General features: G+C 72.5%; 53 protein-coding genes, 1 tRNA gene and 1 riboswitch (1 of these 55 only partly in view). Of the genes, 20 read left to right on the top strand and 34 right to left on the bottom strand.

Annotation, left to right across the window (positions count from 1 at the left end; translation table 11 throughout):
- The 5 genes from ACFWDO_RS06585 to ACFWDO_RS06565 all read left to right on the top strand — a co-directional run.
- A protein-coding gene (locus ACFWDO_RS06585; RefSeq protein WP_380315196.1) for a conjugal transfer protein TrbL crosses the window boundary here: on the top strand, nt 1-1,172 show its 3' portion. Its footprint begins 136 nt before the window's first position; the window shows 1,172 of its 1,308 coding nt (coding positions 137-1,308); its start codon lies off the left edge, out of view; it ends in the stop codon at nt 1,170-1,172.
- On the top strand, nt 1,169-2,623 hold the full coding sequence (locus ACFWDO_RS06580; RefSeq protein ID WP_380315199.1) for an SCO6880 family protein: 1,455 nt from the start codon (nt 1,169-1,171) through the stop codon (nt 2,621-2,623). Before ACFWDO_RS06585 ends, ACFWDO_RS06580 begins: the two co-directional genes overlap by 4 nt.
- Before the next feature lie 246 nt (nt 2,624-2,869).
- Nucleotides 2,870-3,412 (top strand): prepilin peptidase, encoded by a 543-nt coding sequence (locus ACFWDO_RS06575; protein ID WP_380315202.1) that lies wholly within the window; start codon nt 2,870-2,872, stop codon nt 3,410-3,412.
- A 43-nt stretch (nt 3,413-3,455) separates the two neighbouring features.
- The gene (locus ACFWDO_RS06570; RefSeq protein WP_380315204.1) at nt 3,456-3,914 is read left to right on the top strand and encodes a hypothetical protein; all 459 of its coding nucleotides are present in this window, start codon (nt 3,456-3,458) and stop codon (nt 3,912-3,914) included.
- Nucleotides 3,915-4,155: 241 nt separating this feature from the next.
- Nucleotides 4,156-5,658 (top strand): ATP-binding protein, encoded by a 1,503-nt coding sequence (locus tag ACFWDO_RS06565; RefSeq protein ID WP_380315207.1) that lies wholly within the window; start codon nt 4,156-4,158, stop codon nt 5,656-5,658.
- On the opposite strand, the gene ACFWDO_RS06560 is transcribed toward ACFWDO_RS06565, so the two are convergent.
- Entirely contained in the window at nt 5,633-6,349 is a 717-nt protein-coding gene (locus ACFWDO_RS06560) for a hypothetical protein (RefSeq protein WP_380315210.1), read from the bottom strand. The genes ACFWDO_RS06565 and ACFWDO_RS06560 overlap by 26 nt on opposite strands.
- A gap of 789 nt (nt 6,350-7,138) precedes the next feature.
- Nucleotides 7,139-7,387 (bottom strand): hypothetical protein, encoded by a 249-nt coding sequence (locus ACFWDO_RS06555; RefSeq protein ID WP_380346853.1) that lies wholly within the window; start codon nt 7,385-7,387, stop codon nt 7,139-7,141.
- 479 nt (nt 7,388-7,866) lie between these two features.
- On the opposite strand from ACFWDO_RS06555, the gene ACFWDO_RS06550 reads away from it, so the two are divergent.
- The 6 genes from ACFWDO_RS06550 to ACFWDO_RS06525 all read left to right on the top strand — a co-directional run bounded on the left by ACFWDO_RS06550 (nt 7,867) and on the right by ACFWDO_RS06525 (nt 13,419).
- Nucleotides 7,867-8,844 (top strand): ImmA/IrrE family metallo-endopeptidase, encoded by a 978-nt coding sequence (locus tag ACFWDO_RS06550; RefSeq protein ID WP_380315216.1) that lies wholly within the window; start codon nt 7,867-7,869, stop codon nt 8,842-8,844.
- The gene (locus ACFWDO_RS06545) at nt 8,841-9,377 is read left to right on the top strand and encodes a hypothetical protein (RefSeq protein ID WP_380315219.1); all 537 of its coding nucleotides are present in this window, start codon (nt 8,841-8,843) and stop codon (nt 9,375-9,377) included. Before ACFWDO_RS06550 ends, ACFWDO_RS06545 begins: the two co-directional genes overlap by 4 nt.
- Nucleotides 9,374-11,140, top strand: a complete 1,767-nt coding sequence (locus ACFWDO_RS06540) for a type IV secretory system conjugative DNA transfer family protein (RefSeq protein WP_380315222.1) — start codon at nt 9,374-9,376, stop codon at nt 11,138-11,140. Before ACFWDO_RS06545 ends, ACFWDO_RS06540 begins: the two co-directional genes overlap by 4 nt.
- Before the next feature lie 94 nt (nt 11,141-11,234).
- Nucleotides 11,235-11,771 (top strand): single-stranded DNA-binding protein, encoded by a 537-nt coding sequence (locus ACFWDO_RS06535; protein WP_380315225.1) that lies wholly within the window; start codon nt 11,235-11,237, stop codon nt 11,769-11,771.
- 2 nt (nt 11,772-11,773) lie between these two features.
- Nucleotides 11,774-12,406 carry a hypothetical protein gene (locus ACFWDO_RS06530; protein WP_380315228.1) on the top strand — a complete coding sequence of 211 codons (633 nt, stop codon included), beginning with the start codon at nt 11,774-11,776 and terminating at the stop codon, nt 12,404-12,406.
- The gene (locus ACFWDO_RS06525; protein ID WP_380315231.1) at nt 12,406-13,419 is read left to right on the top strand and encodes a hypothetical protein; all 1,014 of its coding nucleotides are present in this window, start codon (nt 12,406-12,408) and stop codon (nt 13,417-13,419) included. Before ACFWDO_RS06530 ends, ACFWDO_RS06525 begins: the two co-directional genes overlap by 1 nt.
- Before the next feature lie 56 nt (nt 13,420-13,475).
- Here the strand turns inward: ACFWDO_RS06525 and ACFWDO_RS06520 are convergent, their stop codons facing one another.
- The 12 genes from ACFWDO_RS06520 to ACFWDO_RS06465 form a co-directional block, all read right to left on the bottom strand.
- Nucleotides 13,476-14,747, bottom strand: a complete 1,272-nt coding sequence (locus tag ACFWDO_RS06520; protein WP_380315234.1) for a tyrosine-type recombinase/integrase — start codon at nt 14,745-14,747, stop codon at nt 13,476-13,478.
- A 6-nt stretch (nt 14,748-14,753) separates the two neighbouring features.
- Nucleotides 14,754-14,990, bottom strand: a complete 237-nt coding sequence (locus ACFWDO_RS06515; RefSeq protein ID WP_380315237.1) for a helix-turn-helix domain-containing protein — start codon at nt 14,988-14,990, stop codon at nt 14,754-14,756.
- Between the two features lie 227 nt (nt 14,991-15,217).
- Nucleotides 15,218-15,291 (bottom strand) — tRNA-Pro (locus ACFWDO_RS06510).
- Between the two features lie 51 nt (nt 15,292-15,342).
- Nucleotides 15,343-15,870 carry a 6,7-dimethyl-8-ribityllumazine synthase gene (ribH, locus tag ACFWDO_RS06505; protein WP_380315240.1) on the bottom strand — a complete coding sequence of 176 codons (528 nt, stop codon included), beginning with the start codon at nt 15,868-15,870 and terminating at the stop codon, nt 15,343-15,345.
- A complete protein-coding gene (locus ACFWDO_RS06500) occupies nt 15,867-17,186 on the bottom strand; it encodes a bifunctional 3,4-dihydroxy-2-butanone-4-phosphate synthase/GTP cyclohydrolase II (RefSeq protein WP_380315244.1) in 1,320 nt (439 codons plus the stop codon). Before ACFWDO_RS06500 ends, ribH begins: the two co-directional genes overlap by 4 nt.
- Entirely contained in the window at nt 17,183-17,809 is a 627-nt protein-coding gene (locus ACFWDO_RS06495; RefSeq protein ID WP_380315247.1) for a riboflavin synthase, read from the bottom strand. The genes ACFWDO_RS06500 and ACFWDO_RS06495 overlap by 4 nt, the downstream gene beginning before the upstream one ends.
- Nucleotides 17,810-17,812: 3 nt before the next feature.
- Entirely contained in the window at nt 17,813-18,892 is a 1,080-nt protein-coding gene (ribD, locus tag ACFWDO_RS06490) for a bifunctional diaminohydroxyphosphoribosylaminopyrimidine deaminase/5-amino-6-(5-phosphoribosylamino)uracil reductase RibD (protein WP_380315249.1), read from the bottom strand.
- 144 nt (nt 18,893-19,036) lie between these two features.
- Nucleotides 19,037-19,166: riboswitch (FMN riboswitch) on the bottom strand.
- Nucleotides 19,167-19,246: 80 nt separating this feature from the next.
- Nucleotides 19,247-20,290, bottom strand: coding sequence for a hypothetical protein (locus ACFWDO_RS06485; RefSeq protein ID WP_380315252.1), 1,044 nt, complete (start codon nt 20,288-20,290; stop codon nt 19,247-19,249).
- Between the two features lie 30 nt (nt 20,291-20,320).
- Nucleotides 20,321-21,886 carry a ribosome biogenesis GTPase Der gene (der, locus tag ACFWDO_RS06480; protein ID WP_380315255.1) on the bottom strand — a complete coding sequence of 522 codons (1,566 nt, stop codon included), beginning with the start codon at nt 21,884-21,886 and terminating at the stop codon, nt 20,321-20,323.
- A 120-nt stretch (nt 21,887-22,006) separates the two neighbouring features.
- Nucleotides 22,007-22,711 (bottom strand): (d)CMP kinase, encoded by a 705-nt coding sequence (gene cmk / locus ACFWDO_RS06475; RefSeq protein WP_380315258.1) that lies wholly within the window; start codon nt 22,709-22,711, stop codon nt 22,007-22,009.
- 71 nt (nt 22,712-22,782) lie between these two features.
- A complete protein-coding gene (locus ACFWDO_RS06470) occupies nt 22,783-23,652 on the bottom strand; it encodes a pseudouridine synthase (protein WP_380315261.1) in 870 nt (289 codons plus the stop codon).
- 14 nt (nt 23,653-23,666) lie between these two features.
- On the bottom strand, nt 23,667-24,302 hold the full coding sequence (locus ACFWDO_RS06465) for a TetR/AcrR family transcriptional regulator (protein ID WP_380315264.1): 636 nt from the start codon (nt 24,300-24,302) through the stop codon (nt 23,667-23,669).
- Nucleotides 24,303-24,433: 131 nt separating this feature from the next.
- On the opposite strand from ACFWDO_RS06465, the gene ACFWDO_RS06460 reads away from it, so the two are divergent.
- On the top strand, nt 24,434-24,856 hold the full coding sequence (locus tag ACFWDO_RS06460; RefSeq protein WP_380315267.1) for an organic hydroperoxide resistance protein: 423 nt from the start codon (nt 24,434-24,436) through the stop codon (nt 24,854-24,856).
- 10 nt (nt 24,857-24,866) lie between these two features.
- Here ACFWDO_RS06460 and ACFWDO_RS06455 read toward each other — a convergent pair whose 3' ends face one another.
- The 5 genes from ACFWDO_RS06455 to ACFWDO_RS06435 all read right to left on the bottom strand — a co-directional run bounded on the left by ACFWDO_RS06455 (nt 24,867) and on the right by ACFWDO_RS06435 (nt 29,611).
- Nucleotides 24,867-25,610, bottom strand: a complete 744-nt coding sequence (locus tag ACFWDO_RS06455; protein WP_380315270.1) for an SMC-Scp complex subunit ScpB — start codon at nt 25,608-25,610, stop codon at nt 24,867-24,869.
- Nucleotides 25,607-26,560, bottom strand: coding sequence for a segregation and condensation protein A (locus ACFWDO_RS06450; RefSeq protein WP_380315273.1), 954 nt, complete (start codon nt 26,558-26,560; stop codon nt 25,607-25,609). The genes ACFWDO_RS06455 and ACFWDO_RS06450 overlap by 4 nt, the downstream gene beginning before the upstream one ends.
- Nucleotides 26,544-27,509 carry a ParA family protein gene (locus tag ACFWDO_RS06445; protein WP_380315276.1) on the bottom strand — a complete coding sequence of 322 codons (966 nt, stop codon included), beginning with the start codon at nt 27,507-27,509 and terminating at the stop codon, nt 26,544-26,546. Before ACFWDO_RS06445 ends, ACFWDO_RS06450 begins: the two co-directional genes overlap by 17 nt.
- A 65-nt stretch (nt 27,510-27,574) precedes the next feature.
- Nucleotides 27,575-28,573: a site-specific tyrosine recombinase XerD gene (locus ACFWDO_RS06440; protein ID WP_380315279.1), complete on the bottom strand. Its 999-nt coding sequence runs from the start codon at nt 28,571-28,573 to the stop codon at nt 27,575-27,577.
- A 27-nt stretch (nt 28,574-28,600) separates the two neighbouring features.
- Nucleotides 28,601-29,611: a heme o synthase gene (locus ACFWDO_RS06435; protein WP_380315282.1), complete on the bottom strand. Its 1,011-nt coding sequence runs from the start codon at nt 29,609-29,611 to the stop codon at nt 28,601-28,603.
- Nucleotides 29,612-30,032: 421 nt separating this feature from the next.
- Between ACFWDO_RS06435 and tkt the strand changes: the two genes are divergently transcribed.
- The 5 genes from tkt to pgl all read left to right on the top strand — a co-directional run bounded on the left by tkt (nt 30,033) and on the right by pgl (nt 36,867).
- Nucleotides 30,033-32,156, top strand: coding sequence for a transketolase (gene tkt, locus ACFWDO_RS06430; protein WP_380315285.1), 2,124 nt, complete (start codon nt 30,033-30,035; stop codon nt 32,154-32,156).
- A 100-nt stretch (nt 32,157-32,256) separates the two neighbouring features.
- A complete protein-coding gene (tal, locus tag ACFWDO_RS06425) occupies nt 32,257-33,375 on the top strand; it encodes a transaldolase (RefSeq protein WP_380315289.1) in 1,119 nt (372 codons plus the stop codon).
- A 96-nt stretch (nt 33,376-33,471) separates the two neighbouring features.
- On the top strand, nt 33,472-35,013 hold the full coding sequence (zwf, locus tag ACFWDO_RS06420; RefSeq protein ID WP_380315292.1) for a glucose-6-phosphate dehydrogenase: 1,542 nt from the start codon (nt 33,472-33,474) through the stop codon (nt 35,011-35,013).
- 103 nt (nt 35,014-35,116) lie between these two features.
- Nucleotides 35,117-36,073 (top strand): glucose-6-phosphate dehydrogenase assembly protein OpcA, encoded by a 957-nt coding sequence (opcA, locus tag ACFWDO_RS06415; protein WP_380315295.1) that lies wholly within the window; start codon nt 35,117-35,119, stop codon nt 36,071-36,073.
- Nucleotides 36,070-36,867: a 6-phosphogluconolactonase gene (gene pgl, locus ACFWDO_RS06410; RefSeq protein WP_380315298.1), complete on the top strand. Its 798-nt coding sequence runs from the start codon at nt 36,070-36,072 to the stop codon at nt 36,865-36,867. Before opcA ends, pgl begins: the two co-directional genes overlap by 4 nt.
- 85 nt (nt 36,868-36,952) lie before the next feature.
- Here the strand turns inward: pgl and ACFWDO_RS06405 are convergent, their stop codons facing one another.
- The 15 genes from ACFWDO_RS06405 to uvrA form a co-directional block, all read right to left on the bottom strand.
- Nucleotides 36,953-37,849 (bottom strand): phenylalanine 4-monooxygenase, encoded by an 897-nt coding sequence (locus ACFWDO_RS06405; RefSeq protein WP_380326821.1) that lies wholly within the window; start codon nt 37,847-37,849, stop codon nt 36,953-36,955.
- An 80-nt stretch (nt 37,850-37,929) separates the two neighbouring features.
- Nucleotides 37,930-38,295: an RNA polymerase-binding protein RbpA gene (locus ACFWDO_RS06400; RefSeq protein WP_380326824.1), complete on the bottom strand. Its 366-nt coding sequence runs from the start codon at nt 38,293-38,295 to the stop codon at nt 37,930-37,932.
- 133 nt (nt 38,296-38,428) lie between these two features.
- Nucleotides 38,429-38,671 (bottom strand): preprotein translocase subunit SecG, encoded by a 243-nt coding sequence (gene secG, locus ACFWDO_RS06395; RefSeq protein WP_380326827.1) that lies wholly within the window; start codon nt 38,669-38,671, stop codon nt 38,429-38,431.
- Between the two features lie 185 nt (nt 38,672-38,856).
- On the bottom strand, nt 38,857-39,624 hold the full coding sequence (tpiA, locus tag ACFWDO_RS06390) for a triose-phosphate isomerase (RefSeq protein ID WP_380326832.1): 768 nt from the start codon (nt 39,622-39,624) through the stop codon (nt 38,857-38,859).
- A gap of 64 nt (nt 39,625-39,688) precedes the next feature.
- Entirely contained in the window at nt 39,689-40,888 is a 1,200-nt protein-coding gene (locus ACFWDO_RS06385) for a phosphoglycerate kinase (RefSeq protein WP_380326830.1), read from the bottom strand.
- A gap of 171 nt (nt 40,889-41,059) precedes the next feature.
- On the bottom strand, nt 41,060-42,064 hold the full coding sequence (gene gap, locus ACFWDO_RS06380) for a type I glyceraldehyde-3-phosphate dehydrogenase (RefSeq protein WP_380325607.1): 1,005 nt from the start codon (nt 42,062-42,064) through the stop codon (nt 41,060-41,062).
- Nucleotides 42,065-42,369: 305 nt separating this feature from the next.
- Nucleotides 42,370-43,350, bottom strand: a complete 981-nt coding sequence (gene whiA / locus ACFWDO_RS06375) for a DNA-binding protein WhiA (protein ID WP_380325610.1) — start codon at nt 43,348-43,350, stop codon at nt 42,370-42,372.
- Between the two features lie 51 nt (nt 43,351-43,401).
- The gene (gene yvcK / locus ACFWDO_RS06370) at nt 43,402-44,358 is read right to left on the bottom strand and encodes a uridine diphosphate-N-acetylglucosamine-binding protein YvcK (RefSeq protein ID WP_380325622.1); all 957 of its coding nucleotides are present in this window, start codon (nt 44,356-44,358) and stop codon (nt 43,402-43,404) included.
- 17 nt (nt 44,359-44,375) lie between these two features.
- Entirely contained in the window at nt 44,376-45,311 is a 936-nt protein-coding gene (gene rapZ / locus ACFWDO_RS06365) for an RNase adapter RapZ (protein ID WP_380325612.1), read from the bottom strand.
- Nucleotides 45,308-47,401, bottom strand: coding sequence for an excinuclease ABC subunit UvrC (uvrC, locus tag ACFWDO_RS06360; RefSeq protein WP_380325615.1), 2,094 nt, complete (start codon nt 47,399-47,401; stop codon nt 45,308-45,310). The genes rapZ and uvrC overlap by 4 nt, the downstream gene beginning before the upstream one ends.
- Before the next feature lie 68 nt (nt 47,402-47,469).
- A complete protein-coding gene (locus tag ACFWDO_RS06355) occupies nt 47,470-48,369 on the bottom strand; it encodes a carbohydrate ABC transporter permease (RefSeq protein WP_380325619.1) in 900 nt (299 codons plus the stop codon).
- A complete protein-coding gene (locus ACFWDO_RS06350; RefSeq protein ID WP_380346850.1) occupies nt 48,366-49,388 on the bottom strand; it encodes a carbohydrate ABC transporter permease in 1,023 nt (340 codons plus the stop codon). Before ACFWDO_RS06350 ends, ACFWDO_RS06355 begins: the two co-directional genes overlap by 4 nt.
- Nucleotides 49,385-50,827 (bottom strand): N-acetylglucosamine/diacetylchitobiose ABC transporter substrate-binding protein, encoded by a 1,443-nt coding sequence (ngcE, locus tag ACFWDO_RS06345; RefSeq protein WP_380346848.1) that lies wholly within the window; start codon nt 50,825-50,827, stop codon nt 49,385-49,387. Before ngcE ends, ACFWDO_RS06350 begins: the two co-directional genes overlap by 4 nt.
- A 262-nt stretch (nt 50,828-51,089) precedes the next feature.
- Complete coding sequence (locus ACFWDO_RS06340) at nt 51,090-51,590, bottom strand: OsmC family protein (RefSeq protein ID WP_380325980.1); 501 nt, start codon at nt 51,588-51,590, stop codon at nt 51,090-51,092.
- An 18-nt stretch (nt 51,591-51,608) separates the two neighbouring features.
- Nucleotides 51,609-54,638, bottom strand: a complete 3,030-nt coding sequence (gene uvrA / locus ACFWDO_RS06335; protein ID WP_380325983.1) for an excinuclease ABC subunit UvrA — start codon at nt 54,636-54,638, stop codon at nt 51,609-51,611.
- An 85-nt stretch (nt 54,639-54,723) separates the two neighbouring features.
- Between uvrA and ACFWDO_RS06330 the strand changes: the two genes are divergently transcribed.
- The 3 genes from ACFWDO_RS06330 to ACFWDO_RS06320 all read left to right on the top strand — a co-directional run bounded on the left by ACFWDO_RS06330 (nt 54,724) and on the right by ACFWDO_RS06320 (nt 56,544).
- On the top strand, nt 54,724-55,383 hold the full coding sequence (locus tag ACFWDO_RS06330) for a TetR/AcrR family transcriptional regulator C-terminal domain-containing protein (RefSeq protein WP_380325986.1): 660 nt from the start codon (nt 54,724-54,726) through the stop codon (nt 55,381-55,383).
- Nucleotides 55,380-56,183 (top strand): SDR family NAD(P)-dependent oxidoreductase, encoded by an 804-nt coding sequence (locus tag ACFWDO_RS06325; RefSeq protein ID WP_380325989.1) that lies wholly within the window; start codon nt 55,380-55,382, stop codon nt 56,181-56,183. The genes ACFWDO_RS06330 and ACFWDO_RS06325 overlap by 4 nt, the downstream gene beginning before the upstream one ends.
- A gap of 64 nt (nt 56,184-56,247) precedes the next feature.
- Nucleotides 56,248-56,544 carry a YciI family protein gene (locus ACFWDO_RS06320; protein ID WP_380325992.1) on the top strand — a complete coding sequence of 99 codons (297 nt, stop codon included), beginning with the start codon at nt 56,248-56,250 and terminating at the stop codon, nt 56,542-56,544.
- Nucleotides 56,545-56,625: the final 81 nt, after the last annotated feature.

Genomic DNA, 56,625 nt, shown 5'->3' with positions numbered 1-56,625 from the left:
TGTGGGCGGCGTTCGAGACCACGACGTTCGTCGACATCACCAGCGGCCGGTTCACCGCGATCTACAACATCGTCTTCGGCATCGCGGTCTTCGTGATGCTGACCTTCTTCCTCGTCCAGCTCATCGGCGCCGCAGTCCGCCGCGAACCCGCGGCACTGTCCCGCGCCGTGGTCGGGCTCGGCAAAGGCGTCCTCGGCTCGTTCGTCGCCCTCGGCCTGCTGGCCACGGCCCTCGAGATCACCGACCGGTTGTGCCTGGGCCTCGTCGCCGCCGCGGGCACCACCGTCGAGGAAATGGGCGGACGGATCTCCGCGCTCACGGCGGGCCTCGCGCTGTCCAGCGCCGGTGGTCCGGTCATGCCGATCCTGGTGGTCATCGCCCTGGCGGGACTCACGGTCGCGGCGTCGTTCATCGTGTGGATCTCGCTCCTCGTGCGCAAGTCCCTGCTGCTGGTCGCAGTCGTGCTCGCGCCGATCGCGTTCGCCGGCGCCACCTGGGACGCCGCACGCGGCTGGGCCGCGAGATGGGGCGCCTTCGTCCTCGCGCTGATCGCGTCCAAGCTCGTGGTCGTCGTGATCTTCCTGCTCGCCACCGCCCAGGTCGCCGCGCCCATCTCCGCCGACCTGCAGTCGTTCGCCGATCCGATGGCCGGCGTCGTGCTGATGATGGTCGCCGGGTTCGCGCCCTACCTGACCTACAAGTTCATCGGCTTCATGGGCCTCGACGCCCACCACGCCACGTCGGCCGAACAGGAGACCAAGCACGCCCTCGACCGCCCCCTACCGACACCGCACCGCGCCGCATCCAGGCGTTCGCCGTCCAAGGTGCTCGACGACGAGCAGCCCGCACCGAGCGTCCGCGGCACCAGCACGTCCAGCACGCCCGGGAGCCCGGTACTGACGAGCCCACCAGCTTCGACGCCGCGAGGGGCGGGTCCCGCGCCCGCTGCTGGCGCGTCCAGCACGTCGGCGGGGACCGGGGGCAGTGCCGCGAGCGGATCAGGCGGGGTCGGCGGCGGCAGCGCCGCGGCGGGTGCCGGTGCTGCAGCGGGCGGCGTCGCCGCCGGTGCAGCCGTCATCGCAGCGGCGGCCACGGCGGGCCCGAAAGCCGGGCAGGACGTGGCCGAGCACGCAGCCCAGCACGACGAGCACGCGCGTGGAGAAGGCTCATGACCGCCCCACGCGATGACAGCGACGTCGCGCCGGTGAAGTTCTCCCGCCTGGCCAAGCGCGGGGTGCTGCTCGGCCTGTCCGCCCCACAGCTCGCCGTCGCCGCCGTCGCGGCAGCAGCGTTCGTCACCACTCTCTACCTCGGAGGCGACTCCGTGCTCGTCACAGTCCCCGTCGTCGCGACGTGCGCGGCGCTGGTGTGGGTGAAAGTCGTCGGCCGACCCCTGGTCGAGTGGCTCCCGCTCGTCGGCCGCTGGCAGGCCCGCGCCGCGACGGGGCAGCTCGAGTTCCGCGTCCGCATCGGCAAGCCCCGCCCGGCAGGGACGCTCGCCCTGCCCGGGGACGCCGCCCGGCTACGGCAATGGGTCGACACGGACACCGGCGCCGTCTACGTCCACGACCCCAACGCCGCGACCCTCACCGCCGTCCTCGAAGTGACCCACCCGGCGTTCATCCTGCTGGACCCCGCCGACCAGAGCCACCGCATCACCGGCTGGTCCCGCGTGCTGGCAACAGGATGCCGGTCCGGGCGCATCGCGTGCCTCCAGGTCCTCGAACGCACCCTGCCCGACTCCGGCAAGGGCCTCGGCGACTGGTGGACCAGCCACGGCCGCGACGACGGCTCCTTCTCCTCGACCACCTACGCTGACCTGATCCGCCGCGCCGGGCCCACCGGCGAACGGCACGCGACCACGATCTCCATCGCCCTCGACCTGTCGGCCGCAGGCCGGGCGATCCGCGCCGCGGGCGGCGGGATGTCGGGGACCGTCGCCGTCCTGCGCCAGGAGCTCGACACCATCACGGCCGCGCTACGCGCCGCGGACCTCTCGCCGTCCACCCCCCTCGAACCCGGCGACCTCGCCCTGGCCCTGCGCTCCGCGTACGACCCCACCAGGGCCGCCGCCCTCGAACGCCACGGCGCACTCGGCCGCGACCTGGCCACCGCCGGCCCAGTGTCCGTCACCGAATCCTGGGGCCACCTGCGCTCCGACTCCGCCCACCACGCCGTCCTATGGATCTCCGAATGGCCACGGTCCTTGGTCTACCCCGACTTCCTCCACCCCGTGCTCCTCGCCTCAGGGGTGCGGCGCACGTTCTCCATGCTGTTCACGCCCGTGCGCGCCGACGTCGCCGCCCGGGACATCCGCAAGAAGAAGACCGAGCACATCTCCGACGCCGCCCAGCGAGCCCGCATCGGCCAGATCGAGGACGCCGCCCAGAGCGCCGAGTACGCCGACGTCCTCCAACAGGAAGCCGACCTCACCGCCGGCCACGGCATCCTGCGCGCCGTCGCACTGATCTCAGTCAGCGCCCCCACACCCGAGGAGCTCGAGCAGGCCGTCGCCGCCATCGAGCAGGCCGCGGTCCAGGCATCCTGCGAGACCAGGCGGCTGTGGGGCCAGCAGGCCCAGGCGTTCATCGCCGCGGCGCTTCCGCTGTGTCGCCCGGTGTAGCAAGGTCGGCGGCGCCTGGGATCGATGTACTTCCCCATTCCTCGCGGGAACGCGATGCGGCGGAGGCGGTCGGGACAACGTCCGGCGCCGAAGATGCCGCACACCTCCCGGGTACGATCGCGCCGCTCGTCCACTGTCACACCGTGTCGACACCTCCATCGTGGTGTCAGCTCGTACGGTGCGAGAGTGGCAAGCCACGATGCACGCGGTCCGACGTCGTCGCGACGTCCCGACGACAGTTCCAGCGTGCGTGCATCGACGCTCCGGCTCGTGCGGGAGTCGGCGATGCCGACCGTGGTCATGGTCCTCGCGCTCGCTGCGGTGGCGATTGCCTTCGTCGAAGACCGCTGGTTGTCACTCGCCCTGCTCGGGGCCGCGCCGGCAGCAGCCGCGGCCGCAGTAATCGACGCTCGATACAAGCGGATCCCGACGCCGCTCGTGAGGGCCACGGCGGCGGTCGGGGTGGTGGTGTTCACCGTCGCCGCCGTCGCCACGGGCGAGGTGTCATCGGTGGGACGCTCGCTGTTGGCGAGCGTGGTCGTCGGCGCGGGCTACCTGCTGCTGTGGCGATTCGCCGGCCTGGGACTGGGCGACGTCCGGCTCGCGGCGGCTCTCGGGCTCTTCGCTGGCTGGTCTGGCTGGCCGGCGGTGCTCGCGTTCGTTGTGCTCGCGCATGTCGCCGTTCTCCCGCTGGCGCTATGGCAACTCGCCCGCCGCCTACGTGGTGACCTGCCGTTCGCGCCTAGCCTCGTCGTCGGCCTGTACACCGCCATCGCACTCGTGGGGTGAAGCCCGCACCTGCGTGTTGATGCGACCGCGAGGGAGGCTCGCCATGCCGGAATTCGCACGCCCCGTGACGTCGGCAGATGACGCCGCCGAGCACCTGCGGGCCCTCGCGCACGCGACACAGCGGTTCGGCGACCCCGGCGACACGTACTGGGTGACCGGCAGCGTCCTCGCGATCACCCGCCGCCTGCAAGCGGTCCTGGTCAACGTCGCCTCCGCCCACACGGCCCACCGCGATCACGCCCGCACCGACGACGGCAACCAGCTCGAGGGGCGCAAGCACGCCGCCGACGCCGCGTTGACCCTTCGCAGGGCCTCCCTCCTGCTGGAACAGGCCGAGGGCCTGATCGACAAGGCGCAGTCCCACTCCGGTCGGATCGCCTGGCACCGCACCGCTCCCCCCGTGCAAGATGCCGTCCAGGCGGAACCGCATCGCCCGGGCGGGCGGGTCATCGGCCTTGGCCCCCAGCGCAGCCACCAGCCGAAGCCGGGCCGGACCCTCTGATACGCCGCATCATGCTCGGCGAGAAGCCCGGACACGCCTCCGCTGAGGTCGTCGACAACCACACGCGGCTCGCCCATGTGCCAGGGCCGCGGGAGATTCCGCGGATACTTCGCGCTACGACGTCCGCATGGATCGTCCGGTACCCCTGCGAGACGCGACCGAAAGCCGCCCTCCGAGATTCGGTCATCCGGTGCAGGCCGGTCCGCTGTCGCACCAGCGCCACTCTGCAGGGCGGGGCACGGTGACCCGGGAGCGGCTGCACACCGCCGTCCTGATCGCCCCCGCCGGCGAACGCCGCCGCCTGCGCAAGGCACGCCGCTTGGCCGCAGCCCGGATCGCCGCCGACGACCGAGCCGCACGCGTCGCGGCCGCCCGAGCGCGCCGCGCGGCAGAACTCGCCGAACGTCGCGCCACCGTGCTCCTGCCCAAGGCCGGCGAGGCCGGACCTGCCGCGCTGCGAACCCCGGGGAAGCTGCGCCTGCCCCAGCATCAGGACACCTCCGCCACCTGGGGCGGTGCCTACCCGTTCCTCGCCGAGGGAGGCCTCGGAGCCGAAGGAGTCTTCGTCGGGCAGGACCTGTACTCCTGGTCTGCGTTCGTCTACGACCCGTGGGTGCTCTACGCCCGCGGACTCATCACCGCCCCCAACGTCGTCGTGGCCGGCATCGTCGGGTCCGGCAAGTCATCACTCGCCAAGTCGCTATGCACCAGGTCCATCCCGTTCGGACGGCGCGTCTACGTACCGTGCGACCCAAAGGGCGAGTGGACGCCGGTCGCCCACGCCGTCGGCGGGCAGGCCGTCGCCCTCGGCCACGGGCAGCGCACCCGGCTCAACCCCCTCGACGAAGGCCATCGCCGCGCCGACATCGACGATGCCACCTGGGCCGCGCAGCTCGCCGCCCGTCGCCGCGACCTGCTGGGCGCGCTCGCCGAGACCGTCCTGGACCGGCGTCTGTCCCCGTTGGAGCACACCGCGATCGACATCGCGTTGGCGGATGTCGTCCGCAGCACTGACGTGCCCGTGTTGCCGATGGTCGTCGACCGGCTCCTCACGCCAGACCGGCGCGACGACGTCGACGGGCGCCTCGCTGATGACGGCCGCCTGCCCGGGCATGCACTCCGCCGCCTGGTGGCGGGCGACCTGGCCGGGATGTTCGACGGTCCCTCGACGATCACCTTCGACCCGAGCCTGCCGATGGTCACCCTCGACCTATCGGCGGTCGCGGAGAACGACACCGCGATCTCGCTCCTGATGACCTGCGCCTCGGCCTGGATGGAGTCCGCGCTGCTCGACCCGGCGGGCGGGCAACGGTGGGTCGTCTACGACGAGGCGTGGCGCCTCATGTCCCACCCGGCACTACTACGACGCATGGACGCCCAATGGCGCCTGTCCCGCTGGTTCGGCATCGCCAACATGCTCATCTTCCACAAACTGTCCGACCTGGAGAACGTCGGCGACTCCGGCTCGGCGATGCGGGCACTGGCCGCCTCGCTGCTCGCGAACGCTGAGACCCGGGTCATCTACCGGCAAGAGTCCGACCAACTCGGATCCACCTCTGCCGCCCTCGGCCTCACCCGCACCGAACGCGGCCTCCTACCCACGCTCGACACCGGGCAAGGGCTCTGGCGTATCCGCGAACGCTCCTTCGTCATCCAGCACCAACTCCACCCCGCCGAAGCTGAACTCTTCGACACCTCGGCCAAGCTGACGGGCAGGTTCAGAGATCAGTGTCGTCCAAGCTGACCACTCTAATTCGCCACGGCGACGGTAGCAATCCATCAGGCATAAAGTCGTCGTGGGCGTCAATGACGAGGCCACCTGGGCGGACAGTCCGAGCTTCGCTAAAATTCACGATCGCACCGTCAAAGTCGGCGCCCATAAGATCAACGAGTCCACCAGCAAAGAGGGCCCGCCGAAACGCGATCTGCCCACTCTTGAATCTCGATGCAAACGCGACGCGCCCGCCGCGAAACTCCGATTCATAGAAATTCACGCGCGCACCATCAAAAATGGCACGATTGAAAGACGCGTAGCCACCCAAGAAGCGCGTCCGCTGAAACTCGACCCTGCCACCACCAAACCATGCTCTCGTGAAGGTTATTTCGCCTCCTGCATACGTGGCGCCACGGAAAGAAAATGTGCCGCGTACGAACCTGGCCTCGTCGAACCGGAGGACCGTGTGCGAACCAACATCGATCAACGACATACTCCCACCGTCAAACAGAGCCCCCGTGAAGTCGAACCGGTGGCCCTGCCAGCTGACCAGCGCGTCAGGCCGCAGGTGGTCCCGGATGACTCGAATGATCGTGAGGCGCACCTGACGGTCGTGATGGGCGTACTCGCGAACCACCGTCGTTGTAAGAGTCGACTGAATCGAAGACTCGGTCACTTGAGTAATCGATCCTTCGCTGGCCTCGTCCTCCTCGAACGACATATATGGCAAGCGAAGATATCCGCAGAGCACGTCGATGCACTGCTGTCGTCGCACTCGGCCATGCTCGCCTGGCAGAGGGTATGTGTCTGCCAGCGATGACATTGCATAGACACCCGAAAGGCGAACCGTAGGCTGTGGATGGCCGAGTTGTTCAGCAGCCCGTTGAAAGCGCTCGGCGAACGTTACCGCCTCCGAGTCCGCAGACTGCCGCTCCCTTAACCCTTGGTTCCGGTACGCAACAACCAGAGCAACGGCACCGCCTAGTCCGGCGATGGCGTAGAAGGCCAGCCGAACCACTTCAGGCGTGAGGGCCCTCGGCGAGAACACCCGGGAAGGCACCCAAGAACCAGTTAGTGCTGAACCGAGGACGTACGTGAAGAGTGCGGCGCCGAACAGAAGCGCTAGAAGTACGAGCATCACATTCGCCGCCAGAGACAGCTTCCCGTGCTGCTCTGCGGGTGGTTCGACCTGATTCCGACGCCGCATACCCGTTCTCGCCATGTCGGCTAGATTGCCAGCCCTTCGTTACAGTCCGCGCCCTCTGACCTGGATCTCACCCGGTCCCGGGTCGAGGCACACGCTGCCACTGGTTGACGCGTAGGAGGATGCACGACGGTGCTGAGAGACAACGGCGGCGTGGAATCGGCCAGAGCGCGCGAGGCGAGCATCGACGGGGCTCACGAACGTCTCACATGAAGCTGTCGACGCGCACGCAGGCGGTCGTTCGGCATCGCTCCGCCCCGAGCAGCCGCCGCCCGGATCGGGCCCCGGGGGAGGCGTTGGGAGTTGTCACGGGCGACCAGCGTTGATGAGCCGGCACTCCGTGCCGATCCGCTGGAGCCCGTCACGCAGGTCGTCGCGGATGCGCTCGAACTTGGCGGGGTCACCTTCCTGCTGCTCCCAGGCTGACAACTCGGCGAGGAAGTCCGACATGGCCAGGTAGGCGGGGCGGTAGGTCTCATCAGCGGCGGCGGCCTGGGCGAGAAGGTCAACGTGCGGCTCGAACTCGGCGTAGATGTCCCGGACGACGTTGCCCACATCCTCAGTCGTGTCGTCGGGCCCCGCCGGGCTTGGCGCTGACGGCTCCATGCCCTCACAACCTCGTCGGGCGAGTTCCTCCGCCGATGTGCCGGATGAGCACGCCGCAAGTGTTAGCCCGAGCCCGCACACGAGGGCGAGCGCTCCCTTTCGAGTCCTCACGTTTCCAGTGAACTGTGCTCGCTTACGTCCCGGAAGGATGAACTCACAGGCTTCCGCTTCGCAAGGGTATGAAGGTGCGGCCAAGCCCCTGGAGGTCACCCCAGCCGGAGTTGCCAAGAGGTGTCACCGATGATCCATGCGGGGTTACCCGTCCAACGGGACGCGGCGCTCGAGCGGTATCGCCCGCGCACCTATCGGGCGTTCCAAGCTGGAGGTAGGAGATGGTTCGCAGTCATGTCGTTCGCGAGGCTGCTGCGTCGCCGCGTGACGAAAGGATCGATAGGGCCCACGAGCGTCTCGCGGTCGCTGTGGAGGCGATGACCTCCGGTGACGCGTTCCGGCGGGCCGTGGAGTTCGCGGCGAGGTTTCGGACGCGTTCGTTCAACAACTCCGTCCTAATCCTCGTTCAACATGCCGAGGCGTACGAGGCCGGTCGGGTGCCCGCTCCGGAGCCGACATTTGTCGCCGGGTATCGGCAATGGCAGCGGCTGGGGCGCCAGGTGATGCGGGGGCAGGCGGGGTACGTGATCCTCGCTCCGGTGACGGCGCGCTACGCGACCGCCTACCCCGACAGTGGACCGTGGCGGCTACTGGCCCGCGGCGAACAGCCCGAACCGTGCGAGATCGTGCGCTCCCGGCTCAAGGGCACCAGGCCCACGCACGTGTGGGACGTGAGCCAGACCGACGGTGACCCGATCCCAGAACCGCCCTTGCCGCAGCTACTCGACGGCGCTGCACCGGAGGGCTTGTGGGACGGGCTGGCCGCGCAGGTCAGTGGTGACGGGTTCGCGCTGCACTCGACCCCGGCCCCGGCGGGAATCGGCGGAGCGAACGGCCAGACCGACTTCCAGGCCAAGACTGTGTTCATCCGCGACGACATGGACGACGCGGCGCGGGTCAAGACCCTCGCGCACGAGCTCGGGCACGTGCGCCTCCACGCTCCGGACGCAGCCGATGCCCAGGCGCATCGCGGCGTGATCGAGGTCGAGGCCGAGACCGTCGCGCTGATGATCGGCGCCGCGCACGGCATGGACACCTCCGCGTTCTCGGTGCCGTACGTGACGAGCTGGGCCAGCACCGTCCGCGACAAGACGCCGTTCGATGTCGTGACCGCGACCGCCGAACGGGCACGCAAGGCCGCCGTGACGATCCTCGACCGGCTCGACACCCACCAGATCGGCGACGGCGAGCCACCCGGACTGGCCGCAGCCCGCGAACAGGCCGTTCGCACGCGCGAGGCTCCTGCTCCCGCACGACCCCGGGCCGCATCCCGGTCGACGGCGGTGACACGATGAAGCGCGACGACCCGCAGACCGACCTGCCGAGGTTGCACATCACCTACAGGCCGGACTGGACCGCCGAGGCGACGGTGGACGGCAAGCCCTACGACCTGCCCGAGCCGCCGGCCGCGATCAACCTCCGCGACCCGCGCGACGTCGGACGGCTCGTCGCGCTCGACCTCGACCAGGCCGTGCACGTCGTCGCGGTCAACCCCGAGGGCGGCATCTACACGGAGATCTGCGAGCCCGAGCCATTCCCTCCCACCGTGTCAGGGCCGATCTCACCATCGGCATCTGTCCCAGAGTCGACGTCGCACGCTGAGTTCCCGCTCGGCATCGTCGGTAGGGGCTTCTTGCCCGGCGAGCAGGTGTGCGTGGCCGTCGTCGTGGCGGCACGCGACGCCGACGACGATGGCCGGGCGGCGTTGCCCCTGCCCGCTCCCCTCCTGGAGCGGCTGCCGTCCGCGGTCGTGCTGCTCGGCCGCACCTCCGGCACGGTGGTCGTCCACGAGCCCGCCGTCGATGCCCTCGCGGCAGGTGTCGCTTGAACGGCCCGGCATCCTCCCAGAGCGGGGACGACCTGACCACACTCGGGCTCATCCTGCTGATCGGCACTGTCGTCCTCGCCGCCATGCTGCGGGTGGCCGGTGACGTCGCCGCCCTGGCCTCCGGCGTCGAGCCGCCGACCGCGAGCCTGGCCGCCGGGGTGCGGGTACTGCTCACGCCCGCCGACCCGGGCGCCCTGCTCGGCACGCCCGACCTGAATCCGGTCCTGTACTGGGTCGCGGTCGCGGCGTTGCTCGCCGCGGCCAGCGCGGCGGCATTCGGCGTCGGGCGCCTGCTGCGACGCGACCCGACCAGGGCGACCCGGGACCCGCACCGGCTCCCGGGAACCGCAACCGGCCGCGACGTCGCCAAGGTCGCCTCGACCAGGGCACTGCTCGGACGGTCGGGCGCGCTGCGGCCATCGCTGACCAAGCCCACGCCCGCCGACGTCGGCTACCTGCTCGGGACCTCCAGGGGAAAGACCGTGTGGGCGTCGGTCGAGGACTCCATCCTCGTGCTCGGCCCGCCCCGCTCGGGCAAGGGCCTGCACGTGGTCATCAACGCCATCCTCGACGCCCCCGGGCCGGTCATCACGACCTCGACCCGACCGGACAACCTCACCGCTACCTTGCGGGCGCGGCAGCGACGCGGCCCCGTCGCCGTCTTCGACCCGCAGCACCTGGCCGAAGGCTTGCCCTCCGGACTTCGATGGTCCCCGGTACGCGGGTGCGAGAACCCCTTGATCGCGATGATCCGCGCCACCGGGTTCAGCTCCGCCACCGGGCTTTCCACCGGTGGAGTGGAGTCCGGCGGGTTCTGGGAGGGCAAGACCCGCACCGCCCTGCAGGCGTTGTTGCATGCTGCGGCACTCGGGCACTGCTCTCCCAGAGACCTGTTCGCCTGGTCTCTGTCGCCGTCCGCGGCCGCCGACGCCGTCGCGATCCTGTCGTCCCACCCGAACGCCGCCCCCGGCTGGGCCGAGTCCCTGGAGTCCACCATCAGCTCTGACCCCCGCACCCGGGACTCGATCTGGATGGGCGTCTCACTCGCCCTGACCTGCCTCGCCGACCCGCGGGTCATGGACGCCGTGACCCCGCGCGACGGTGAGTCGTTCGACCCGGCAGAGTTTCTACGCTCCGACGGCACGCTCTACCTGCTGTCCACCGGGGCGGGCGCGTCGGCCTCCTGGTCGTTGGTCGCGGCGTTCATCGAAGACCTCGTCGAGACCGCCCGGACCCTGGCCGCCGCGTCCCCCGGCGCGCGCCTCGACCCGCCGCTCCTGCTCGCGCTCGACGAGATCGGCAACCTCTCCCCACTGCCGTCCCTGCCGGTGCTCATGGCCGAGGGCGGCGGCACCGGCATCACCACCATGCCCGTGCTGCAGTCACTCTCCCAGGCGCGCGCCAAGTGGGGCGACCACAACGCCGGCGCAATCTGGGACGCCTCGATCGTCAAGGTCGTCCTGGGTGGGGCGTCCGTCGCCAAGGACCTCCAAGACGTCTCCGCCCTCATCGGCGAGCGAGACGACACCACCGACACCGTCTCCCGCGGGGACCACGGATCGCGCTCCGTCCAACGTTCCGTGCGCCGCGTGCCCGTGATGCCGCCCGAAACGATCCGCATGTTGCCGTTCGGCGCCGCGCTCGTGCTCCTGCGGTCCGCTCCCCCACTCGTCACCGACCTGCGCGCCTGGACCAAGCGACCTGACTCCGCCGAACTCAGCGCCGAGCGCGCCGTCGTCGAACGATCTCTGCGCCGAGCGTGATCGGCCTGTACCGATTGCGCTGGCACCGGGCGCACACCTGTCCATTGAAGCGGGCGCCGACATCGACGGCGCTGCTCGATGTGCGGAGGTCGCCATGAGCATTCCGGTGCAACAGTCCCTGGCGGGGTTCGTCGCCTCAGACCCGGACGTCTCGTTCACCGACGCCGGAACAACCCGGGTCCACTACCGAGTCGGCGTAGAGCATTGGCGACGCGAGCAGGACGGCACGTTCACCAGGCTCGACAACTCGTTCCACGACCTGCTGGTCTTCGGCAAGACGGCCGAGCGGGCCGCTGACCAGTTCCGCAAGGGCGACCAGTTCGTCGCCCATGGCTACGTCGATGTCCGGTACGCCGAACCGCCGGCCCAGCCCGCTGAACGTGAGCAGTTCATCGCCCGCAGGATCGGGCACGACCTCGCCCGCACCACTTACGACGTGCAGCGGCCCTCCACCAGCCCGCAGCACGAGGCTCAACCCACGGCGCCGTTCCCCGTTGGCAACGCTGAGCCGACACCCGTCGAGGCCGGACGCCACGTCCCGCCACCTCCTCCCCCGCCCACGGCCCCGGTCGCCGGCCGGCCCGCTGTATCGCGTACGGCGACGACGTCGGACCACGGCCTCAGGCTGTGACCGTGGACGGCGAGGTTCCCTGGGAGTTGCGCTCCGAGGACGGTGGACGGCGGGAGGCTCTGGTCACCGACGAGCTGCTCGCGGCCTCCGAGGCCGAACTCACGGCAGACATGAATGACGCCGTGGAGGAATCGGGCGAGGTCGAGCCCGTCGACTGGCAGACCCTGACACCGGCCGAGGCCAAGGCACAGTGGCGCGCACTGGACAGGTTCGTGGGCTGGCTGCGTACGACCTACGGGCTGCCGCCGACCATCGTCCCACCGCTGTGGCACCGCCACCCCGAGCTGGTGTGGGAGCTGTCCGCACTGCACACGCACTGGCTCGCTTGCTTCGAGCCGGGCGGCTCGGGCTCCGGGCCGATCGCCTGGCACGCCGACTTCGCTGACGCCCGCGAGCGCCTACGCGAGTGGGTGTCCACCTGCGGCACCCGCCTGGACCGGGATCGGCCCACCCGCACCACTTCCTGGCCTGGCGAGCCGGCGGCGGAGGCCGTCGAGGAGCGGCCCATCACCGACCGGCGCGCGGACTTCGCCGCGTTCGTCGCCGCTGATGTGGCCGCCCGTCGCGCCGCCCAGGCACGAGCGGCGCGCAGGGCACAAGACGCGAAGGCGCAGCGCTGGAACGGAGGATGGTGATGTCCACCGAACCGCACGACGACGGCCGCGACCTGCGCGACCTGCGTCGTCAGGCGGACGAGATCGCGCTCGACGACCACGTCGCCACCTCCGCACGTCCCGCGTATCGAATCATCGCGACCCATCTGTGGGCCATGCTCCGCGGCCTGAAGTTCGACCAGGGGCGGGTGCTAGCCGTCGGGGAAGACGCCGCGACCTTGCTCGGCCTGCCGCACACCGACGGGCACTCGTTCACCTCTCTGGTCGCGGACATCACCCCCGACCACGCTCCCGGGGCCGAGACACCGGCCCACGAGACCGTCCCCCGAATCGGGGACCGGTACGACGTCGTCATCGCGTCCCTGCCGTACAACGACGTGCGCCTCCAGGACCCCGCCCACGTCGTCCTACGCCGCGCCGGCCAGGCGAAGCTCGCCGCCACCCTGCAGCACCTGACGAGCCCCGGCGGGTTCACGGTGCTGCTCGCCTCGCACGACCTGATGGACAACCCCTACCCCAGGACTCGCACACAACTACACCTCGGCGGGGACCTGCTCGGGGCCGTCCGCCTGCCGGCCGGTACCCATCGCCAGCTCCCCGGGCTGGACCTGACCACCGATCTCCTCGTCCTACGACGCCGCCCCGAGCACGCCGACACGAGGTCGGAGCAGTTCGACCGCACCATCAGCATCCGCGTCGACGGGAGGGACCTGGAGGTCAACACCTACTTCGACAACCACGTCGACCAGGTCCTCGGGACCATCGGCTCCGATCCCCTCGCCTGGGGGCCCGCCGCCGTGACCGTCACCTCCACCTCCGACCGCCTCGACCACGACCTGGCCGACGCCTTCGCCAACATCACCACCCGCGGCCGGCGCTCAGGCATGACGTACCACTTTGCGGACGTCTCCGAGCCAATGCGAGTGACGGAACCGACCGCCAACCTCGTCCGAAGCGGTGACCGACAGCCGGACTCGTCGACTCCGCGGCTGCGCCCTCGCCGCGCCCACGGGTCCTCCGGCCTCGAGCGATGACCGAACCGACAAGGGGCCGGCACCCAGCAGCGCGGGAATCCGGCCCCTCCGCGTGTTCACGCTGCGGGGGCGTCGCCACGTCCGGACGTATCGGACTTCTTCGGCCCCGCCGTCCGCTTCCCTCTCGGCGCAGTCGGGTCCATCGGCTCGGCTCCAGGCCGCAGAGATCTCTGCAACACCACCGCGGTCGTCGAGTCCACGTACTGGTTGGGCTCGATGTAGTGCACACGCGTGATCTCGGTCGAGGTATGTCCGAGCAGCTCGGCCGCGAGGTCGATGCCGACCGCGCGTTCGACCGTCGTCGCGACCGTGCGGCGGAACGCGTGCGGCGTGACCCCCTCGGCCTCGGTTCCCTGAAGTACACGGCGCAGCGTCCGACGGAAGTTGTTGGTCGAGATCGGAGTGCCGGTCCGTGTGAAGAACACCAGGTGATCCGGCGCCACATCCCCGATCCTTGCGAGACGAGCGGCGAGCGCGGTGGCCGCGAACTTCGGGATGAACACGGTCCGGGTGGAGCGAGCCGTCTTGGGGTGGTCCTGGCGGAACGTGCGCCCCTTGTCGATCGAGATGACCGTCCCTGCAATAGTCACGCTCGGGTGCTCGGACACCAGGTCGACGTCCTGACGCCGCAGGGCCAGAACTTCGCCGATCCGGGCCGAGGTGCCGAGCATCGTCTCGATGACGGCCAACACCTGGCCGTCGGGCCTGGGGCCCGAGGTGTAGCCGGCGCCGGCCTGCCAGGCCGCGACGAGAGCCCGGATCTGCTCCACCGTTTCCAGCGACAGCGCCTTTGTCTCGTTCACCGGCTTCTCCAGCGTGGCGACGTCACGAACCGGGTTGCGGTCCACCACCTCCCACCGCACCGCGAGCTTGAAGCAGAGATTGAGGACGACCTTCGCCTTCTGTGCCCGGTTGTAGCTGCGCTTGTTGAGGTCCTGAAGCATCCGGTCGACCCGGCGCACCGTGATCTCTCGCAGCGTGAAGTTCTCGAGCGCCGGCAGGACGAGCGTGCGCAGGTCGCGTTCGTAGCGGTACCGGGTGGAGACGGCGAGCTTGTTCGTCTCGTCCAGATGCTCAAGCCATGCCTCGGCGAGGACGGTGAACAACGAGTCGGCGGTCAGGTCACCGCTGCCGGAAGCGAGCTGTTTACGCGCGAGCTTCGCATTGAGGTTGCGTTTCGCCTCGCTCCGCGACTGACCTGTCGCCCGGACCTTACGGTTACGGCCGTCGAAATCGCGGAAGATCGTGACCGCCGTGATCCGGCCGGTGTCGGATTCTTCGTAGTGGATGTCGCCGTGCGTGCCGATCGGGATTCGAGGTCGAGCCACGGCCTATCACCGCAACCCTGTCGTCGTCGACGTGCCCGCCGACATTTCGCGACACTGGGACAGCCACGACCTGACGTCGGACGCGGCGTAACGCAGGTGGTTGCCGATCTTGTACGCGACCGGGCCCTCGCCCTTGATGCGCCAGTCCTTGATCGTCTTGACCGGCACCCCGATGAGATCCGAGAGGTCGCCGATGCTCATGAGCGGCTCGAGCCCGCCGCGAGGCGTGATGGAAGCGGTCATGCACCTCAGGTGTGCGACCCGCTCCACCCGCGCCAGACCGACTCGGACCCGCTGCCGTGGCCGGCACCGCGAACCACCGTCTCCGGGCACGCCGGCGAGGGGTTTCTGGACTGTTTCTGGACTGTTGGCCATGTCTGGCGACCTCTCACTCTGGGTCACCAGCACTCTCCGGAAACGAAACTGGTCTCTGACCTGCTCATTCGCAGGTCAGAGACCAAGTCACGACGTCGGGCTGACAGGATTTGAACCTGCGACCCCCTGACCCCCAGTCAGGTGCGCTACCAAGCTGCGCCACAGCCCGTCGGCCCAGCACGGTGACACTGCGTGTCACCCCGGAGGGCCGACCGAAATACTACCCCAGGTCGGAGGCTGCTCCTGCATCGACGCGAGCACCGGCGAGACGGGCGTCGCGGACCTCGCCGAGCACGCGGGCGGTGGCGAGCGCGGCGGCCGCGGCCTCGTACCCCTTGTCCTCGTGGGAGCCATCCAGCCCGGCGCGGTCGAGGGCCTGCTGCTCGTCGTCGCACGTCAGGAGGCCGAAGCCCACGGGCACGGTGTGGTCGAGGGCCACGCGGTTGAGGCCGTCGGTCGCGGCGGCGCACACGTAGTCGAAGTGCGGGGTGCCGCCGCGGATGACGACGCCCAGCGCGACGACGGCGTCGTACCCGGCCGCCGCGAGCGCCTGCGCGGCGACGGGCAGCTCGAACGACCCGGGCACGCGCACGACGCGGGGGTCGGCGACGCCGTGGTCGGCGCAGGCCCGCAGGGCGCCGTCGAGCAGGCCGTCCATCACGGTGGTGTGCCAGCTCGCGGCGACGACGGCCACGCGCAGGTCGGAGCAGTCGACGGGCGCGACGGCGGGGGCGCCGGCGCCGCTCATCGGGTGGCCCCGGCGGCGAGCGGGACGGTGGTCGGGGTGCGGTGCATCGGGGTTCCTCCGGTGGCGGGCGTGATGTCGGGACGGGGCTCGGTCAGGTGGGGCAGGTCGTGGCCCATGCGGTCGCGCTTGGTGCGCAGGTAGCCGAGGGTGCGGGGATGGGCGGGCAGCGCGAGCGGGACGCGCTCGACGACGTCCGCTCCCCCGGCGACGAGACCGTCCACCTTGGCGGGGTTGTTGGTGAGCAGCCGGACGCGCGGCGCGCCGAGGTCGCGCAGGACGTGCGCCGCGGCGGTGTAGTCGCGGGCGTCGGCGGGCAGCCCCTGGTCGAGGTTGGCGTCCACGGTGTCGCGCCCGGCGTCCTGCAGGGCGTAGGCGGCGAGCTTGGCGGCCAGGCCGATCCCCCGTCCCTCGTGCCCGCGCAGGTAGACGACGACGCCGCGACCGGCGGCGACGACCTGGCGCAGCGACTCGTCGAGCTGGGGCCCGCAGTCGCAGCGCAGGCTGCCGAACGCGTCGCCGGTGAGGCACTCGGAGTGCACCCGGACGAGCACGGGTGCGGCGGCGGGGTCGGCGAGGGCGTCGAGCGGCCCGGCCACGAGGGCCACGTGCTCGTCGCCGGTCCGCGTGTCCCGGTAGGCGACGGCGGTGAGCTCGCCGTGCCGGGTGGGCAGGGTGGTGACCGCGACCCGCTCGACGAGCACCTCGGTGGCCCGCCGGTAGGCGACGAGGTCGGCCACGCTGATGAGCGTGAGCCCGTGCTCGGCGGCGAACTCGGTCAGCGCGGGCAGCCGCATCATCGTGCCGTCGTCGTGCACCAGCTCGGCGAGCACGCCGGCCTCCCCGCGCCCGGCGAGGCGCGCGAGGTCGACGGCGGCCTCGGTGTGCCCGCGCCGCTCCAGCACGCCGCCGGGGCGGGCGCGCAGGGGCAGCACGTGGCCGGGCCGGGTGAGGTCGGCGGGCGCGGTCTCCGGGTCGGCGAGCAGGCGCGCGGTGCGGGCCCGGTCGGCGCCGGAGATGCCGGTCGTGACGCCGGCGGCGGCGTCCACGGTCACGGTGTACGCGGTGCGGAAGGCGTCCTGGTTGGCCTCCACCATGAGGGGCAGCCCGAGCCGGTCGAGCGTGTCCCCGGCGACGCCCACGCACACGAGACCGCTGGTGTGCCGCACCAGGAAGCCCATGAGCTCGGGGGTCGCGGCCTCGGCGGCGAGGATGAGGTCGCCCTCGTTCTCGCGATCGGCGTCGTCGGCGACGACGACGGGTCGCCCGGCGGTGACGTCGGCGATCGCCCGCGCGACCCGGTCGACGGCGGCGCTCACAGCGCCGCTCCCGCCGTCGTCAGCCCGTGAGCGAGGTGCTTCTCCACGTACTTGCTCAGGACGTCGACCTCGAGGTTGACCTGCTCCCCGACACCACGGGAACCGAGGGTGGTGCGGGCCCGCGTCTCGGGGATGAGGCTCACGGTGAAGGACGCGTCGCCGGCGGCCACGACGGTGAGGCTCACGCCGTCGACGGCGATCGAGCCCTGCGCCACGACGTACCGGGCCAGGTCGGCCGGCAGCGCTACCTCGACGACCTCCCACTGCGTGCCCGGCGTCCGGGCCAGGACGGTGCCGACACCGTCGACGTGCCCCTGCACGACGTGCCCGCCGAACCGCCCGTCCGCCGCGAGCGCCCGCTCGAGGTTGACGCGGTCGCCCGGGGCGCGGCGCCCGAGGCTCGTGCGGCGCAGGGTCTCCGCCATGAGGTCGGCGGTCCAGGTGGTGCGGCCGTCGTGCGCGCCGGTCCCCGCGACGGTCAGGCAGCAGCCGTCGACGGCGATCGAGTCGCCCAGGCGGACGCCCTCGAGCACCCTCTCGGCCGCGACGGTGAGTCGGGCCCCGTCGGCGTGCTCGCGCACGGCGACGACGGTGCCGAGCTCCTCCACGATGCCGGTGAACATGGCTCAGCGCTCCTTCCGCGGCCGCATGACGAGCCGCACGGTGGGGGTGTCGGTGGGGTCGGCCGGGTCCTGGGGCAGGACGGCCACGTCGAGCAGGTCGAGGCAGGCGGCGTCCGCGATGGTGCCGATCCCGAGGTCGGCGACGGCGGGGGCGCCGACGCCGAGCAGCACGGGCGCGACGTACGCGACGACGTCGTCGACGAGACCGGCGCGCCAGAAGGCGGCGGCGAGGGCGGGGCCGCCCTCGAGCAGCACGTGCCGGTGCTCGCGGTACCAGAGCAGGTCCAGCACCTCGTGCGGGTCGTGGGTGCGCAGGTGCATCACGGGCTCCCCCGCGGCCGCGGCACGGGCCAGCCGGGAGGTGGACGGCAGCTCGCGCAGCCCGACGACGACCCGCTCGGGCTGCGGGCCGGGCACGTGCCGCACGGTGAGGTCGGGGTCGTCGGCCAGCGCGGTGCCGGTGCCGACGACGACGGCGTCCGCGGCCGCGCGCAGGCGGTGCACGTCGTGGCGGGCCGCACGGCCGGAGATCCAGCGGGACGTGCCGTCGGCGGCGGCGGCCCGCCCGTCCAGGGTGCTCGCGACCTTCCAGGTCACGACGGGGCGGCCGAGCTCGAGCGCGCGGGTCCACGTGGCGTTGAGCGCGCGGGCCTCGTCGGCCAGGACACCCCCGACGACGTCGACGCCCGCGGAGCGCAGCCGGGCCGCGCCGCCCGCGGCGGCCGGGTTGGGGTCGTGCGCGCCGTGCACGACGCGGGCGACGCCCGCGTCCAGCAGCGCGTCCACGCAGGGACCGGTGCGGCCGTGGTGGTTGCAGGGCTCGAGGGTGACGACGGCGGTCGCACCGCGTGCGGCGGCGGGCCCCAGGCGCTCGGCGGCGGCGCGCAGGGCCTCGACCTCGGCGTGCGGCGTGCCCGCGCCATGGTGGTAGCCCTCGGCGATCGTCGTGCCGTCGGCGGCCAGGAGCACGCACCCCACGCGGGGGTTGGGCCCGGCGGCGGGGATCTGCGCGGCGAGCTCCAGCGCCCGGCGCATCGCGGCGCGCTCCGCCTCGGTGACGTCACCCGGCTGCGCCTGCTCCATCTGTCCTGCCCCTGTCGTCCGGTCGCGGACCCCGGGGTGCAGGAAGGCGGGGTCGGACGTGCTCGCGCCGGCCGGTCGCGCACCGCCACGACGAGTGGCAGGGGGCCCACAACGGGGCCCGGGGACGGACCGGACGGGGAGCCGTCGCGTGCGCTTCCCATCCGGACTTTGACCGTCGGTCCAGGAGTTCCACCTGGTCAACCGGTCACAGGCTGTGACCGGGTCGCGGACTTTCACCGCCGGCTCGGAATTTCACCGACCCCAGAGCACGCGAGCAATTCGCTCGTCATCGACGACCGTGCCACGCCCCGCGCCGCCCTGGCAAGCCCGGGTGGCGCATCTCACGACCGGCGCTCAGGCGGCGGGCGGCCGCGCCGTCCGCCGCTCGTCGTCCCGCCCGAGGGCGACGCCGAGGGCGACCAGGACCACCAGGTCCACGACGAGCCCGGCGACCGCCGCCCACTGCACGGCGCGGAACGCCAGGAGCTGCGTGACGAGCAGACTGACGAGGACGCCGCGGCGCACCCAGACCGCCCCGGCGCGGTGGTCGCGGGGGCCCACCAGCGTCCCCCGGACGACGCACGCGACGGTCGCGGCGACGGCCCCGAGGATGCCCGCGCCGACCCACGACGGCGCGTCGACCCCGCCGACCAGCACGCGCAGCCCCACCACCGACGAGGCGGTCGCGGTGCCCAGGACGGCGACCGTCACGGCCACGGCCGCCCACCGGTGCTCCATCGCGTCGGCGAACCACGCGGACGCGCGCCGCACGAGGGCGCGCACCGGGTCCGGGACGGCCACGTCGTCCGCCGGCACGGCCTCCACCAGCGCCGCGACCTCGTCGGCGGCCGGCTCCCCGCGGCCGCGCGCCACGAGGCCCCGGGCCTCCTCGCGCTCGGCGTCGGTGAACCCGCCCGCGACCCCGGCGACGGCGCGGTCGGTCGCCACCGCGAGGTACTCCGCGGGGTGATGGGCGCGCCGCCCGTGCAGCGCCTCGACGAGGAGCACCAGCACCACGACGACCGCGTAGATGAGGGCCGCCGTCGGCGCGTAGAAATAGTCGTTGTCGGAGGTGACGAACTTGCCGATCTCGTCCACGAACAGCCCGAAGCCGACCCCGCCGAGCACCGCGCCCACCGCACGCAGGGCCGGGCCCACCCACGAGAGCAGCACCACGACCGCGAGCGCCATGCCGAGCCCGCCCCACAGGACGTGCGCGACGTGGAGCCCGCCGCCGCCCACCTGCGGGTAGCCCGAGGCGGCGAGCAGGAACCGGGTCACCAGCACGGTCGCCACGGTGACGACGAGGAAGGTCACCAGGTGCCGCACTGCGGAGGTGTCGCGTGCCGCGCCGAGGCGCAGCAGGCGACCCCGGCGGCCGAGCGGTGCAGAACTCATCGCAGCCTCATCGCTGGCTCGTCGGCGGCGTCAGCGGCGCCGCTTCTCCCGCACCCGCACGCTGATCTCGATGGGCGAACCCTCGAAGCCGAACGTCTCGCGCAGGCGACGCTCGATGAACCGGCGGTACCCGGCCTCGAGGAACCCGGTCGCGAAGATGACGAATCGCGGCGGGCGCGTCGACGCCTGTGTGCCGAACAGGATGCGCGGCTGGCGGCCACCGCGCAGCGGGTGCGGGTGGGCGGCGACGAGCTCGCCGAGGAAGGCGTTGAGGCGGCCGGTGGGGATGCGGGTGTCCCAGGACTCCAGCGACGTCTCGAGCGCGCGCGTGAGCCGGTCGGTGTGCCAGCCGGTGCGGGCGGAGACGTTGACGCGCGGCGCCCACTGCACCTGCACCAGGTCCTTGTCGATCTCGCGCTCGAGGTACGGGCGACGGTCGTCGTCCATGAGGTCCCACTTGTTGTACGCGATGACGAGCGCGCGGCCGGCGTCGACGGCCTGCGAGATGACGCGCGTGTCCTGCTCCGTCATCGGCTGCGAGGCGTCGACGAGCACGACGGCGACCTCCGCCTTCTCGATCGCGGCCTGCGTGCGCAGGGAGGCGTAGAAGTCCGCGCCGCGCGTCTGGTGCACACGGCGGCGGATGCCGGCGGTGTCGACGAACCAGTACGGCACGCCCTTGATCTCGACGAGCTCGTCGACGGGGTCGCGGGTGGTGCCGGCGGTCTCGTCGACGACGACGCGCTCGGCGCCGGCGATCTTGTTCAGGAGCGACGACTTGCCGACGTTCGGGCGCCCGACCAGCGCCACGCGGCGCGGGCCGGCCGGCCGCAGCTCGCCGTGCTCGGAGACCTCGGGCAGCACCTTCATGGCGGCGTCGAGCAGGTCGCCGGTGCCGCGCCCGTGCAGCGCGGAGACGGGGTGCGGCTCGCCCAGCCCGAGCGACCACAGGTACGCGGCGTCCGCCTCGCCGGAGGGGCCGTCCACCTTGTTGGCGCACAGCACGACGGGCTTGCCGGAGCGGCGCAGCAGCTCGACGACGCGCTCGTCCGTCGACGTCGCGCCCACCGTCGAGTCGACGACGAAGATCACGGCGTCGGCGAGGGCGACCGCCACCTCGGCCTGCTCGGCGACCTTGGACTCGATGCCGGCGACGTCGACCTCCCAGCCGCCCGTGTCCACGAGGGTGAACTCGCGCCCGGACCACTCGCCCGGGTAGCTGACGCGGTCGCGCGTGACGCCCGGCGTGTCCTCGACGACGGCCTCGCGGCGGCCGAGGATGCGGTTGACCAGCGTCGACTTGCCGACGTTCGGTCGCCCGACGACGGCGAGGACGGGCAGCGGCGCCTCGCCGCTGCCGAAGCCCTCCTCGTCCCACTCGGCGTCGAGCAGGGCACGGTCGGCCTCGTCGAGCTCGAAGTCCTCCAGGCCCGCGCGCAGCGCGCGCTCGCGCGCCTCGTCGTCACCCTCGGACTCGAGGACCTCGGCCACCGCGTCGCGCGCGGGCTCCGCCGCCTCGGCGGCGTCCGCGGGTGCGGTGGTCGGGTCGTCGGTGGGCTCGGCAGCGGGCACGGAGCCGTCGGCGGGAGTGGTCATGGGCACCATTCTCCCAGGCCCGGCGGCGTGTCACGAACGAGACCCCCGTCACCCGGCCGGAAGGCCGTGCGACGGGGGCCGCGGCGGGCGCGCCGACAGGGGCGCCGTGCCCGGGTCGGGTCAGGCGGTGACCTGCGCGACGACGGCCAGGACGGCGTCGACCGTCTGGTCGAAGTCGAGGTCGGACGAGTCGACGGTCGCGACGCCGTCGGCCGCGACCTGGAACTGGCTGACCGTCGAGTCGTCGCGGTCGCGGCGCAGCACCTGGTCGCGCGTGGCCTCGACGGCGGAGGCGTCGGCCGCGCCGTGCACCTCGAGGGAGCGGCGGCGCAGGCGCGCCTCCTCGCTGGCGGTGAGCAACACGCGGGCGTCCGCGTCGGGGGCGACGACGGTCGTGATGTCGCGCCCCTCGGCCACGATGCCGTGCCCGTCCGAGAATCCGCCGGGCGCGTTCTCCGCCTCGATGACGGCGCGCTGGCGCCGGCGCAGCTCGGCGCGGACCTCGAGGTTGGTCGCCACCTGCGACACGGCGGTGGAGACCTCGGTGGTGCGGATCGCCTCGGCGACGTCGCGCCCGCCCAGGTGCACGGTCGGCGCCGCAGGGTCCACGCCCATGTCCAGCGGCATGGCCCGCACCGCGTCGGCGACGGCGGCCTGGTCGGCCAGGTCCGCGCCGCTCTCGACGCACCACAGCGTCGCGGCGCGGTACATGGCGCCCGTGTCGAGGTAGGCGAGCCCGAGCCGGGCCGCCACCGCCTTCGAGACGCTGGACTTGCCGGACCCGGAGGGACCGTCGACGGCGATGACGACCACGTGAGAGCTCACCTTCTGTTGTCGCGCGGCGGTACCGCGCGGGTTCTGCTGGGCGGGGAGGACGGGAGGACGGGGGCGTGACGTCACATGTCGACGTCGCGCATGAGGGTGCCGAGCTCGGTGCGCCCGAGCACCCGCGTGCGCCCGACGCGCAGGTCGCCCAGGGCGATGGGGCCGATGCGGGTGCGCACGAGGCGGGTCACCGGGAAGCCGACGGCGTCCAGCATGCGGCGCACGATGCGGTTGCGGCCCTCGTGCAGCACGACCTCGAGCATCGTCTCACCGGGCACGGCGTCCACGACGCGCACCTTGTCGGCGCGGGCGAGGCCGTCATCGAGCTCCACGCCCTCGGTCAGCTGCTTGGCGTGGCGCGGGTAGAACTCGCCGCCCGTGACCGTGACGAGGTAGGTCTTGCGGATCTCGTACCGCGGGTGGGCGAGGCGGTTCGCGAGCTCGCCGTCGTTGGTGAGCAGCAGCAGGCCCTCGCTGTCGGCGTCGAGCCGGCCGACGTGGAACAGGCGCTCGGGGCGGTCCTTGACCAGGTCGGCGAGCGTCGGGCGGCCGTCCGGGTCGCTCATCGTCGACACCACGCCCAGCGGCTTGTTGAGCGCGATCGTCACCTTGGACGCGTCGAGCTGGATGCGCATGCCGTCCACGTGCACCTGCGCCTTCGCGGGGTCCACGCGCACACCGAGCTCGGTGACGAGCACGCCGTCCACCTCGACGTGCCCCTCGGCGATGAGCTCCTCGCACTTGCGGCGCGAGCCCAGGCCGGCCTGCGCGAGCACCTTCTGCAGGCGGACGCCGTCGGCGACGTGGACGTCGCGGTCCGGCTCGCCGGAGCGCGGGGCGGGGCGACGGGGGGCGGGCTTGCGGGGACGCTGCGAGCGCTGCGCTGAGGGTCCCTGGGGGCGGCTGGTGCGGCGGCTCCCGCCGCGGCGTTCGGTGCTCATGGTGCCCGATTCTCTCAGGTCGTGCCGGCTCCGCCCGACGGCGCCGTCCGCCGGTGTGCCGCGAGCACCGCCGCGAACGCGGACGCGAGGCGGGGCGCGACGGCGCGGGCGTCGTCCACGTCCCCGCACACCATGGCGCCGTCGCGCAGCATCATCAGCTCGGCGGCGGCGGCGTGCGGGTCACCCGCCCCGTCCTCGCGCGCGACGTCGGCGAAGAAGCCCGCGTAGCGGGCACGGTGCCGTGCCACGGCCTGCCGCACGGGATGGGCCGGATCGGCGTACTCCGCCCCGGCGTTGACGAACGCACAGCCGCGGAACTCCGGGGCCCGCGCCACGGTACCCAGCACGTCGGCCAGGGCAGCGAGCGCGGCACCGGGGTCGCCGTCGTGCTCGTCGCGCAGGCGCGCCAGCTGCGCCCGCTCCTCCTCCGCGATCGCGTCCAGGTAGGCGACGACGAGGTCGTCCTTCGTCCGGAAGTGCCGGTAGAACGTGACCTTGGACACCTCGGCCGCGGCGATGATCTTGTCGGCGCTCACGGCGCGGATCCCGTCCGCGTAGAACAGCCGGCTCCCCGCCTCGAGGATCCGGTCACGCACCCGCCCGCGCGCGGGCGCCCGCTCGGGGGTCGCGGCCGCCGTCCTGGTTCCCATCCCACCAACCTCTCACGCCGCGACGCCTCCGGGCGCCGTGTCGCGGCACCTGATGCTTGCGGCGACGGACGACGCGTGGTCTAGTAGACGAACTAGTAACTCTACTAGAGAGCCTACCCAGGAGGACCAGCATGAGCGCGCTCTACACCGCGGTCGCCACCGCCACCGGAGACGGACGGGACGGCCGCTCGCGGTCGGACGACGGCCTGCTCGACGTCGACCTCGCCATCCCCAAGGAGATGGGCGGCGCCGGCGGCGCCACCAACCCCGAGCAGCTCTTCGCCGCCGGGTACGCCGCGTGCTTCCACTCCTCGCTGAAGGTCGTCGCGCGACGGGAGAAGGCCGCGATGAGTGACTCCGCCGTCGTCGCGGAGGTCTCGCTCCTGCCGACCGACGACGGCGGGTTCCGCCTCGCCGTCGCGCTGCACGCTGAGATGACCGGCGTCGACCAGGCCACCGCCGATGCCCTCGTGGCCGGCGCGCACCAGGTGTGCCCGTACTCGAACGCCACGCGCGGCAACGTCGACGTCACCGTCGACGCCACCGTCGCCTGAGGTCAGCCCCTCACGCGCCGAGCCCGTCCTCGGTCGGGTCCGCGGACAGGTTCGCGGGCAGGGCCGAGGACGGGTCCAGGCCGATCGCCTCCCCCACGTCGGGCAGGTGCGGGGCGAGCGGCGGCAGCGCGTCGAGCGACGTCCAGCCCATCCGGTCCAGGAACTCCCCGGTGGTGCCGAACAGCACGGCGCCCGTCATCGGGTCCTGGCCGGTCTCCGCGATCAGCCCCCGCGCGAGCAGCGTGCGCACGACGCCGTCCACGCTGACGCCGCGCACCGCCGAGACCTGCCCCCGCGTGACCGGCTGGCGGTAGGCGACGACCGCGAGCGTCTCCAGCGCCGCCTGGCTGAGCCGCGACGACTGCCCCTCCAGCACGAACGCGCCCACCACGTCGGCCTGCGCCCGCGCGGAGTAGACCCGCCAGCCGTCCGCGCCCTCCCGCAGCTCGAACCCGCGCGGGCGCCCGCCCGTCTCGCCGCGGTACTCCGCCGCGAGGTCCTCCAGGACGGCGGCCACCTCCGGCACCGGCCGCGCGACCCCGGCCGCCAGCCGCTCCACCGGCACGGGCGACTCCGTGACCATGAGCACCGCCTCCAGCGCCGCGGCCAGGCCGCCGGGCAGCTCGTCCACGTCGACCTCGAGCTCGGGCACGGGACGGTCGGCGACCCCTGCCTCGGCGGGTCCCGCAGCGTCGGGGCCGGTCTCCGCCTCGTCCGCGGCCTCCGTGCCGGTCGTGCCCGTCTCCTGCGTCATGCCACGACCTCCGTCACGTCCGGGCCGCCGTCTGGCGCCGCGGCCCCGTCGAACTCCTCGAACCCGGCGGCGAGCGCGCCGTCGTCGTCCCCGTCCTGCTCGCCGTCGCCGGCGGTCCACCGCACCGTGAGCTCCCCCAGCGCGGTGGCCTGCTCGAAGGCGACCCGGCCGCCCCGGAACAGCTCCAGCAGCGCCAGGAACCGCGCCACCGCGACGAGTCGCTCCTCCCCCGCGACGAGCGCGCGGAACGTCACGACGTGCTCGCGCCGCAGCCGGCGCGCGACGACCCCGGCCTGCTCGCGCACGCTCACCGCCGGCGCGTGCAGGTGGTCGAGGCCGACGACCGGCGGTGCCTTCGGCTCGAGCGCCTTCGCCGCCAGCTCCGCGAGGCGGGCGCCGTCGAGCGTCCACACGAGCTCGGGCAGCAGGGCCGTCAGGTGCGGCTCGAGCGGCACGGAGCGCGGCACGCGGCGCCCCTCGGTCTCGAGCCGCTCGGCGAGGATCCCGGAGACCTCCTTGTAGGCGCGGTACTGCAGCAGCCGGGCGAACAGCAGGTCGCGGGCCTCGAGCAGCTCCAGGTCCTCCGCGTCCTCCTCGACGACGCCGGGCAGCAGCCGCGCCGCCTTGAGGTCGAGCAGCGTGGCCGCCACGACCAGGAACTCGCTGGCGGTGCCGAGGTCCCACGAGGGATGCTCCTCGCCGCGGGCCGTCGCCTCGCGTGCGGCGGCGTCCGCGGCGCGGATGTGCGCGACGAACTCGTCCGTCACGGCCGCGAGCGCCACCTCGGTGACGTCGAGCTCGTGCTTCGCGATCAGCGACAGCAGCAGGTCGAACGGGCCGGTGAAGTTCGCGAGGTGCACCTCGAAACCCGCGGGCGGGGCGTCGGCCGCCGCCCCGGGCTCCGCGACGTCGGCGGCAGGCTCCGCGGCGACGTCAGGCGGCGTCACCACGGGCGACGAGCTCGCGCGCGAGCTGCCGGTACGCGGCGGCTCCGGCGTGCGTCGGGGCGTAGTTGGTGATCGGCTCGGCGGCGACGGAGGCGTCCGGGAACTTCACGGTGCGCCCGATGACGGTGTGCAGCAGCGTGTCCCCGAAGGCCTCGTGCACCCGGGCCACGACCTCGCGGGAGTGGAGCGTGCGCGAGTCGTACATGGTCGGCAGGATGCCGTCGATCTCGAGCGCCGGGTTGAGGCGGTCGCGCACCTTCTCGATGGTCTCCACGAGGAGCGCGACGCCGCGCAGCGCGAAGAACTCGCACTCCAGCGGGATGAGCACGCCGTGCGCGGCCGTCAGCGCGTTGACGGTGAGCAGGCCCAGCGACGGCTGGCAGTCCACGAGGATGACGTCGTAGTCGTCCAGCGCCGGGCGCAGCGCGCGGGCCAGCACCGACTCGCGGGCCACCTCGCCGACGAGCTGCACCTCCGCCGCCGACAGGTCGATGTTGGCCGGCAGCACGTCCAGGCCCTCGATGTTCGTGGGCTGCAGCACGTCGGTGAAGCTGACGTCGCGCTCCATGAGCAGGTTGTAGACGCTGAGGTCGAGGTCGTGCGGGCTGACGCCCACGCCCACCGACGCGGCGCCCTGGGGGTCGAAGTCGACCAGCAGCACGCGACGGCCGTACTCGGCCAGCGCGGCGCCCAGGTTGATCGTCGTGGTGGTCTTGCCGACGCCGCCCTTCTGGTTGCACATCGCGACGATGCGCGCGGGCCCGTGCGACGCCAGCGGGGCCGGGTCGCGGAAGTCGGGCAGCGGCCGCCCGACGACGTCGGTGCGCGGCTCCTCCGTCCCGGCCGGACTGCCCGGCGTGGGGCTGGTCGCGGTGACCGCGGCCGGTGAGGCGTCGCTCGTGGTCGTCTGCGTCATGGTGTCGCTCCCGAGTCCCTCGCTCACCTGCGTCACGCTACCCCAGCCCCTCCCGGGGCCCGGGCGGCACGCCGGGCGCGCCGCCCTTCGTCCGCGACCGCTCAGCCGAGGGCCCGGGGGTGCGCCGCCGCGTACACCTCGCGCAGGGCGTCGGGCGTCACCATCGTGTAGATCTGCGTGGTCGTCACCGAGGCGTGCCCGAGCAGCTCCTGCACCACGCGGACGTCGGCGCCGCCGGCCAGCAGGTGCGTCGCGAACGAGTGCCGCAGCGTGTGCGGCGACACGTGCTGCGTCAGTCCCGCCCGCTCGGCCGCACCCTGCAGCACGGACCAGGCGCTCTGCCGCGACAGCCGCGCGCCGCGGGTGTTGAGGAACAGCGCCGGCGTGCCCCGGCCCGCGGACGCCAGCGGCGAGCGGGCGCGGACCAGGTAGGCGTCCAGGGCGGTGCGGGCGTAGGAGCCGACCGGCACGACCCGCTCCTTGTCCCCCTTGCCCCGCAGCCGCACCGAGCCGGAGCCGGCGAGTTCGTCGTCGGGCCCCGGGGCGCCGCCGGCGGGGCGCAGCCCGTCGACGTCGTCGACGTCCAGGCCCACGACCTCGCTGATGCGACCACCGGTGGAGTAGAGCAGCTCGAGCAGCGCGCGGTCGCGCAGCGGGACGGCACCCTCGCCCGTCCCGGCCGCGTCGAGCAGGCGCGCCACCTCGTCCACGGACAGCGCGTGCGGCAGGCGGCGCAGGGAGCTCGGGGCGTGCACCTGCGCCGCGGGATCGGCGCGCGTGACGCCCTCGGCGTGCGCGAAGCGGTGCCAGCCACGCACCGCGGCCAGGGCCCGGGCGGTCGAGGACGGTGACAGCGGGGCGCCGCCGTCCGACCCCTGGCGCAGCACCACCACGTAGTCCTCGACGTCGCGCTCCCCCACGTGGTCCAGACCCGCCCGGCCGGTGGCGTCGAGGTGGCGGGCGTAGCGCCCGAGGTCGCGCCGGTAGGCCGCCACGGTGTTGGCCGACAGCCCGCGCTCGACGCCGAGGTGCGCGAGGTAGTCCTGCAGCGCGGCCGTCAGCGCGGGCGGGAGGGTCGGGGCGGTCGACGTGTCGGGCACCGGCCCATCATGCCTCGGGGGGAGGCGTCAGAAGGGCAGGAAGACGTCCACGGCCACGGCGATGAACAGCACCGTGAGGTACGTGATCGAGCCGTGGAAGACCTTCATCGCGCCGAGCTTGCCTCGCTCGGGGTGGCCCGCGCGGCGCAGCATCGCGATCACGAGGTAGAGGAACCAGCCGCCCGACAGGACGGCGACCGCCGTGTAGAACCACGACATGCCGGCGAGCGGGATCAGCGCGAGCGAGCAGGCGATCATCGCCACCGTGTGCGCGACCATCTCGATCGCGACGCGGCGGTCGGTGGCGACCACGGGGAGCATCGGCACGCCGGCGTTGGCGTAGTCCTTCTTGAACTTCACGGACAGCGGCCAGTAGTGCGGGGGCGTCCAGAAGAAGATCACGCCGAACAGCGCGACGGCGGCCCAGCTGAGCGAGTCCGTGACGGCGGCCCAGCCGATGAAGACGGGCATGCAGCCGGCGATGCCGCCCCACACGATGTTCTGCGGGGTGCGCCGCTTGAGGATCATCGTGTAGCCGACCACGTAGATCGCGATGGCCGCGAACGTGAGCCACGCGGACGCCGGGTTGACCAGCAGCGCGAACCACAGCAGGGACACGGCCCCGAGCACGGTGGCGAACACGAGCGCGGCGCGCGGCGTGATCTCCCCCGTCGCCAGCGGGCGGCGCTTGGTCCTGTTCATCACCTGGTCGATGTCACGGTCCAGGTAGCAGTTGAAGACGTTGGCCGACGCGGCCGCGAGGGTGCCGCCGACCAGGGTGAGCAGGACCAGCCACAGCGACGGGAGCCCGCCCTCGGCGAGGATCATCGTGGGCAGCGTGGTGACGAGCAGCAGCTCGATGATGCGCGGCTTGGTCAGCGCGACGTACGCGCCGACGCGGTCGCGCCACCCCTTGGCCGGACCCGCGGGAGCACCGCGGCGCTCCGCCCGGACGGCATCGGCACGCTCCCGCTCCGCCCGCACCGCGGCACGGGTGGGCGTCGAGGGATGGGGCGTCGTGGTGCTCGTGGTGCTCACGCGCGTGCTTGTCCGTTCTCGGCTGGGGGTCCGGGGAGCTCGGGCGGCGTGGGTCTGCCGCCGCCTCATCGTACGCCGAGGTCACCGGACCGGCGGCCCGGGCCAGGCCCGGGGGCCTGTGAGAAATGCCCGGCTCGTCGTCATCTCCCTCCGACCCCCGCGGGGCCCGCCGCCGCACCGGTGTCCACGCCCGCCCATCTGGTGGGACGGAGAGCCCCGGGACGGGCGTGACGGGAATGCACGGCGCTAGGGTGGTGCTGCACAACGGTGAACAGCGGACCGCCCACCCGGTCGGACCCTCGCCACCGTGCCCCGCCGTCGCACGCAGGACCCGTGCGGTGTCCGACGCGACGGCGCCCCGTACCGGCAGAGCAGCAGCAATCACCCGGGGGCTCGCTCCGGGCAGGAAAGAGGCACATCTGTGAACGCGTTCGACCCCGTCGTCGCCCCGCTCGAGTGGAGCTCGCTCGACGACCGCGCGGTGAAGACCATCAAGGCGCTGGCGGCCGACGCCGTCGAGAAGGTCGGCAACGGCCACCCCGGCACGGCGATCTCCCTCGCCCCCGCCGCGTACCTGCTGTTCCAGAAGACGCTGCGGCACGACCCCTCCGACCCGCACTGGGTCGGCCGTGACCGGTTCGTCCTGTCCGCGGGCCACTCCTCGCTCACGCTGTACCTGCAGCTGTTCCTCGCCGGCTACGGGATGGAGCTGTCGGACCTCGAGGCCCTGCGCACCTGGGGCTCGCAGACCCCCGGCCACCCCGAGTACCGCCACACCCCCGGCGTCGAGATCACCACGGGGCCGCTCGGCCAGGGCCTCGCCTCCGCCGTCGGCATGGCGTTCGCGTCCCGCCGCGAGCGGGGCCTGCTCGACCCCGACGCCGCGCCCGGCGAGTCGCCGTTCGACCACCACGTGTATGTCATCGCCTCCGACGGCGACCTGCAGGAGGGCGTCACCTCCGAGGCCTCGTCCCTCGCCGGCACGCAGAAGCTCGGCAACCTCGTGGTGATCTGGGACGACAACAAGATCTCCATCGAGGACGACACGGACATCGCGTTCACCGAGGACACGCTGGCCCGCTACGCCGCCTACGGCTGGCACACGCAGCGCGTCGACTGGACGCAGGGCGGCACCGGCTACGCCGAGGACGTCGACGCGCTCGCCGCGGCGATCGCCGCCGCCAAGGCCGAGACCGACCGGCCGTCGTTCATCGCGCTGCGCACCATCATCGGCTGGCCGTCGCCCACCAAGCAGAACACCGGCGGCATCCACGGGTCCGCGATGGGCGCCGACGAGGTCGCCGGCCTCAAGGTCGCGCTCGGGCTCGACCCCGAGGCCACGTTCGCCGTCGACGACGAGGTGCTCGAGTACACGCGTTCCGTCGCCGGCCGGCAGGCCGACGAGCGCGCCGCCTGGGACCGCTCGTACGCCGCGTGGCGCACCGCCACCCCCGAGCGCGCCGCGCTGCTCGACCGCCTCGTGGCCCACGAGCTGCCCGCCGGCTGGACCGACGAGCTGCCCGTGTTCGAGGCCTCCGAGAAGGGTGTCGCCACCCGCGCCGCCTCCGGCAAGGTGCTCACCGCGCTCAAGGACGTGCTCCCCGAGCTGTGGGGCGGCTCCGCCGACCTCGCCGGCTCGAACAACACGACGATGGACGGCGAGCCGTCGTTCATCCCCGTGGAGCACGCGACCAAGAAGTTCCCCGGCAACCCCTACGGCCGCACGCTGCACTTCGGCATCCGCGAGCACGGCATGGGCTCGATCCTCAACGGCATCGTGCTGCACGGCCTCACCCGCCCGTACGGCGGCACGTTCCTCCAGTTCGCCGACTACATGCGCGCCTCGGTGCGCCTCGCGGCCCTCATGGAGATCCCGACGACCTTCGTGTGGACCCACGACTCGATCGGCCTCGGCGAGGACGGCCCCACGCACCAGCCGGTCGAGCACCTCGCGGCGCTGCGCGCCATCCCCGGCCTCGACGTCGTGCGCCCCGCCGACGCGAACGAGACCGCCTGGGCCTGGCGCGGGATCCTCGAGAACACGGCGAACCCGGCCGGCATCGTCCTGACCCGCCAGAACGTACCCACGTTCCCGCGTGGCGCCGACGGCTTCGCCGGCGCCGAGGGGACGCTCAAGGGCGCCTACACGCTGCTGGACACGGAGGGCACGCCCGACGTGATCCTCGTCGGCACCGGCTCCGAGGTGCAGCTCGCCGTGCAGGCCCGCGAGCAGCTCGCGGCCGAGGGCGTGGCCGCCCGCGTCGTGTCCATGCCGAGCCGCGAGTGGTTCGACAAGCAGGACGCCGCGTACCGCGAGTCGGTGCTGCCGGCCGCGGTCAAGGCCCGCGTCTCGGTCGAGGCGGGCATCGCGCAGGGCTGGCGCGACGTGGTCGGCGACGCCGGCCGCAGCGTCTCGCTCGAGCACTACGGGGCGTCGGCGGACTACCAGACGCTCTACCGCGAGTTCGGGATCACCGCGGAGGCCGTCGCGGCCGCCGCGCGGGAGTCGCTCGCCGCCGTGCGCGGCGCTGGCGACGCCGCCTGAGCCCTCGTAGATTTCCCGGTGGGGCGCCGCACGACGGCGCCCCACCCGGTTCCCGTCGACAGACCGCCGGCGGGGGCCTCCGACCTCGGAAGGACGTCCGATGACGCAGAGCACCGTCCCCGCACCGATCACCGACCTGACCGGAGCCGGGGTGTCCATCTGGCTCGACGACCTCTCGCGGGAGCGGCTGCGCAGCGGCAACCTCGCGGCCCTCGTCGCCGAGCGCGGCGTCGTCGGCGTCACGACCAACCCGACCATCTTCGCCAAGGCGCTCTCCAGCGGCGACGCCTACGACGCCCAGCTGGCCGAGCTCGCCGGCAGCGACGTGGACGCCGCGGTCGAGACCATCACCACGGACGACGTGCGCGCGGCCGCCGACCTGCTGCGCCCGGTCTACGACGCCACCGACGGCGTGGACGGCCGCGTGTCGATCGAGGTGGACCCGCGCCTCGCCTACGACGCCGACAAGACGGTCGTGGTCGCGGAGCGCCTGTGGCGCACCGTGGACCGGCCGAACGTCTTCATCAAGATCCCCGCGACCGTCCCCGGGCTCGACGCGATCTCGCGCACCCTCGCCCAGGGGATCAGCGTCAACGTGACCCTCATCTTCTCCATCGAGCGCTATCGCGCCGTGATGCAGGCGTTCGCGATCGGCCTCGAGCAGGCCCGCGCGGACGGCATCGACCTCGGCCCGATCGGGTCCGTCGCCTCCTTCTTCGTCTCGCGGGTGGACTCCTCGGTCGACGCCGCGCTCGAGAAGATCGGCACCCCCGAGGCCCTCGACCTGCGCGGGCAGGCCGCCGTCGCGAACGCGCGCCTCGCGTTCGAGGCGTACGAGCAGTTCGTCGGCACGGACGAGTGGCGCTCGCTCGCCGCGTCCGGCGCCCACCCCCAGCGGCCGCTGTGGGCCTCGACCGGCGTGAAGAACCCGGACTACCCCGACACGATGTACGTCTCCGAGCTGGTCACCGACGGCGTCGTGAACACGATGCCCGAGCCCACGCTCCAGGCGTTCGCCGACCACGGCACCGTCACGGGCGACACCGTCCGCGGCATCGCGAGCGCCGCGCGCCGCACCGTCGAGACCATCGAGTCGCTCGGGGTCTCCCTCCGCGAGGTCACCGACCACCTCGAGACCGACGGCGTCCGCAAGTTCGAGGACTCCTGGACCGAGCTCCTGGACACCGCCACCGCCGGCCTCGAGGCAAAGGGCGCCTGACCCGCGCCCCGCCCGGAGCGCCCGACCCGCGCCCCGGGCCCACACCACCCGCCGCATCCTTCCCCCGCCCGCACGACGAAGAACGGTGCCCACCTCGTGAGACCGGCCAAGATCACCGCCGAGCACAACCCGCTGCGCGACCCGCTCGACCTGCGCCTCCCCCGCATCGCCGGCCCCAGCGGGCTCGTGATCTTCGGGGTCACCGGCGACCTGTCGCGCAAGAAGCTCATGCCCGCCGTGTACGACCTGGCGAACCGCGGCCTCCTGCCGCCCGGCTTCGCGCTGACGGGCTTCGCCCGCCGGGACTGGGAGGACGAGGACTTCGCGCAGGTCGTCCACGACGCGGTCAAGGAGCACGCCCGCACGCCCTTCCGCGAAGCGACCTGGCAGCAGCTCGCCGAGGGCATCCGGTTCGTGCAGGGCTCGTTCGACGACGCCGACGCCTTCGAGCGGCTGCGCCAGACCGTCGAGCAGCTCGACGCCGAGCGCGGCACCGGCGGCAACCACGCCTTCTACCTGTCCGTGCCGCCCAGCGCGTTCCCGGTCGTGTGCCAGCAGCTGTCGCAGTCCGGCCTGTCGAAGTCGTCCGCGGACGCGTGGCGCCGCGTCGTCATCGAGAAGCCGTTCGGGCACGACCTCGAGAGCGCCCGCGAGCTCGACTCCGTCGTCTCCCAGGTCTTCGAACCGGAGTCGGTCTTCCGCATCGACCACTACCTGGGCAAGGAGACCGTCCAGAACCTGCTGGCCCTGCGGTTCGCGAACCAGATGTTCGAGCCGCTGTGGAACAGCAACTACGTGGACCACGTGCAGATCACGATGGCCGAGGACATCGGCATCGGCGGCCGCGCCAGCTACTACGACGGCATCGGCGCGGCCCGCGACGTCATCCAGAACCACCTGCTGCAGCTCCTGGCGCTGGTCGCCATGGAGGAACCGGTGAACTTCGACGCGGACGCGCTGCGGGCGGAGAAGATCAAGGCGCTGTCGTCGGTGCGCCTGCCCCGCGACCTCGGGCGCCACACCGCGCGCGGCCAGTACGCCGCCGCCTGGCAGGGCGGCGAGAAGGTCGTCGGGTTCCTCGAGGAGGAGGGCTTCAACCCCGACTCCACGACGGAGACGTTCGCGGCGGTCAAGCTCGAGATCGACAACCGCCGCTGGGCGGGCGTCCCCTTCTACCTGCGCACCGGCAAGCGCCTCGGGCGACGCGTGACCGAGGTCGCCGTCGTCTTCAAGAAGGCGCCGCACCTGCCGTTCGAGTCGTCGCTGACCTCGGACCTCGGCAGCAACGCGCTGGTCATCCGCGTGCAGCCGGACGAGGGCGTCACGCTGCGGTTCGGAGCCAAGGTGCCGGGCACCGCGATGGAGGTGCGCGACGTGACGATGGACTTCGGCTACGGCCACTCGTTCACCGAGTCGTCGCCCGAGGCCTACGAGCGGCTCATCCTCGACGTGCTGCTCGGCGACCCGCCGCTGTTCCCGACCCGCGAGGAGGTCGAGCTCTCCTGGAAGATCCTCGACCCGATCACCTCGTACTGGGCCGGCAAGGGCAAGCCCGAGCCCTACCCCTCGGGCACCTGGGGCCCGCCGTCGGCGGACGCGATGATGGCCCGCGACGGCCGGTCGTGGCGGCGGCCGTGACCGTCCGCCCGACCCGTCCCGCGCACGACGCCGCCCGCGCCGCGGCCAGCCGCACCCACCTGTGCCGCACCCACCAGTGCCGCATCCACCCAGGAGACCCGCGATGATCATCGACATGCCGGACACGACCACCAACGCGGTCGGCAAGCGGCTGGCCCACCTGCGGGACGAGGGCGGCGCCGTGGCGCTCGGCCGGGTCCTGACCCTCGTCGTCGCCGCCGAGGAGACCGACATCGAGGACTCGGTCCGCGCGGCCAACCAGGCGAGCCACGAGCACCCCTGCCGCGTCATCGTCATCGCCCCGCTCGCCCGGAGCGGCTCCGGCGCCCCGCGTCTTGACGCCGAGATCCGCGTCGGCGGCGATGCCGGCGCCTCGGAGGTCGTCGTGCTGCGGGCCGGCGCGCCGATGCTGGAGCACCCCGACACGCTCGTCATGCCGCTCCTGCTGCCCGACGCGCCCATCGTCGTGTGGTGGCCCACCGGCGGCCCGGACGACCCGTCGGCCGACCCGATGGGCGCGATGGCGCAGCGCCGCATCACCGACACCACCACCGCTGCCGACCCCGTCGCGATGCTGCACCGCCTCGCGGGCACCTTCAGCCCGGGCGACACCGACCTGGCATGGGCCCGCGTCACCCTGTGGCGCGGCCTCATCGCCGCGGCCGTCGAGCAGCCCCCGTACGAGCCCGTCACGGCCGTGCGCGTCGAGGGCCAGGAGCAGCACACCTCCCTGGACCTGCTCGCCGCCTGGCTCGGCCAGCGGCTGCGCTGCCCCGCCACGGTGGTGCGCACCGACAGCGACGACGCCATCACCCGCGTGACGCTGGAGCGCAAGAGCGGGCCGATCGTGCTCGACCGGCCCGACGGGCGCGTCGTGGCGATCACGCAGCCCGAGAAGCCGGAGCGCCGGATGGCCCTGCCCATCCGCGCCCTGAGCGAGGCGCTCATCGAGGAGCTGCGACGCCTCGACCCCGACGAGCTGTACGGCGAGGTCCTCACCAAGGGCCTCACGCGGGTCGAGACCGTCCGGGCCTCGTCGCGGGCGAAGGCGAAGGCGTGAGCACGCCCGGGGCCACGCCGCTCGTCGTCGTCCACCCGGACGCCGCCGTCCTCGCCGAGGCCGCCGCGGCGCGCCTGCTGACGCGGCTCCTCGACGCCCAGTCCGTGCGCACCCCCGTGCACGCCGTCCTGACCGGCGGCACCGTCGGCATCAAGACCCTCGCAGCCGTGGCGGCGAGCCCGCTGACCGCGGCCGTGGACTGGTCCGGCGTGCACCTGTGGTGGGGCGACGAGCGGTTCCTGCCCGACGGCGACCCGGACCGCAACGAGACCCAGACGAGGGACGCCCTCGTGGACGCCCTGGTGGCGGGCTCCGGCCTGCCGGCCGAGAACGTGCACGCGATGCCCGCGCCGGGCGTCGTCATCGACGGGGCCACGGTCGGGACGCCGGAGGAGTCGGCCGCGGCCTACGCGGCAGAGCTCGCGCGCTTCGCCCCCGCCGCCGGCGCGGACGACGCCCCGGCGGTGCCGGAGTTCGACGTCCTCATGCTCGGCATGGGCCCGGACGGCCACGTCGCCTCCCTGTTCCCGGGCCACGAGGGACTCGCCGCCCGCGGCGCGACGGTCGGGGTGCACGGCTCCCCCAAGCCGCCGCCGGAGCGCGTCTCGCTGACGTTCGACGCCCTGCGCCGCGCGCGCGAGGTCTGGGTCGTGGCCGCGGGAGCAGAGAAGGCCGCACAGGCCGCCGCCGCGCTGGCGGGCGGGCCGGTGGCCGAGGTGCCCGCCGCCGGCGCGCGGGGCACCGAGCGCACGCTGTGGCTGCTCGACGCCGCCGCGGCCGCGCCCGCCTCCTGAGGATCGCGCCCGGACCGGACGACGCAGGACGACGGCCCCCTCGCTCCACGGCGAGGGGGCCGTCGTCGTCCTTCGGCTGCGAGGGTCAGCTGGCCGACCGGTGCCGGGCAGCGAGCAGGCGTCCGGGGGTCTCGTCGTCGAACTCGGCGAAGAACTGCCCCACCCGCTCGGTGAGCTCGTTCATGCCGTCGCACGCGAAGAGCGTGGGCTGGTAGTGCGAGATGTCGTACTCGACCGTGCCCATGGAGTAGAAGTCGAGCGGCAGGACGGTCGCGCCACGGAACTCCTCGATCTCGCCGTACGACGACAGCAGGCCGGCGCCGTAGGCCCGCAGCTCCCCGTCCTCGTACATGACGCCGAACTCGATCGTGAACCAGAAGACGTCGGCGACGAACTGCAGACCCTCCGCGGTCTCGCACCGCCGCGCCGCCTCCCCGGCCCGGCGCTTCACCTCGGCGATGGCGGGGTTCGCGAGCAGGTTCCCGTGGCCCACCACCTCGTGGATGATGTCCGGCTCCGGGGTGTACAGCGGCTGCGAGCCGTGCCGCAGGTACTGCGTGGAGTGGAAGACGCCGTCGGCGAGGGACCCGTAGAACTGGTCCAGGGGCACGAGTCCGGCGGCCGGGTGCAGGCGGAAGCCACTCAGGCGTTCCAGGCCCGCGCTGACCTCGTCGAGCTGCGGCACGCGGTCGGTGGGCAGTCCGAGGGCCTCCTTGCCCTCGAGGTAACCGCGGATCGCCAGCCGCTCGTGCTTGGGCGCGAGCTCGGCGCACACGGTGCGCCAGATCTCGTTCTCCGCGGGGGTGTAGTCGACCTGAGGCACGGGGTCACCGGGTGACCAGCGCAGCGCGGGGCCGGCGATGACCTCCCGACGGCGGCGGTACTCCGGGTCGTTCGCACCGGGGTGGTCGTCCGTGAGGTGCACCGTGACGCCGTTCTCGTCCTCGGTGACGGGGGCGTAGAGCTGTCCTTCCTCGAACATGCCGAAAGACTACGCCCCGTCTCGACAGGTGGACATCCCCCGGTGCCCCGAGGCACCGCCCCGGGGCACCGGTCGAGACGTCAGCTCGCCCGGCGCAGGACCGTACGGCGGGCCCGCAGCGTCGCGAGCGCCTCCTCCAGGAGGGCCGCGCCGTCCTCCTCGGACCGGCGTTCCTTCACGTACGCGAGGTGCGTCTTGTACGGCTCGTTGCGCACCGGCGACGGCGGGTTCGCCGCGTCCAGCCCGGCGGGGAAGCCGCACCGCGGGCAGTCCCAGAACTCCGGGGCCTCCACGTCCTCGTTCGCCGAGAAGCTCGGCGTCGTCTCGTGTCCGTTCGCGCACCAGTACGACACCCGCACCCGGGGTGCCGCATCGCCGCGCTCGGACTCTCCCAGGGGCCCCGCGCCTACGCGCGAGCCCCGGATCGCATGACCGGCTGTAGCCACGTCCTGTCGTCCTCACCTTCGACTCAGTGGGCGTTCGCCCACGGACGATCTTCGTGAACCGTGGTCCGGCGCGTCGTCGCCCCGGACCCGTGCCCCCGCACCGGACGGAGCCGGTGACGGTCGCGTCGTGCGGTCAGCTGACCTTCGTGATGAGGCCGAGCAGCACGATCACGACGAACCAGACGAGCGCGAAGCTCACCGTGATCCGGTTGAGGTTGCGCTCAGCGACGCCGGAGCTGCCGGCAGCGCTCGAGATCCCCCCGCCGAACATGTCGGACAGACCGCCGCCCTTGCCCTTGTGCATCAGGATCAGCAGGGTCAGGAAGGCGCTGGTGATGACCAGGAGAACCTGGAGGATGATCTGCAAAACGTCCACGGTGTCCTCGGCTGTCCTTCGTTCGTCGTCCGTCCCGCGGGACGGGTTCGGTGCCAGGACGTCGTCCCGGCCGGGTCAAGAGTAAGTGACGGACGCCTCTCGAAGCGAACACCGATGTCTCCACCTGGTGACGATCCCGAGAGGCGTCCGTCCGGCGGGCACGGCCCACCGTCGTGCGTGTCGCGTCAGGCGACGTGCGACTGGTACCGCGCGATCTTCGCGAACTCGACCGGGTCGAGGCTCGCCCCGCCCACGAGGGCGCCGTCGACGTCGGGCTGCGCCATGATCTGCGCGACGTTGCCCGACTTCACCGAACCGCCGTACAGGACGCGCACGCCCGCGGCGAGCTCGGCGCCGTACAGCTCGGCGAGGCGGCCGCGGATCGCACCGCAGACCTCCTGCGCGTCCTCGGGGGTCGCGACCTCGCCCGTGCCGATGGCCCACACGGGCTCGTACGCCACGACGACCTGCGCGGCCTGCTCGGCGGGAACGCCCTCGAGCGCCGCGTCGACCTGCGCGAGGGTGTAGGAGACCTGGTCGCCCGCCTTGCGGACGTCCAGGCCCTCGCCCACGCAGAGGATCGGCACGAGGCCGTGCTCGAAAGCGGCGCGCACCTTGGCGCCCACGACGGCGTCGTCCTCGGCGTGGTACTCGCGGCGCTCCGAGTGGCCCACGGCCACGTAGGTGCAGCCCAGGCGGGCGAGCATCGGGCCCGAGATCTCACCGGTGTACGCGCCGGACGCGTGCGTCGACAGGTCCTGGGCGCCGTAGCGCAGCTCGAGCTTGTCGGCGTCGACGAGGGTCTGCACCGAGCGCAGGTCCGTGAACGGCGCCAGCACGGCGACCTCGACGGCCGCGTAGTCGTGCTTCGCGTCCTTGAGCGTCCACGCGAGCTTCTGCACCGCGGCGATCGCCTCGGTGTGGTCCAGGTTCATCTTCCAGTTGCCCGCCATCAGGGGCGTGCGGGTGGTGGCCACGATGGGCTCCTTGTTCTCTCGTGCTGCGGGGTGATGGGTGTCAGGCGCCGAGGACCGCGAGCCCCGGGAGCTCTTTGCCCTCGAGGAGCTCGAGGCTCGCGCCGCCGCCCGTGGAGATGTGGCTGAAGCCGTCCTCGTCGAAGCCGAGCACGCGCACGGCCGCGGCGGAGTCGCCGCCGCCGACGATGGAGAAGGCGCCCGCGGCCGTGGCGTCGACGATGCCCTGCGCGACGGCGCGGGTGCCGGCGGCGAAGGCGGCGAACTCGAACACGCCCATCGGGCCGTTCCAGACGATCGTCCTCGCGTCCGCAAGGCGCGCCGCGAACAGGGCGCCGGACTCCGGGCCGATGTCGAGGCCCATGGTGCCGTCGGGGATCTGGTCGGCGGGCACGGTGCGGTGCGGGGCGTCGGCGGCGAACGAGTCCGCTGCGACGATGTCCGTGGGCAGCACGATCTCGACGCCGGACTCGGCGGCCTGCGCCAGGTAGCCCTTGACGGTGTCGACCTGGTCCGCCTCGAGGAGCGAGGAGCCCACCGAGTGGCCCTGCGCCGCGAGGAACGTGAAGACCATGCCGCCGCCGATGAGCAGGCGGTCGGCCTTGGTCAGGAGGTTCTCGATGACGCCGAGCTTGTCGGAGACCTTCGAGCCGCCGAGCACCACGGCGTACGGGCGCTGCGGGTCGGTCGTGGCGCGCGAGAGCGACTCGACCTCCTTGAGCACCAGGTCGCCGGCGGCGGCGGGGAGCACCTTGGCCACGTCGTAGACCGAGGCCTGCTTGCGGTGCACGACGCCGAAGCCGTCGGAGACGAACGCGTCCGCCAGGGCGGCCAGCTCGCCGGCCAGCTCCTCGCGCTCGGCGTCGACCTTCGAGGTCTCGCGCGAGTCGAAGCGCACGTTCTCCAGCAGCGCGACCTGGCCGTCGGCCAGCGCGGCGACCGTCTCCTGGGCCGAGGGGCCGGTCACGTCGGCCGCGAGGACGACGTCCTGGCCGAGCAGCTCGCCGAGGCGCGCGGCCACGGGGGCGAGGGAGTACGCGGGGTTCGGCTCGCCCTTGGGGCGGCCGAGGTGGGCCGTCACGACGACGCGGGCGCCGGCGTCGACCAGGCGGCGCAGGGTCGGCAGCGCGGCCTTGATACGGCCGTCGTCCGTGATGGTGGTGCCGTCGAGCGGCACGTTGAAGTCCGAGCGGACGAGGACGCGCTTGCCGCGCAGCTCGCCCAGGGAGTCGATGGTCTTCATGAGGCACACCTGTCCGTCAGGGCCCGGTGCGTGCCGTGCGGCCGTCGCGCGGCCGCCCGTCCCGGGCGGGTGATCTGTTCCGTACATGACGACGTCCGCGTGCGCGGCCGGGGTTCGGCGCGCACGCGGACGTCGTGACTCACGCTCGAGCGGTGTCGGGCGCCGGAGTCGTCAGAGCTTGCCGCCGACGTGGACGGTCAGCGCGACGAGCGAGTTCGAGTAGCCCCACTCGTTGTCGTACCAGGAGACGACCTTGACCTGGTTGCCGATCACCTTGGTGAGCTTCGAGTCGAAGATGCTCGTGTGCGGGTTGGTGACGATGTCCGACGACACGATCTCGTCGTCCACGTACTCCAGGGTGCCCTTGAGCGGGCCCTCGGCGGCGGCCTTGACCGCGGCGTTGACCTCCTCGACCGTGACCTCCTTCGGAGCCTCGAAGGTGAGGTCGGTGGCCGAGCCGGTGATGACCGGGACGCGCAGCGCGTAGCCGTCGAGCTTGCCCTTCAGCTCCGGGAGCACCAGGGCGACGGCCTTGGCGGCACCCGTGGTGGTCGGCACGATGTTCTGCGCGGCGGCGCGGGCGCGGCGGAGGTCCTTGTGCGGGCCGTCCTGCAGGTTCTGGTCACCCGTGTACGCGTGGATCGTCGTCATGAGGCCACGCTCGATGCCGATCGAGTCGTTGAGGGCCTTGGCGAGCGGCGCGAGGCAGTTCGTCGTGCACGACGCGTTCGAGATGATGTGGTGCGCGGCCGGGTCGTACTGGTCGTTGTTCACACCCATGACGAAGGTCGCGTCCTCGTTCTTCGCCGGGGCGGAGATGATGACCTTCTTGGCGCCGGCGTCGATGTGCGCCTTGGCCTTGGTGGCGTCCGTGAAGAAGCCGGTGGACTCGATGACGATGTCCGCGCCCAGCTCGCCCCAGGGCAGGTTGGCGGGGTCACGCTCGGCGAGCGCACGGATCTTGTGGCCGTCGACGATGATGTTCTCGTCGTCGAAGTCGACCGACTTCGGGAAGCGGCCGAGCACCGTGTCGTACTTGAGCAGGTGGGCCAGAGTCTTGTTGTCGGTCAGGTCGTTGACGCCGACGACCTCGATGTCCGCACCCGACTCCACGAGAGCGCGGTAGAAGTTCCGTCCGATCCGACCGAAGCCGTTGATCCCGACGCGGATGGTCACGATTGCCCTCCTCAGGGCGCGCCGGTGGGGTCCGGCGCACACGGTTGATGCCGACTTCCGCGCGCCACGACGGGCGCGCTGATGATTCACGCCGCGACCCTGGGACCGGGACCCCCGACGTCTTCCTCCGGGCGGTCAGCCTTGGGTCACGTCGTCGTCACCTGACGTCATGACCCTATACCCGAATCGGCTGCTGCGCCGACCCTCGCGGCCCGCGTGAGACGTGTGGTCTGACCATATGGACGGGCGCCCGCCCCGACGCCTGCGGAGCGGCGGGGACGGCCCGCGCCGCCCCCGCCCTCCGGTCAGAGGTCGAGCAGCTCGGGGCTCAGGCCGGACTCCGTGTCGGGGACACCCACCTCGATCGCGCGCTTGTCCGCCGTCGACAGCAGCCGGCGGATCCGGCCCGCCACGGCGTCCTTGGACAGCGGCGGGTCGGCCAGCTGCCCCAGCTCCTCGAGGGACGCCTGCTTGTGGGCCAGGCGCAGCTCGCCCGCCTGGCGCAGGTGCTCGGGCACGTCCTCGCCGAGGATCTCGAACGCCCGCTGCACGCGGGCCCCCGCTGCCACCGCGGCCCGCGCCGAGCGGCGCAGGTTCGCGTCGTCGAAGTTCGCGAGCCGGTTCGCGGTGCCGCGCACCTCGCGCCGCGCGCGCCGCTCCTCCCAGACCTCCCGGGTCCTGACCGCGCCCATCCGGAGCAGGATCTCGCCGATCGCCTCGCCGTCGCGCACGACCACCCGGTCCACGCCGCGCACCTCGCGCGACTTCGCCTGCACGCCGAGCCGGCGGGCGGCGCCGACCAGCGCGAGCGCCGCCTCAGGCCCGGGGCACGTGACCTCGAGCGCCATCGAGCGGCCGGGCTCCGTGAGCGAGCCGTGCGCGAGGAAGGCCCCCCGCCAGACGGCCTCCGCCTCGGCGACGCCCGCCGAGACCACCTCCGGCGCAAGCCCTCGCACGGGGCGCCCCCGGGAGTCGAGCAGCCCGGTCTGGCGGGCGAGCGACTCGCCGTCGCGCACCACGCGCACCACGTAGCGGTTGTTCTTCCGCAGGCCACCGGCCTGCACGACGATGAGGTCGCTCGTGTGCCCGTACAGCTCCGTGATCGACTGCCGCAGCCGCGCCGCGGCCGCCTCGTCGTCCAGCTCCGCCTCGATGACCACGCGGCCCGAGATGATGTGCAGGCCGCCCGAGAACCGCAGCGTCGCCGACACCTCGGCCTTGCGGCACGACGTCCGGGTCACCTTGATCCGCGTGAGCTCGTCCTTCACCTCTGCCGTGAGCGCCATGGCGTCATCCTGCCACGCGCGGCAAGCAACCTCGGCGTCGGCCGGAGGCGGTCAGACGTCGCCGTAGATCCCCTCGAAGACGTCCCGGTAGGCCGCGGCCAGGCGCAGCGGGTCGTGCTGCGCGGAGCCGTCCCCGCGCCGCAGCTGGCGCATGAGAAGCTTCGCGCCCATCGCGGCCGCGGCCTCCGCCAGCTCGTCGACGTCCTCCACCGCGGACGGGTCCGCGAGCACGGCGTCCACGCGCAGCCCGGGGGCGTGCCGGTGCAACGCCTCGAGGTGGTCGGTCGCCGTCAGCCCCTGCGTCTCGCCCCGCTCCGTGGCCAGGTTGAGGGTCACGCAGACGCGCGCGTCCGTCTCGTGCAGCGCCCGGGCCAGCTCGGGCACCAGCAGGTGCACCAGCACCGACGAGTACCAGGACCCCGGCCCCAGCACGACCCAGTCGGCCGACCGCACCGCCTCGACCGCCTCCGGGCACGCCGGCGGGTCGGCCGGGACCAGCCGCAGCTGCTCGATGCGCCCCTCCGTCAGCGCGACGCGGGACTGGCCGACCACGGTCTCCACGCCGCCGACGCCCCCCTCGCCGTCCCGCCGCACGTCCGCCTCGACGACCAGCGGCACGGACGCCATGGGCAGCACCCGCCCGCGCGCTCCCAGCAGCTTGCCGACCCAGTCCAGCCCCGCGACCGTGTCGCCCAGGAGCTCCCACAGGGCCACGATCATGAGGTTGCCCATGGCGTGCTTGTCGAGGCTCCCGCCCGAGACGAACCGGTGCTGCAGCAGGTCGCTCCAGGTGCGCCCCCACTCCGAGTCGTCGCACAGCGCCGCGAGCGCCATGCGCAGGTCGCCCGGCGGGAGCACGTCCAGCTCGTCACGGAGGCGTCCCGAGGAGCCGCCGTCGTCCGCCACGGTCACCACCGCGGTGAGCCGGTCGGTCATCAGGCGCAGCGCCGAGAGGCTCGCGTACAGCCCGTGCCCCCCGCCCAGGGCGGTCACCGCGGGCGCGCCCATGCTCAGGGCCGGCGTGGTCACTCCTTCCCCAGGTCGCGCGCGGTGAGGGTGACGCGCTGCCCGGCGTCGCGCAGCCGCTGGGCGATCTCGCCCGCGATCGCGACCGACCGGTGCTTGCCGCCTGTGCAGCCGACCGCGATCGTGACGTACCGCTTCTCCTCCGCCAGGTAGCCGGCGAGCACGGGCTCGAGCGCCGCGACGTAGCGGTCCACGAACTCCCGCGCGCCCGGCCGGGCCAGCACGTACTCGCGCACGGGCGCGTCGCGGCCCGTGAGGTGGCGCAGCTCGGTGATCCAGTACGGGTTCGCCAGGAAGCGCACGTCCACCACATGATCGGCGTCCAGCGGGATGCCGTACTTGAAGCCGAACGCGAGCACGTTGACGCGCAGCGCGTCGGGGGCCCCGTCGGCCACGGCCGCCCGGACCTCGCGGGCGAGGTCGTGCACCGACAGCTCGGACGTGTCGATGACGACGTCGGCGCGCTCCTCGATGGAGGCGAGCCGGCGACGTTCCTCGGCGATGCCGTCCAGGATCCGCCCCTCCCCCTGCAGGGGGTGCGGTCGCCGGACGCTCTCGTAGCGCCGCACCAGCGTGTCGTCGCGCGCGTCGAGGAACAGGATGCGGTAGTTCACGCCCGCCTCGCGCAGGTGCAGCAGCGCGCGGGTGAGCTCGGCGAAGTACTCCCGGCCGCGGACGTCGACGACGACGGCGAGCCGCTCGACCGACGAGCCGGCCCGCGTCATGAGGTCCACGAGCGGCACCATCATCAGCGGGGGGAGGTTGTCCACGACGAACCAGTCGAGGTCCTCCAGGACCCCCGCGGCCCGCGAGCGCCCCGCGCCCGACATGCCGGTGATGATCAGCACCTCCGGCTCGGGCGACTCGGGGGCCGGCGTCGTGGCCTCGATCTCGGGGATGCCCTGCGGGACGGTGGTGGGCTCCGGCTCGCTCATGCGCCCAGCATGCCAGGGCCCGGCCCGTCCTGACCCGACGGCGCGCTGCCCCCGTCGGCGGCGAGCGCGGCCACGACGGCCTCCGCCGTGCGGCGGCCCATCCCCTTGACCTCGGCGATCTCGTCCACGCTCGCCGCGCGGAGCCGCTTCACGGAGCCGAACGTGCTCAGCAGCGCCTTGCGCCGCGTGGGCCCGAGCCCCGGGACGTCGTCGAGGACCGACACCGTCATGCCCTTGCTCCGCCGGCGGCGGTGCTGCGTGATGGCGAACCGGTGCGCCTCGTCGCGCACGCGCTGGAGCAGGTAGAGCCCCTCCGACGAGCGCTGCAGGATGACGGGGTAGTCCTCCCCCGGCAGCCACACCTCCTCGAGGCGCTTCGCGAGGCCGCAGAGCGCCACGTCGGTGACCCCGAGCTCGTCCAGCGCGCGCTGCGCCGCGGCGACCTGAGGGGGGCCGCCGTCGACCACCACGAGGTTGGGCGGGTACGCGAACCGCTTGCGCTCCCCCGTCTCCTCGGCCGGCACCTCTCCGGACCGAGGGCGCGCCGCGGCCGCCGGGGCCCCGTCCTGGTCGGCGTCCGAGGCATCGTCGAGCTCGACGTCCCCCGCGGCGAGCCGGTCCGCCAGGTAACGCCGGAACCGCCGGGTGATCACCTCGTGCATCGCCGCGGTGTCGTCGCGCGCGCCGTCGCCCTCCGGGCCGCGCACCGAGAACGTGCGGTACTCGCTCTTGCGCGGCAGGCCGTCCTCGAAGACCACCATCGAAGCCGACTGGTACGTGCCCTGGGTGTGAGACACGTCGTAGCACTCGATGCGCAGCGGGGCGGACTCGAGGCCCAGCGCCTCCTGGATCTCGCGCAGGGCCTGGCTGCGGGTCGTGAGGTCGCCCGCGCGCCGGGTCCGGTGCAGCGCCAGCGCGTGCTCGGCGTTGGCCCGCACGGTCCCCGCGAGCTCCCGCTTGTCCCCGCGCTGCGGCACCCGCAGCTCCACGCGGGCGCCGCGCAGCCCCGTGAGCCACGCGGTCATCTGGGCCGGGTCGGGCGGCAGCACCGGGACGAGGACCTCGCGCGGGACGGCGTCGCGAGCCTCGCGGCGGGCCGAGGCCCGCGCCTCGGCGTCCTCCTCGGCCCCGTCGGCCGCGGCGCGCGCGTCCTCCACCGCGCCGTACACCTGCTGGAGCAGGTGCTCGACCAGCTCCTCGTCGGTGACGTCCTCGACCTTCTCCACGACCCAGCCGCGCTGGCCGCGGATGCGCCCGCCGCGCACGTGGAACACCTGGACCGCTGCCTCCAGCTCGTCGCCGGCCAGGGCGAAGACGTCGGCGTCCGTCGCGTCGGGCAGCACGACGGCGTTCTTCTCCGTGGCGCGCCGCAGCGCCTGGATGTCATCGCGCAGGCGGGCGGCCTGCTCGTACTCCATCGACGCGGCGGCCTCGTTCATCCGCGCGGTGAGGCGACGCTCGAAGCGCTGGGTGTCGCCGGCCATGAAGTCGCAGAAGTCCTGCGCGAGCTGCTTGTGGTCGTCCACGCTGATGCGCCCGACGCACGGTGCCGAGCACTTGTCGATGTACCCGAGGAGGCAAGGGCGGCCCGTCTGGTGCGCGCGTCGGTAGACGCCGGACGAGCAGGTGCGGATCGGGAACACCCGCAGCAGCAGGTCGAGCGTCTCCCGGATCGCCCACGCGTGGCCGTAGGGTCCGAAGTACCGGGTGCCCCGGCGCTTGGCGCCCCGCATCACCTGGGCCCGCGGGACCTCCTCCGCCATCGTGACCGCGAGGTACGGGTAGGACTTGTCGTCCCGGTACTTCACGTTGAAGCGGGGGTCGTACTCCTTGATCCAGGAGTACTCGAGGGCGAGCGCCTCGACCTCCGTGCCCACGACCGTCCACTCGACCGACGCGGCCGTGGTGACCATCGTCTGGGTGCGGTGGTGCAGGTGCGCGACGTCCTGGAAGTAGCTCGACAGCCGCGCCCGGAGGTTCTTCGCCTTGCCGACGTAGATGACGCGGCCGTGCGGGTCGCGGAACCGGTAGACGCCGGGCGACGTGGGGATCTCCCCCGGCTTCGGGCGGTAGGTCGCAGGGTCGGCCATGCGGTCAGCCTAGGTCAGGCCACCGACGCTTCCTCCTGCCGACCGACCGCCCGAGGCCGGGGCGCTCCCTACTTGTTGGTGCCGGCCGTGACCGACCCCTGGAGCTGGCGCTGGAAGATCACGTAGGCGATCAGCACGGGCACGATCGTCACGACCACGGCCGCGAACATCGCGCCGAAGTCGACCGCGTACCCCGCGGACGACACGAACGCGGCGAGCCGCTGGGACAGCACGTAATTGCTCTGCTCGGGGTTCAGGGCGATCGGCAGGATGAACTGGTTCCACAGGCCCAGGAAGTTGAAGATCGCGACCGACGCCATGCCCGGGGTCGCCATCGGGAGCATCACCTGGAAGAAGGTGCGCCAGTTGCCGGCGCCGTCGATCGCGGCGGCCTCCGCGATCTCGTCCGGGAGCCCGCGGAAGAACGAGTACAGGAAGAACACCGTGAACGGCAGCGCGAACGCCACGTACACCACGATCAGCCCCGGGAGCGTCCCTAGCAGCCCGGCGTTCTGCATGACGAAGAACAGCGGCACGATCGCGAGGAACACCGGGAACGTGAGCCCCACGAGCATCAGGTAGTAGATCGCGCGCCGGAACGGGAACTCGAACCGCGCGAGCACGTAGGCGCACATCGCGCCGAGGAGCATCACGAGGATCAGCGCCGACCCGACCACGATGATCGTGTTGACGAACGCCCGGCCGATCTCGGCGTCCACCCACGCGTGCTCGTAGTTGATGAACGACCAGTTCGACGGCAGCGAGAACGGCGACGCGAAGATCTCCGAGCTCGTCTTGAACGACCCGATGAACACCCAGATCATCGGCGCGATCACGAGGACGCACCAGATCACCAGGACGGTGTGCGACACCCCCGCGGCGACCCTGTCTCCCCCCTTGCCTCCCGTGGGCTTCACCCGCGGCGCGGGCGCTGCCGCGTCGTGCGCCACCTGCGTGTCGGCGCTCATCGGCGGCCTCCTTCGTCCCGGCCCCCGGTGAGGCGGTTCACGGTGAACACCAGCGCGGCGAACACCAGGGTGACGATGGCCATCGCCACGCCCATGGCGCTGGCGTAGCCGAACTTCCCCTCCGTGAACGCCGTGCGGAACAACTGCTGGGACATCACGAGCGTCGAGTTGTCCGGGCCGCCCGTCGGGTTGAGCGCCTGCACGTACACGAACAGGTCGAGGGCGATGATCCCCAGGTAGATGTAGGCGGTCTGCACGTTGTCCCGGATGAGGGGGACCGTGATGGACCACGACGTGCGCCACCGTCCCGCGCCGTCGATCCGCGCCGCCTCGTAGATCTCCGAGGGGACGCTCTTGATGGCCGCGATGAACAGCAGCATGTAGAACCCGACGAAGCCCCACACGACCACGAACATCGTCACCGGCATCGCCGTGCCGACGTTGCCGAGCCAGGCGAAGGACTCGAACTTGTCGAGCCCGAGGCCGGTGAGGACCCCGTTCACGAGGCCGTTGCTCGGGTCGAGGATCAGGCGCCACATGATGCCGACCGCGATGCCCGGGATGACGTACGGGAAGAGCGACACCACGCGGTAGAAGCCCGACCCGCGGACGCCGCGGACCTGCCCCTTGCCCGAGCCGCCCACCGTGATGAGGATCGCGAAGGCCAGCGAGATCGCGATCGTGATCAGGGGGATGAAGATCCCGAACATGACGCTGTTGCCGACGGCGTTGACGAACCGCGGGTCCTGCACGAGCGTCGTGAAGTTCGAGAGCCCGATGATGTCGAAGTCGGCGGTGAAGCCCGACCAGTTGGTGAGCGCGTAGAACACGGCCTGGATGAACGGCCAGATCACGAAGACGAGGAAGAGCGCGAGCGGGATGCCGAGGCAGACGACGAAGAAGCTGACGCTGTCGAACGACACCCCACCGGCCCGCCCCTTGCGGGGCCCGTTGCCGGGCCCCGCAAGAGATCCCTCGTCGGTGGGCAGAACCTGCCCGGCGCCAGGGATGGCGCTCATGACACCTCGATCTTGTCGATGGTGTCGTCGTTGGCGATGCGGTCGGTGATCGCCTGCAGCTCCTTCGTCAGGTCGGCCACCGACTTCTTCCCGTCGAGGAAGGAGTTCCAGATCGGCAGCTGCTCCTGGTTCATGCCGTAGGTGTTGACGAAGTTGAACGTGAAGATGTCCGTCCCGGCCGCGCTGAGCATGTCGGTCTGGGACACCAGCGCCGTCGACCCGAACCCGTCGGCGGGGACGATGTCCTTGACGATGGTCGGCGCGAGCTTCGTCTTCGAGAAGTTCGTCGCCGACTCCTTCGAGAGCATGACGCGCAGCAGCTCCTTGCCGCCCGCCACGCTCTTGGCCTGCGACGGCACGATGAACGGCTCGCCGGCGGTCGAGTGGAGCGCCGTGGCCGGCATCGCCGGGCTGGAGGTCACCGAGAAGCTCGGCACGCCCTTCATCTGGAAGTCGGGCGCCGTCTGGTCCTTCATCTCGTTCTCGATCCAGGACCCGGACGGGTAGAGCAGCGCGTCCTGCTTGTTGCTCCACTGCGCCTGGGCGGCCGTGAACTGGGTGCCCGAACCACCCGGCTTGAAGTACCCGGCGTCGATGATCTCCTTCATGATCGTGAAGGTGGCCTGGAGCGCGTCCTGCGACCAGCAGTCGGGCTTGAGGTTCTCCAGAGACAGCCGGACCTCGTCGCCGCCCTCCTTGATCGCCGACTCGATCGCCAGCGTCTGGTAGTAGGTCGCGGCCTCGGTGCCCCACAGGAAGAGGTACTTGCCGGCCTTCTTCGCCTCCGCGCCGAGGGCCTTGGCCTCCTCCCACGTGGCGGGGGGCGTCCAGCCGTTCTTCTCGAAGAGGCTGCCGGAGTACCAGACGCCGTACACCGTGAGCACGTAGTTGAGCGCGGCGAACTTGTCCCCGTACGTGCCCGGGGCGAGCACGCCTTCGTAGAGGGTGTCGCGGATGGTGGTGCCCTCGACGTTCGGGGCGTCGATGACGTCGGTCAGGTCCTCGAGCTGGTCGAGGATCGTGTTGAAGCCGATCGACTGGGCGCCGGAGTTGTCGATGAGGTCCGGCGGGTTGCCGCCGACGAAGCGCGGCTGGAGCTCGGTGGCGATCTGCGTGGAGGGCGAGACCTTCACGGTCGAGCCCGCGTGCAGGCCGGCGAGGACCTTCCCGGCGAACTCGACGTAGTCGACGCCGTACCCGCCGTCGAAGATCACGGCGTCCACGGTCGTGTTCTCCGCCATGCCGAACGGGTTCTTCGGGTCCGCGTTGCCGGTGGGCGACGCGGACTTCTCGCCCTCGTTGCTCCCGCCACCGGTGGCGCAGGCTGCCAGGGGCAGGCCGAACGGCACCGCGGCGGCCGTGAACATGACGGCCCGCAGAACGGACCGGCGGCTGGGCTCAGGGGTGGTGTTGGTGCTGGTGGTGAAGTTGCTGGTCATCCTCGTAGATGCCCTTCGTGTCAGGGTGCGCCTCGCGGCGCCCCGTCAACCGGTGCCTGCACTGCCCCGCACGGGGCGCTTGCGCCGACCTCCTCGTCTCGCGCGCTGTGAGCGGGTGCGGAGGCCGCAACGCTCACGGAAATATCTCTCCTCCATTGGAGCGATGGAGTGGAAAATATTCACGCCAGAGCGCCACGTCAACAGGCAACACGGACCTGTGACCGTACTGGTATAGATCACCCGCGCCGAGGTGCCGACGCGGTCAGCCGGCGGTCGTCGACAGACGCACCGGCGCGGGCTCGATCAGCACCGAGAAGTTCACCGACCGGGCGATGAAGCACAGGGCGTGGGCGCCGTGGTGCAGCGCGCCCACCGCCTCGTCCGTGGCCTGCGGCCCGGCGTCGACGGTGACGCGCGGGCGCAGCGTGACGTCGGTGAACTGGCCCTCGCCGCGGGACTCGACGCGCATCGTGCCCGTCGTGTCGTCCACGTAGTCGCGCACCACGAGGCCCGACTCCGCGGCGAGGTGCAGGAACCACAGCATGTGGCACTGCGCCAGGCTCGCGACGAAGAGCTCCTCCGGGTTGTAACGGGCCGGGTCGCCGCGGAAAGCGGGGTCGGCGCTACCGGCCAGCGCGGGCTTGCCGGTCAGCACGACCTGGTGGTCGCGCGAGTAGGCGGTGTACGACGTCGTCCCCGCCCCGTCACCCCCGCTCGGGTCGGGCCAGGCCACGGTCACGGCGTAGTTGTGGTGCGCACCCATGGCCCACACGCTAGGGCGTCACGCCGCGCTGCGCCCTCCGGACCGCTTGGTCGTCCCCTTGCCCTTCGTCGTCTCCTTCGCCTTGGCCGACGTCTTGCCCTTGGCAGCGCCCGTACCCTTCGCCGAACTGCGGGTCCGGGTCGCCGACGACGTCGAGGTGGCCGCGGCGCTGCGTGCCGACGGGCGGGCAGCCGTGGGCACGGCCGGGTGCTCGTCGAGGATCGTCGCCAGGAACGTGCCGGTGTGGCTCGCCTCGACCCGGGCGACCTCCTCCGGCGTGCCCTCCGCGACGACCGTGCCGCCCCCGGAGCCGCCCTCGGGGCCCATGTCGACGATCCAGTCGGCGCTCTTGATGACGTCGAGGTTGTGCTCGATCACCAGGACGGTGTTGCCCTTCTCGACCAGCGACTGCAGCACGCCCAGGAGCTTGCGGATGTCCTCGAAGTGCAGGCCCGTCGTCGGCTCGTCCAGCACGTAGATGGTGCGGCCCGTGGACCGCTTCTGCAGCTCGCTCGCGAGCTTCACGCGCTGCGCCTCGCCGCCGGACAGGGTCGGGGCGGGCTGCCCGAGCCGCACGTAGCCGAGGCCGACCTCCACCAGGGTGGTGAGGTAGCGCGAGATCGCCGGGAACGCGGCGAAGAACTCCGCGGCCTCCTCGATCGGCATGTCCAGGACGTCCGCCACCGTCTTGCCCTTGAAGTGCACCTCGAGCGTCTCGCGGTTGTACCGCGCGCCGTGGCAGACCTCGCACGGCACGTAGACGTCCGGCAGGAAGTTCATCTCGATCTTGAGCGTCCCGTCGCCGGCGCAGGCCTCGCAGCGGCCGCCCTTGACGTTGAACGAGAAGCGGCCCGGCCCGTAGCCGCGGACCTTCGCCTCCTCGGTCTCCGCGAAGATCTTGCGGATCCGGTCCCAGACCCCGGTGTAGGTGGCCGGGTTCGACCGCGGCGTGCGCCCGATCGGCCCCTGGTCGACGTGCACCACCTTGTCGAGCTGGTCCATGCCGGTGACCCGGGTGTGCCGGCCCGCCACCTGGCGTGCCCCGTTGAGCTCGTTCGCGAGCACGGTGTGCAGGATCGAGTTCACGAGGGTGGACTTCCCGGAACCGGACACTCCCGTCACCGCGGTCAGCACGCCCAGCGGGAACGACACGTCGATGCCGCGCAGGTTGTTCTCGCGCGCCCCGACCACCGTCACCTTGCGCTTCGGGTCCACCGCACGACGCTCCGCCGGCAGCGCGATCGAGCGCCGTCCGGACAGGTAGGCGCCCGTCATCGAGCCCTCGGCCTCGAGCAGGCCCGCATAGTCCCCGGAGTGCACGACGCGGCCGCCGTGCTCCCCCGCGCCGGGCCCCACGTCGACGATCCAGTCCGCGGCCCGGATCGTGTCCTCGTCGTGCTCGACGACGATCAGCGTGTTGCCGAGGTCGCGCAGCCGCGTGAGGGTCTCGATCAGCCGGCGGTTGTCCCGCTGGTGCAGGCCGATGGAGGGCTCGTCGAGCACGTAGAGCACGCCGACGAGGCCGGAGCCGATCTGGGTGGCCAGGCGGATCCGCTGGGCCTCGCCGCCCGACAGCGTCCCCGCCGGGCGCTCGAGCGACAGGTAGTGCAGGCCGACGTCGACCAGGAAGCCGAGCCGGGCGTGGATCTCCTTGAGGACCTCGGTGGCGATCGCGCGCTCGCGCTGCCCCAGCTCCAGACCGTCGAGGAACCGCTTGGCCTCGTCGATCGGGAGCCGGCAGACGTCCCAGATCGACTTGCCGCCGACGGTGACGGCGAGGACCTCGGGCTTGAGCCGCGCACCCGAGCACACCGGGCACGGGACCTCGCGCATGTAGGCCTCGTACTTCTCCTTCGACCAGTCGGACTCGGTTTCCCGGTGCCGCCGCTCCAGGAAGGTCACCGCGCCCTCGAACCCCGTGGAGTACTGCCGCTCGCGGCCCCAGCGGTTCTTGTAGCGCACGTGCACCTGGTGGTTGCGCCCGAAGAGGATCGCGTCGCGGGCGCGCTGCGGCAGCGCGCGCCACGGCACGTCCATGGAGAAGCTCATCTCCTCCGCCAGCGCGGTGAGCACCCGCTCGAAGTACTCCGACGACGTCAGCGCCCAGGGCACGACGGCACCCTCGCGCAGCGTCTTCTCCTCGTCCGGCACGACGAGGTCGGGGTCGACCTCGAGCCGGAAGCCGATGCCCGTGCACTCCGGGCACGCGCCGTACGGCGCGTTGAAGGAGAAGGTGCGGGGCTCGATCTCGTCCAGAGCCAGCGGGTGGTCGTTGGGGCACGCGCGCTTCTCGGAGAACTTGCGGACGCGCTCGAGGTCGTCGATGTCGGCGTCGACGAGCTCCACCATCACGAGCCCGCCGGCGAGGCGCAGGGCCGTCTCCACGGAGTCCGTCAGGCGTCGCTGCACCCCGTCGCGGGAGACGAGGCGGTCGACGACGACCTCGATGTCGTGCTTGAGCTTCTTCTCCAGCGTGGGCGGGCTCGTCAGCTGCACCACCTCGCCGTCGACCCGCGCGCGGGCGAAGCCCTGCGTCTGCAGCTCGGCGAACAGGTCGGCGTACTCGCCCTTACGCCCCCGCACCACCGGCGCGAGGACCTGGTACCGGGTGCCCTCGGGCAGCTCCAGCAGCTTGTCGACGATCTGCTGCGGCGTCTGCGAGCGCACGGGCTCGCCGCACACGGGGCAGTGCTGCGTGCCGGCGCGCGCGAACAGCAGGCGGAGGTAGTCGTAGACCTCCGTGATGGTGCCCACCGTGGACCGCGGGTTGCGGTTCGTGGACTTCTGGTCGATCGACACCGCGGGCGACAGGCCCTCGATGAAGTCGACGTCGGGCTTGTCCATCTGCCCGAGGAACTGGCGCGCGTACGCGGACAGGGACTCCACGTAGCGGCGCTGGCCCTCGGCGAAGATCGTGTCGAACGCGAGGGACGACTTCCCGGAGCCCGACAGACCGGTGAAGACGATGAGCTCGTCGCGCGGGAGATCGAGCTCGACGTTGCGGAGGTTGTGCTCGCGGGCGCCGGAGATGACGAGGCGGTTGCTCACCCGGGCATCCTACGTCGCCGCGCCGACATTCGTACAGGCGTTCGACGTGATCCTCGCCTCGTCCCGCGAGGTTTACACTGTAAACATGAGCCGTCTCCCGCTGACCCGACGCCGGATCGCCGAGGCCGCCGTGGCGGTCGCGGACGCCGACGGCCTGGCGGCCGTCACGACCCGCCGGATCGGCGCCGAGCTCGACGTCTCGGCGATGGCGCTCTACCGGCACGTCGCCGGCCGGCAGGGGCTCCTCCAGGCCGCCGCAGCGCTCGCCGCAGAGGGCACCCGCGTGGTCCCCGCGCCCGACGGCGACTGGCGCGACGGCCTGACCGCGCTCGCCGAGTCCGGCCGGAATGCGTTCGCGGCGCACCCGTGGCTGCTCGCCCTCGCCGTCGGCCCCGAGGGCGCGCTGGACCCCACCCCGCCGGAGACCACCGAGCGGCTCCTCGCCCTGCTGTGCGGCGCCGGGCTCGACGCGGACGAGGCCGCCGACGCCCTGCTCGGGGCCGCGGCCATCCCGGTCGGCGTGGCCTCCCTCACCGGGACGCGCCCGCCCGCCGCCGCGGCGTCGCTCGAGCCCGACGGCGACGCGGCCCCCACCCCCGCCCACGCGGCCCTGCACGCACGCGGCCTGACGCCCGACGTCGGGCTCCGCGTCTTCCACCTCACCCTCGCCGCCTACCTCGACGGCATCGACCGGCGCCTCCGCCACGAGCGACGGCCGGACGCCACCCCCAAGGAGAACCCATGAGCAGCACGCACCCCACCGACCCGCTGACCGGCCCGCTGGCGCACAAGGTCGCGATCGTCACCGGCGGCGCCGGCGGCATCGGACGCGGCATCGTCCGCAGGTTCCTGGCCGACGGCGCGTCGGTGCTCGTCGTCGACCTGCTGCCGCCCGAGGACGGCGAGCGCCTCGTCGCGGACCTCGTGACCGAGCGCGCCGGCGGGCGCGACGGCGCCGCGCACTACCTGCGCGCCGACATCGCCGACCCCGACGCCGCGCCCGCGATCGTCGCCGCCGCCGTCGAGGCGTTCGGGCGGCTCGACGTCCTGGTCAACAACGCCCACGCGTCCCGGCAGGCACCGCTGCTGGAGACCACCCAGGAGATGTGGGACCTGTCGTTCGGCACCGGCGCCCTCGCCACCCTGCGCCTCATGCAGGCCGCGCACCCCGAGCTGGCGCGGGCGCACGGCTCGATCGTGAACTTCGGCTCGGGCGCGGGCATCAAGGGGCTGCCGACGCAGGGCGCGTACGCCGCGGCGAAGGAGGCGATCCGGGCCCTGAGCCGGGTCGCGGCCAACGAGTGGGCCGCCGACGGCATCCGGGTCAACGTGGTGTCCCCCGTCGGCCTCACCCCGGGCATCGAGCAGTGGTCGCAGGCCTACCCCGACGCCTACCAGGAGGTGCTCGACGGGATCCCGCTGCGCCGTCTGGGCGACCCGGAGCAGGACGTCGCGCCGGTGGTCGCGTTCCTCGCCGGCGACGACTCGCGGTACCTGACGGGACAGACCCTCATGGCCGACGGCGGCTCCATCAAGCTCTACTGACACGACGGCGGGCGACGGCGGACGCCCGGGCCGCGCGCCCACCGCGCGGTGGTTGGATGCAGCCATGTCCGTCTACGCCGTCACGTACGTCTACGTCACCGACCCCGACCGCCTCGCCGCGGTACGGCCCGAGCACCGGGAGTTCCTGCGCGGCCTGCACGACACCGGCACGCTCCACGTGTCCGGCCCGCTGCCGGCCACCCCCGACGGCGAGCCCGGCGGCGCCCTCCTCGTCGTCGAGGCGGACGACGCCACCGCGGCCCTCGAGCTGCTGGCCGCCGACCCCATGCGCCGTGAGGGCCTGGTCGCCCACCGTGCTGCGCGCGAGTTCGTGCCGGTGATCGGCGGTTTCGCGGCCTGACCCGGCGCCCGCACGCCACGGGTCCCCCGGACGCGACGGAGGCCCCGGACGACGCGTCGTCCGGGGCCTCCGTCGCGTCCG

The sequence above is a fragment of the Isoptericola sp. NPDC060185 genome, from assembly GCF_042728595.1.
Lineage (GTDB): Bacteria > Actinomycetota > Actinomycetes > Actinomycetales > Cellulomonadaceae > Isoptericola.
The sequence above is the reverse complement of the archived record's forward strand: the minus strand, read 5'-3'. Positions and strand labels throughout refer to the sequence as shown.

Bases quoted from the DNA above. Each gene is read 5' to 3' on its own strand.
- ACFWDO_RS06460 (WP_380315267.1), top strand. From the start codon at position 24,434: ATGAGCGCGCTCTACACCGCGGTCGCCACCGCCACCGGAGACGGACGG.
- yvcK (WP_380325622.1), bottom strand. From the start codon at position 44,358: ATGGGCGCGCCCGCGGTGACCGCCCTGGGCGGGGGGCACGGGCTGTAC.
- ACFWDO_RS06465 (WP_380315264.1), bottom strand. From the start codon at position 24,302: ATGGGAACCAGGACGGCGGCCGCGACCCCCGAGCGGGCGCCCGCGCGC.
- ACFWDO_RS06550 (WP_380315216.1), top strand. From the start codon at position 7,867: ATGACCTCCGGTGACGCGTTCCGGCGGGCCGTGGAGTTCGCGGCGAGG.
- der (WP_380315255.1), bottom strand. From the start codon at position 21,886: ATGACCACTCCCGCCGACGGCTCCGTGCCCGCTGCCGAGCCCACCGAC.
- tpiA (WP_380326832.1), bottom strand. From the start codon at position 39,624: ATGGCGGGCAACTGGAAGATGAACCTGGACCACACCGAGGCGATCGCC.
- ACFWDO_RS06340 (WP_380325980.1), bottom strand. From the start codon at position 51,590: ATGGGTGCGCACCACAACTACGCCGTGACCGTGGCCTGGCCCGACCCG.
- ACFWDO_RS06580 (WP_380315199.1), top strand. From the start codon at position 1,169: ATGACCGCCCCACGCGATGACAGCGACGTCGCGCCGGTGAAGTTCTCC.
- ACFWDO_RS06485 (WP_380315252.1), bottom strand. From the start codon at position 20,290: ATGAGTTCTGCACCGCTCGGCCGCCGGGGTCGCCTGCTGCGCCTCGGC.
- opcA (WP_380315295.1), top strand. From the start codon at position 35,117: ATGATCATCGACATGCCGGACACGACCACCAACGCGGTCGGCAAGCGG.
- ribH (WP_380315240.1), bottom strand. From the start codon at position 15,870: ATGAGCGGCGCCGGCGCCCCCGCCGTCGCGCCCGTCGACTGCTCCGAC.
- ACFWDO_RS06495 (WP_380315247.1), bottom strand. From the start codon at position 17,809: ATGTTCACCGGCATCGTGGAGGAGCTCGGCACCGTCGTCGCCGTGCGC.
- ACFWDO_RS06570 (WP_380315204.1), top strand. From the start codon at position 3,456: ATGCCGGAATTCGCACGCCCCGTGACGTCGGCAGATGACGCCGCCGAG.
- rapZ (WP_380325612.1), bottom strand. From the start codon at position 45,311: ATGAGCGAGCCGGAGCCCACCACCGTCCCGCAGGGCATCCCCGAGATC.
- ACFWDO_RS06330 (WP_380325986.1), top strand. From the start codon at position 54,724: ATGAGCCGTCTCCCGCTGACCCGACGCCGGATCGCCGAGGCCGCCGTG.
- ACFWDO_RS06355 (WP_380325619.1), bottom strand. From the start codon at position 48,369: ATGAGCGCCGACACGCAGGTGGCGCACGACGCGGCAGCGCCCGCGCCG.
- ACFWDO_RS06525 (WP_380315231.1), top strand. From the start codon at position 12,406: ATGTCCACCGAACCGCACGACGACGGCCGCGACCTGCGCGACCTGCGT.
- ACFWDO_RS06320 (WP_380325992.1), top strand. From the start codon at position 56,248: ATGTCCGTCTACGCCGTCACGTACGTCTACGTCACCGACCCCGACCGC.
- ACFWDO_RS06515 (WP_380315237.1), bottom strand. From the start codon at position 14,990: ATGACCGCTTCCATCACGCCTCGCGGCGGGCTCGAGCCGCTCATGAGC.
- uvrC (WP_380325615.1), bottom strand. From the start codon at position 47,401: ATGGCCGACCCTGCGACCTACCGCCCGAAGCCGGGGGAGATCCCCACG.
- ACFWDO_RS06385 (WP_380326830.1), bottom strand. From the start codon at position 40,888: ATGAAGACCATCGACTCCCTGGGCGAGCTGCGCGGCAAGCGCGTCCTC.
- whiA (WP_380325610.1), bottom strand. From the start codon at position 43,350: ATGGCGCTCACGGCAGAGGTGAAGGACGAGCTCACGCGGATCAAGGTG.
- ACFWDO_RS06405 (WP_380326821.1), bottom strand. From the start codon at position 37,849: ATGTTCGAGGAAGGACAGCTCTACGCCCCCGTCACCGAGGACGAGAAC.
- ACFWDO_RS06545 (WP_380315219.1), top strand. From the start codon at position 8,841: ATGAAGCGCGACGACCCGCAGACCGACCTGCCGAGGTTGCACATCACC.
- ngcE (WP_380346848.1), bottom strand. From the start codon at position 50,827: ATGACCAGCAACTTCACCACCAGCACCAACACCACCCCTGAGCCCAGC.
- ACFWDO_RS06535 (WP_380315225.1), top strand. From the start codon at position 11,235: ATGAGCATTCCGGTGCAACAGTCCCTGGCGGGGTTCGTCGCCTCAGAC.
- ACFWDO_RS06470 (WP_380315261.1), bottom strand. From the start codon at position 23,652: ATGAGCACCGAACGCCGCGGCGGGAGCCGCCGCACCAGCCGCCCCCAG.
- tal (WP_380315289.1), top strand. From the start codon at position 32,257: ATGACGCAGAGCACCGTCCCCGCACCGATCACCGACCTGACCGGAGCC.
- ACFWDO_RS06325 (WP_380325989.1), top strand. From the start codon at position 55,380: ATGAGCAGCACGCACCCCACCGACCCGCTGACCGGCCCGCTGGCGCAC.
- ACFWDO_RS06350 (WP_380346850.1), bottom strand. From the start codon at position 49,388: ATGAGCGCCATCCCTGGCGCCGGGCAGGTTCTGCCCACCGACGAGGGA.
- ACFWDO_RS06455 (WP_380315270.1), bottom strand. From the start codon at position 25,610: ATGACGCAGGAGACGGGCACGACCGGCACGGAGGCCGCGGACGAGGCG.
- ACFWDO_RS06560 (WP_380315210.1), bottom strand. From the start codon at position 6,349: ATGTCGTTCGAGGAGGACGAGGCCAGCGAAGGATCGATTACTCAAGTG.
- ribD (WP_380315249.1), bottom strand. From the start codon at position 18,892: ATGGAGCAGGCGCAGCCGGGTGACGTCACCGAGGCGGAGCGCGCCGCG.